The following is a 45,054-nucleotide window of genomic DNA, read 5'->3' on the forward strand; positions in this document are numbered from 1 at the left end:
CAGCAGCAACTGACAACCCCGGCCACAGTGGCCAGCGAACCGACAACCCTAGGCACGGAGCCGTGCGAAGCGAAGGCGCAAGCCCGAATCACAGCAGCAACTGACAACCCCGGCCACAGTGGCCAGCCACCCGACAACCCCTGCCACGGAGCCGAGCGAAGCGAAGGCGCAAGGGGGTGCGGGTGGCGGAGCCCCCGCTCGCGGCGAGCGGAGCGACGCCGCACAACATGCCGAAGGCGACCCGCTCCGCGCTCTCCGCGGACACAGGTCGCCTTCGCCTTCGGGTGAGTGACGGGACTTGAACCCGCGACCACCTGGACCACAACCAGGTGCTCTACCAGCTGAGCTACACCCACCATTGCCGTCTCAGTGCGACGGCTGAGCAATCATAGCGATGATGGTCGATTACCAGAAATCGGGTCGGGGGTGGACCCGTTGACCGCGCCGGCGATAAGGTCCGCGGCGGCCCGGGCGGAGTCGGAGTCGGGCCCGGGCGGCGGCACGAACACGGTCTGCCGGTAGTACCTGAGCTCGGCGATGCTCTCGGTGATGTCGGCGAGCGCTCGGTGGTTGCCGGTCTTCGCCGGGGTCGCGTAGTACACCCGCGGGTACCACCGCCGGACGAGCTCCTTGATCGAGCTGACGTCGACGTTGCGGTAGTGCAGGTGCGCCTCGACCCGGGGCATGTCGCGGACCAGGAAGGTCCGGTCGGTGCCGACGGAGTTGCCGGCCAGCGCGGCCTTGCGCGGCTCCTTCACGTACCCGGAGATGAAGTCGAGCACCTGCTGCTCGGCGTCCGCGAGCGGGATTCCGTTCGGCAGCTCGGCGAGCAGGCCTGACTCGGTGTGCATGTCGCGGACGAAGTCGCCCATCTGCTCGAGCGCGGCCGGAGGTGGCGCGATCACCAGGTCGATCCCGTCACCGAGCACGTTCAGTTCGTAGTCGGTGACGAGAACCGCGACCTCGATCAGGGCGTCCGCCGCCAGATCGAGGCCGGTCATCTCGCAGTCGATCCACACCAGCCGGTCGTTCATGGGCACCCACCTTACGGTGACCTGCGGACAGCGTCGCGCCCACCGGCCCCGAGCGGCGGCGTGGCGTACCTCTCGTACGCCGTCAGCGGGGCGCGCCGCCGACGTGGATGCTGCGCACGGAGAGCACGAACAGATCCGTCCGGCGCCCGAGGTAGTGCTCGTCGCCCGGGTCCAGCAAGCGCGCCCACACCGCCAGGTCCTCAGCCGACAGCCACTCCTGCACCTCCACGTGCCCGTGCCCGTGTCCGTGGCCGTGCCCATGTCCGTGGCCGTGACCGTGCCCCTGCGCGGGTGCGGCATCCGGATTCAGCCGGTCCACCCGGTGCTGGAGCTGGGTGACGAGCCGGTCACGCTGCTCAGCCGGCAGCGGGGCCGACGACTCGGACAGGATGCTTCGCGTGGTGACGTCGGTGAGTCCGGCCCGGGTCAGCGCGTCGGTCCAGCCGTAGGGCATCGGCACGGTACCCGGCAGCGAGTCACGCATCGCCGCGAACCACCGGTCCTGCGCCAGGTCCAGCCGCAGTTCCAGCCCGGGCGCACCGAGTCCCAGGTCCCACGGCAGGCTCCGCGCCGGCAATCCGCCCTCCGCCAGCGCCAACCGTCCACCCGGCGCCAGCAGCGACGCCAGCGCGTCGATGGCCGCCTGCTGGTCGGCCGCGTGGTGCACCGAGGCCGAGGCCCAGATCAGGTCGGCCGGCGCGTCGATTGCCTTGCGCAACGGTTCGGCGCCGTCGTCCATCGACGCCAGCTCGCACCGGACCGCGCCGCCGGTGTGCTCCCGCGCCTGCTCCAGTACGTCGGGATCCGCGTCGATCGCGACCACCGTCGTACCCGGCGGCATGGCCTCGGCCAGCGCCTTCGCCATGCCGCCGCCGCCACAGCCCACGTCGACGGCCACCCGGTCGCTGGCCCGGACGAGGCTCGCGGCCACCTTCGCGTTCCAGTCGGCCTCGCTCGCCGCCGACGCCCGCAGCCGCCCGGCTTCCTCACTCCACTCGATCTCCACCATGCGCCCAGTGTCGGCCCACCCTTGCCAGGATCCCACCTCCCGTTGCCGTTCCGGCAAGAGGTGGCTTCCCGGACGACGCGGGAAACCGCCCGCGCGATCCGGGCGATTTTCACGTTCAACCGGGAGATCGGGCCCGGCACGGTTGCCACCGGGTGTGCGGAGTGCTGTCCTATTCGGGGACTGGGGAGGAGGTGCACGAGCCGGTGGAATCTGTGGCGGGGACGGTGGGGCGCCCCAGGTTGGCGGCGTTGCTCGACGAGGGAGTCCAGCGCCGGTTGCTGACCGTGGTGGCGGATGCCGGGTTCGGGAAGTCGACGCTGCTGGCCTCGTGGGCTGCCGGACGTGCCTGTGCCTGGCACACCGTGCGTGCCGAGGACGCTTCACTGGCGGCCATGGTGTCCGGCCTGGTCGACGCCCTCCGCCGCCAGGTGCCTGCCCTCGAAGCCATCCCGGCCGAGTTGCAGAGCCCTCGCGGCCCGGACGCCGACGCCGAGCAGCAGACCAGAGCCCTCGCGTACGCCGCGCTGCTGGCCGATGCCCTGGAGCAGAACCTCGGCCACGACCTGGTCCTCGTCCTGGACGACCTGCACGAGATCGATCCGGGTGCGCCGGCAACCAAACTGATCGAGGGTCTGGTGCGGACGGCGCCGTCGAACCTCCACCTGGTCGTTGCCTCTCGCACTCAGATGCCGTTCGGCATCGACCGCCTGCGCGGGCGCGGCCAGGTGCTGGAGATCGACGCGACCGCTCTGGCGTTCACGGTTTCCGAGACCCTCGCCGTACTGCGGAAGGTGCTCGGCGAAGGCACCGACGAGCTCGCGGAGTCGTTGCAGGCCGCGGTGCAGGGTTGGCCGGCCGCCGTACGGCTGGCAGTGGAGGCGCTGCGGACAGTCCCTCCGGACGAGCGCGGCAGCCGTCTCCGACGGGCACTGCGGTCCGACGGTCCGCTGTACGACTATCTGGCCGAGGAGGTCTTCGCAGCCGAGCCCCCAGCGGTACGGCGCCTGGTCGCGAGCGTTGCCGCGCTGCCGCGGTTCGGATCCGAGTTGTGCAAGGCAATCGGGTTGACGGACAGCGTGGAGACCCTGCAGCAACTCCGGACACGCGGACTACTCGTTTCGGCCGGTGATATCGACGGCTACGAGCTGAACCCGCTGGTGCGGAACTTCGCCAAGGACAGGCTGGCGGTGGACGAGCGGGAGTTGGCCGCGCTTTCGCTGGAGGCGGGCCGGTGGTTCGAGTCGATCGGTGAGCACCGGGACGCCCTGGTCTGCTACCAGGCCGTCGACCCGGCTGCGGCAGTGCGCATGCTGACCGAGCGCGGCCACGCGATGGTCAGCGGCGGCATGGCGGAGACCGTGGTCGCAGCAGTCGCGGCACTGCCCGCGGACCTCCGGAACCCCGCGCTGGACCAGTTGGAGGGCGAGGCCCGGCAGGTGCTCGGCGACTGGCAGGGCGCGGTGGAGTGCTTCGACCGGATCATCGAGCCGGCCGGCGAGATCCCGGTCGGGGTCGCCTGGCGACTCGGGCTGATCCATCACCTGCGTGGCCAGACCGACGTGGCGATCGCGACGTACCGGCGTGGCCGGATCGATGGGCAGCATCCGACGGACGAGGCCTTGCTGCAGGCGTGGTGGGCCGGTGCGCACTGGCTTCGGGGCGAGTTCGAGGACTGCCGGGCGCTGGTCACCGCCGCACACGCGGCCGCCAAGCTCTCCGGCGACGACGGAGCACTGGCCATCGCACACACGGTGCTCGCCATGCTGGCCGCGATTGACAGCGACCCGCACGGCAACTTCAACCACTACGTTCGGGCGCTCGAGCATGCGGAGCGCGCCGGCGATCTGCTGCAGTCGATCCGGATCAGGGTGAACCGGTCCTCGCACCACATCGCGGAAGGCGACTATCAGCTCGGGCTGAAGGAGCTGGATGTCGCCATCGAGCTCGCGGACCGGGCCGGCTTCGCGGTGTTCCGCGCCCTCGCGCTGAACAACCGCGGCGAGGCGTTGCTCCGGCTGGGCCGGCTGGACGAGGCGATCGGCGAGCTGGAAGCGTCCCGGGCGCTCTACCAGAAGCTCGACTCCCGGCGGGTCGCCCAGCCGCTGTCGGTCCTCGGTGAGGTCTACCGGGAGCGTGGTGACCGGGCGATGGCCAGAGCCTGCTTCGAGGAGGCCATCCCGATCGCCGAGGAGACCAAGGACATGCAGTCCCTGGTGCCCTCGCTGGCCGGTCTGGCCCGGGTGCTGGCGGTCGAGGAGCCTGAGCGCGCCGCCGAGCTGGCCGCACTGGCCCGGCAGGCAGTTGCCTACGGCCCAGTCCTCGGCCTGTCCGGCGCGCTGGTCGCGCTGGGCTGGGTCACGCTGCACGCAGGCAACCAAACCGAGGCCGCAGCCACCGCGCAGGAAGCAGCCGCGTTGTGCCGCAAGAGGCGCGACCGGGCCGGTTTGGCGGACGCTCTGGAACTGTACGCCGCGGCCGGCGGTGCCGAGGTGTTGCACGAGGTTCTGAATATTCGCAGCGAGCTGGGCGACCAGTTGGGTGAGGCACGGGCTGAACTGATGCTTGCCAAGCGCACCAGTGGGTCGGAGGGGCGTGAGCTGGCTCTGCGTGCGCACCAGCAGTTTCTGGCCGCGGGAGCAACCCGCTACGCCGCAGCTGCGCTCGCGGCCAGTGAGCAGACCGGTCCGGCTCCGGTCCGGATCGAGTGCCTTGGTGGTTTCCGGGTCCTTCGGAACGGACGGGCGGTCCAGCTGGGGGAGTGGCCGTCGAAGAAGGCCCGTGATCTGTTGAAGATTCTGGTGGCACGCCGCTGCCGCCCGGTCGCCCGAGTGCAACTGCTGGACCTGCTCTGGCCGGAGCAGGACGAGTCGGTCGCTTCGCCTCGACTGTCGGTGGCCCTGTCGACCGTGCGGTCCGTGCTCGACCCGGAGAAGCGGTACCCCCCGGACCACTTCGTCGGTGCCGACCGCGCGACCATCTGGCTCGACGGCGAGCAGACGGCCGTCGACGTGGAGCTGTTCCTGCACGACGCCCGCGAGGGCCTCAACACCAGCGACCTCCGGTTGCTCCGAGCCGCGGAGGCGGCGTACAGCGGAGACTTCCTGGAGGAGGACGTGTACGCCGACTGGGCCGCGGGGATGCGGGAGGAGGCCCGGGCGCTCTACGTCCGGGTGGCGCGAGTGCTGGCGGAACGCGGCCGGCGGGACCCCGACGCGGCCGCCGGATACCTGCTTCGGATCCTGCAGCGCGACCAGTACGACGAACGCGCGCACCTCGGCCTGGTGTCGGCGTTCCAGGCGAGTGGCGCGCACGGTGAGGCCCGCCGGGCCTACCGCACGTACGTGCAGCGGATGGGGGAGCTGGAGGTCGAGCCGGCACCCTATCCGGCGGTGCCGGCCCGGCTTTAAGACTTTCTGAAGGTCCGGCCGCACCATCTGACCATGGCAGCGCCGGTGCACAACCCAGTGGTGGTTCGCGAGTTCGACCGGGCGGGGCATCCCGGTCGCGACTATCGCACCGAACCAGGCACTCCGATCAGGGCGACCCTGGCCGGAGTGGTGGTCCAGGTCGGGCACCGGCAGGTCGTGGTCGAGTCGAACGCGATCCGGCACCTGTACGACCACCTGTCCGAACCCACGGTCAGCCAGGGGGAGACCGTGGAGACGGGGGATCTGCTGGGGCTCGCGGCGGGTGACCACCTGCACTACGAGGAGCGGGTCGCGCCGTACGGAGTGGGGGACCAGCGGGGGCCGCAGTTCGATCTGCACACGAATGCCCGGATGCGGAAGGTGGCGCAGGGCGGGTCGGTCGTGGAGGGAGCGACCGAGCCGTCCGGCGCTTAGGCCACGTCTCCTACCGTTGACCAGTGATCGCCACCACCTTCGAGACCGCCCGGCTGGTCATGCATCCGTTGCGGGTCGAGTACGCCGCCGAGATGGCGGGGGTCCTCGCGGACCCGGACCTCTACACCTTCACCGGAGGAGAACCCCCGACGGTCGAGGTCCTGGAGAACCGGTACCGCCGGCAACTCGAGGGACCGGGCAACCCGGACGAGCACTGGCTCAACTGGGTGATCCAGTACGACGGCCGGCTGGTCGGCTACGTGCAGTCGACGGTCACCGGCCGGACGGCGGAGATCGCGTGGGTAATCGGCACCGACTGGCAAGGCCGGGGTTTCGCCAAGGAGGCCGCGCGTGGCCTCGTCGCCTGGCTGGACGGTCAGGGCGTCGAGCGGATCATCGCCCACGTGCACCCGGACCACGCCGCATCCGCGGCCGTCACGGCGGCGGCCGGACTCACCCGGACGGACCAACTGGACGACGGCGAGTACCTCTGGACGACTTGACAGCAGACCCGGCCCACGAGGACCGGGTCTGCCGTGGTGAAGCTCAGACCGGGCGGACGTTCTCCGCCTGGAGGCCCTTCGGGCCCTGTGCGACGTCGAACTCGACCTTCTGGTTCTCGTCGAGCGACCGGAAACCGTCCGTCGCGATCGCCGAGTAGTGCACGAATACGTCGGCGCCGCCGCCGTCCTGGGTGATGAAGCCGAAGCCCTTCTCACCGTTGAACCACTTCACTGTTCCGCTGGCCATGCTGTACTCCTTTGTGGGCCCATGATGGGCACGGGTCGGGCCCGACGGGTGCCGGCGCCCGGGTTGCCGCAACGAGCCCTCCCACAACAGACCTGGGTCTGGAATGAGAAAACGCCCGGCGGATCACAATCCGCGGGCGCTTCGCAACGAACGTGGAACTGCTAAAACTGCAACCGCTGAAAAGCCTAGCAGACGACCAACCATCCGTCACCGCGCCGAGCGTCGTACCCGTCCGGCGTCCCCGCCCACACGGCGGCGCACCCGGACCGCCCGCACTCACACGAGAACGGGTACGGCGGCAGTTCCGCCAACCCGAGGTCCGCCTGCCACAACCGTCCCTGCCGGCACGCGGCCGCGTTCTCGTACTGCCGCTGCCGCCGCAAGGCGTCCCCGGCGGCGAGCCGGGGCAGCGATCCCAGCGCGTCCTCGACGGCGACCGAGATCCCGGCCCAGTCCGGCTCCGCCGGCACCTCGATCACCGGCCGCCGGCGGTCGGCGGCCTCCCGGCGGACGAGGTCGGCCAGCACGGCGTCCCGTGCCAGCAACCCTTCCAGGCGAGCGCGACCCTCCGGATCCTCGACCCGGGACAACCGCTTCTCCCGCGCTCGCCGAGTCAGTTCACCATCCGGCACCAACCACACCGCCGCGGGGAGGTCATCGGCCATGGACGGAAACAGCTGCGGCCCTTCGACCAACGCTGGTACGTCGCCCAGTCCACGGGCCCGCACATCCGCGGCGACCAGTTTCAACCGCGTCGCGGAGATCCGCACGAACGCCTCGGCGGCGGCCTCGGGCCCGTCCGCCAGGTCGTCGGCCAGCGATCGCATCGGCGGCATCCGGCCGACGTGGTCGTAGGTCCACAGGTCGACCGGATGCAGCGGCAGGTCCCGGCGGCGGGCCAGATCCCGCGCGATCGTCGATTTCCCGGCGCCCGGCGCGCCGCCGATCCACACCATCCCCGGCGATGTCACCCCGGCAGTCTCCCAGAAATTGGCGAGCGCTTGCCAGAAGTGTGATCTTGACCGCATTCGGGCTCCCGCCTACTGTATGCGGTATACCAAGCCCCTCCGGAAGGTGGGACACTCATGCATCCAGCCCGTTACGCGGTCAACTGCTCGATCCTGTTCACCGAAGTCCCGCTGCTGGACAGACCCGCGGCCGCACGACGGGCCGGGTTCGGCGCGGTCGAGTTCTGGTGGCCCTTCGACACCCATCTGCCCGGCGACGCCGAGGTGGACGCGTTCGAACGCGCTGTCCGGGACGCCGGAGTGCAGCTGGCCGGACTGAACTTCGCGGCCGGCGACCTGCCCGGCGGCGACCGCGGCCTGGTCTCCTGGCCGCGGCGGTCACTCGAGTTCCGCGACAACATCGCGGTCACCCTCGGCATCGGCGAACGACTCGGCTGCCGGGCCTTCAACGCGTTGTACGGCAACCGTGTCGACGGCGTCGCGCCGGAGGAGCAGGACGACCTCGCCGCCGAGAACCTGGCGCTGGCCGCGACCGCGGCCGGCTCGTTCGGGGGCGTCGTACTGGTCGAGCCGGTCAGTGGGGAGGACCGCTATCCACTCCGCACGGCGGCCGACGCGATCGCCGTGATCGACCGGGTCCAGGAGGCGTCCGGGGTGACCGCCATCGGACTGCTCGCCGACCTCTACCACCTCACTGTGAACGGGGACGACGTGACGGCCGCGATCTCGACGTACGCGGACCGGCTCGCGCACGTCCAGCTCGCCGACGCCCCCGGCCGGAACGAGCCCGGCACCGGGAAGATCCCGGTCGACCAGCACCTCGACGAGCTCCGGACCGCCGGGTACGACGGCTGGATCGGGCTGGAGTACAAGCCGAGCAGTACGACGGCCGAGAGCTTCGGCTGGATTCCACCCACCGACTGAAAGGCAGCTGGCATGCCCCGAATGACCGCCGCCCGGGCCGCCGTGGAGATCCTTCGCCGCGAAGGCATCACCCATCTGTTCGGCCTGCCCGGCGCGGCCATCAACCCGTTCTACTCCGCCGTCCGCGCCCAGGGAGAACTGCAGCACGTGCTCGCCCGGCACGTCGAGGGCGCCTCGCACATGGCCGAGGGCTACACCCGCGCGAAACCCGGCAACCTGGGCGTCTGCGTCGGTACGTCGGGACCGGCCGGCACCGACATGATCACCGGCCTGTACTCCGCCAGCGCCGACTCGATCCCGATCCTCTGCATCACCGGGCAGGCGCCGGTCGCGAAGCTGCACAAGGAGGACTTCCAGGCGATCAACATCGCCGACATCGCCGCGCCGGTCACCAAGTGGGCCGTCACCGTGATGGAACCGGCGCAGGTGCCGGGGACGTTCCAGAAGGCCTTCAAGGTGATGCGCGAGGGCCGTCCGGGCCCGGTGCTGATCGATCTGCCGCTCGACGTCCAGCTCGCCGAGATCGACTTCACCCCCGAGCTCTACATGCCGCTCCCGATCGCGACCCCGCGGGCCACGGTGGCCCAGGCGGAATCGGTGCTCGCGCTCCTCGCCGAGGCGGAGCGGCCGCTGATCGTGGCCGGTGGCGGCCTCGTCAACGCCGACGCCGCGGACCTGCTGGTCGAGTTCGCCGAGCTCACGAACGTGCCGGTGATCCCGACGCTGATGGGCTGGGGCAGCATCCCGGACGACCACCGGCTGATGGCCGGCATGGCCGGACTGCAGACCTCGCACCGGTACGGTAACGAGACCTTGCTCGCCTCCGACCTGGTGATCGGCATCGGCAACCGCTGGGCGAACCGGCACACGGGCGGCCTGGACGTCTACCGGGCCGGCCGCAAGTTCGTGCACATCGACATCGAGCCGACCCAGATCGGCCGGGTGTTCGCGCCGGACCTCGGCATCGTGTCGGACGCCCGGGCGGCGCTCGAGGTCCTGCTCCACGCCGCCCGGCAGCAGGTACCGGTGGCCGATCGGTCCGAGTGGACGGCGGCCTGCCGCAACCGCAAGAAGTCGTTGCATCGGCGGACCGACTTCGGCGACGTACCGGTGAAGCCGCAGCGGGTCTACCAGGAGATGAACAATGCCTTCGGACCCGAGACCAGGTACGTGTCCACGATCGGCCTGTCGCAGATCCAGGCCGCCCAGATGCTGCACGTCTACCGGCCCCGGCACTGGATCAACGCCGGCCAGGCCGGACCGCTCGGCTGGACCGGCCCGGCCGCGCTCGGCGTCGCCGTCGCGGACCCGGACGCCACGGTCGTCGCGCTGTCGGGGGACTACGACTTCCAGTTCCTGATCGAGGAGCTCGCGGTCGGTGCGCAGTTCAACATCCCCTACATCCACGTGGTGGTGAACAACTCCTACCTCGGCCTGATCCGGCAGGCGCAGCGCAACCTGGACATGGACTACTGCGTCCAGCTCGCCTTCGACAACATCAACAGCCCCGAGGTCGGCGGGTACGGCGTCGACCACGTGAAGGTCGCGGAAGGCCTTGGCTGCAAGGCGTTGCGGGTGTTCGACCCCGACGACATCCTGCCCGCGCTGGACGACGCCAAGAAACTGCTCGTCGAGCACCAGGTGCCGGTGGTCGTCGAGGTGATCCTGGAACGGATCACGAACGTGGCCATGGGCACCGAGATCGACAACGTGGTCGAGTTCGAGGAGCTCGCCGACGTGCGGAACCCTGTGCCGACGCTGTCCGGCCCGAGGAGGGACTGATGAAGGTAGCTGTTCTCGGCGCCGGGGCGATCGGTGCCTACGTCGGCGCGGCCCTGCACCGCGGCGGGACCGAGGTGCACCTGATCGCCCGCGGCGCCCATCTCGAGGCGATCCGGGCCGGCGGCGTGCGGGTACTCAGCCCGCGCGGCGACTTCGAGGCCCGGACGCCCGCCACCGACGACCCGGCCGAGGTCGGCCCGGTCGACTACGTCTTCCTGGGGCTCAAGGCGAACTCCTACGCGTCCGCCGGCCCGTTGCTGCAGCCGTTGCTGCACGACGGGACCGTCGTTGTCGCCGCGCAGAACGGCATCCCGTGGTGGTACTTCCACGGCCTGAAAGGACCGTACGAGGGCCGCCGGATCGAGTCGGTCGATCCCGGAGGCTCGGTGACCCGGGTGCTCGATCTCGACCGTGCGGTGGGCTGCGTCGTCTACTGCTCGACCGAGCTCGAGGGTCCGGGCGTCGTCCGCCATCTGGAAGGCACCCGGTTCTCGATCGGCGAGCCGGCCGGCGGGATCTCGGACCGGTGCTTGGCGTTCAGCGAGGCGATGGTCGCCGGCGGGTTGAAGTGCCCGGTGGAGGAGGACATCCGCAAGGACATCTGGATCAAGCTGCTCGGCAACGCGGCGTTCAACCCGATCAGCGCGCTCGCCCGGGCGACGATGGTCGAGATCGCCACCCACGAGGGCACCCGGGCGATGGTCCGGCTGATGATGGAGGAGTCGCTGGAGATCGCCGCCGCGGTCGGCTGCCACCCCGACATCTCGGTCGAGAAGCGGATCAACGGCGCCGAGCGCGTCGGCGAGCACAAGACGTCGATGCTCCAGGACCTGGAGAAGGACAAGCCGCTCGAGCTCGACGTCATTCTCGCGGCGGTCGTCGAGCTGGCCGACCTCACCGGCACCCGGGCGCCGACCCTGCGCGCGGTCCATGCGGTCGCCGATCTGCTGGCCACGAAGGTCGGCGTCGCCTAGGCCCCATGACCACGCCGGCGCCGAAGGCCCGGCCGAAGTAGAGCCAGGTGGGTCGGGCCACAGCGACGTCGGACCCACCTGTTCCATCACAGCTCGAGCGGCCCGAGCGACGGACGCGCAACGAAGTGGGCGACCGGTTCGACCGTCACCTCGAGCTCGAGGACGACGAGCTCGTTGCGGCCCGGTCGCAGTACCGGACCCGGCACGTACAACGTCTCCTGCGGGCCCCGGCGCGAGTACCGGCCGAGGCAGAATCCGTTGACCCAGGCAATGCCTTTGCCCCAGGCAACGGTGGAGAGGAAATGGTCGGCCGGCTCGGCGACCTCGAAACCGGCCCGCCAGGCGGTCGGCCCGACGCCGGGGGCATCCGGCGTCCGGCCGTCCAGCAGGTGGGGCAGGTCGTCGAGGTCGATCGCGCAGGCGGACCAACCGGTCAGTTCCGCCGAGCCCAGCCGGACCGGACCGATCAGGCCCTTCGGCTCGCCGATCCGCCGCCCGTAGTTCACCCGGCCCTGGTCCTCGACGAGGATCTCGAGCCGGCCGCGGCCGCGCGGCAGCATCAGCGCCCGGTCGTGCCGTTCCCGGTCGAGGACACCGACCGGATCGCCGTCGAGGAACACGTACGCCCGGTCCCGCACCTCCTCAACGGTCAGCAGCGCCGGACCGTCGACGTCGATCGACGCCTGGAACAGAGCCAGCCGGACGTCCAGGATCTCGAGCGTCGGCATCGCCTCGTGCGCACTCCACGCGCCCCACCCCGACGGATCCGCGAGCAGCCGGACCGGCGAGCCGAGCGCGGCGGAGGTCTCCGGGGCGGCGGTCCCTGACGCCGGGACAACGTCAGGGACCGGCGCGTACCGGGAGATGACCTCCCGGAAGGCGTGGAACTTCCCGGTCGGGTTCCCCGCCTCGTCCAACGGCGCGTCGTAGTCGTACGACGTGACCGTCGGCCGGTAGACGCCCTTGTCGTTGGCCCCGCTGGTCAGCCCGAAGTTCGTGCCGCCGTGGACCATGTAGATGTTCACCGACGCCCCCGCCGCGAGCAGCGCGTCCAGCTCGGCGGCTGTCTCGGCGACACTGGTCGTGTGGTGCCTTCCGCCCCAGTGGTCGAACCACCCGTCCCAGAACTCCATGCACATCAACGGCCCGGACGGCTGGTGCTTCCGCAACGTCGCCAGCCGTTCCGCGGCCCGCGAGCCGAACGACCCGGTCCGCAGTACGCCGTCCAGACCGCCGGCGACCAGCATCGCGTCGACCGGCTGGTCGACCGTCACCAGCGGCACGGTGATCCCGGCGTCCCGGATGATGTCGGCCACCGCCTTCAGATAGGTCTGGTCGTCGCCGAACGCGCCGTACTCGTTCTCGACCTGGACCAGCAGGACCGGCCCGCCCTGGTCCACCTGCAGCGAGCGGACGATCCCGAGCACGTTCCGCAGGTAGTCCCGGACCGCGGCCATGAACTTCGGCTCGTACCGGCGGACCCCCATGCCAGGCTCCCGGAAGAGCCAGGCGGGGAGTCCGCCGTTGTCCCACTCCGCGCAGATGTACGGCCCGGGGCGGACGATCGCGTACAGGCCCGCGTCGGCCACCTCCCGCAGGAAGCGCTCGAGGTCGAGCATCCCGGAGGTGTCGAAGGTGCCCGGGTGCGGGCTGTGCGCGTTCCACGGCACGTACGTCTCGATGGTGTTGAGTCCCATCAGGCGGGCCTTCTCGATCCGGTCGGCCCACTGGTCCGGGTGCACCCGGAAGTAGTGCAGCGCCCCGGACAGGATTCGGAACGGCCGGCCGTCGAGCAGGAAGTCGGACTCACCGATCGCGAACTGGGTCATCTACTAGCCGTTCACCTGGAAGCCCTGCTGGTTGCCGTAGGCCACGAGCGCGTCCTGCCAGGCCTGCAGGCCGGTGTTCAGGTCCGACTTGGACTGGTACGACTTGCCGACGGTGTCGCCGTAGATGCTGTTGGCGTACAGCTCGTACGGCAGGTAGCTCCAGCCCTTGACGACGTGGCCGGCCGCATCGGTGAGCACCTGGTTGACCTTCTGCCCGCCGAAGTACGCGCTCGGCTTGTCGACGAACGCCGGGTCCTTCAGGTCCTTCGTGGTGGCCGGGAAACCGCCGCTGGCGAGGAACGGCTTGACGCCCTCGTCGTGGTTCAGCCAGCGCACGAACGCCGCCGCCAGAGCCGGGTTCGCGCTCTGCTTCAGCACGGACTGGGTGCTGCCGCCGTTCTCCGCGGTGGCCGGCTGACCGTCGTACGTCGGCATCGGGGTGACCCGCCACTTGCCCGCGCCGGCCTTGACCGACGCCTCCATCACACCCGGCATCCAGGCGCCGGTCGGCAACGTGGCGATGGTGCCGTCGCCGAGGGCCTTGAACCACTCGTCCGTCCAGCCCGGGATGTTCGAGACCAGGCCGCCTTCGACCAGCTGGTTCCAGGTCCCGGTCCACTTCTTCGAGCCGTCGTCCTGGAGGTTGATGGTGACGTTCTTGCCGTCGGTCTTGAACGGCGTCCCGCCCGCCTGCCAGATCATGCTGGTGGTGAAGCCGGCGTCCCCGGAGTCGTTGGTGATGTAGGCCTTCGGGTTGGCCGCGTGCAGCTTCCTGGCCGCGGCGACGTACTCGTCCCAGGTCTTCGGCACGGCGATGCCGTACTTGTCGAAGACCTCCTTGTTGTAGAACAGCGCCATCGGGCCGGAGTCCTGCGGCAGGCCGTAAAGACCGCCGCCGGCGTGCACGGCGGCCCAGGTCGACGGCGTGTACGCCGACTCGTACTGGCTGAAGCCGTACTGGTTCAGGTCGACGAGAGAGCCGGGCAGCGCGAACTGCGGCAACGCCTGGTACTCGATCTGGGCTACGTCCGGAGCGCCCGAGCCGGCCTTGATCGCGTTCTGCAGCTTGGTGTAGTGGTCGTTGCCGGTCCCGGCGTTGACGTAGTTCACCGTGACGTTCGGGTACTGCTTCTCGAACGCCGCGACCTGGGCCTCCGCCGACGGCGTCCAGCTCCAGTAGGTGATGGTGCCGCCGGCCTTGAGCGCGGCGTCGACCGCCTCGGGCGAGCCCGCGGCCTGGCCGCCGCTGGAGCTGCCGGTGCTGTTCGAGCCACCGCAGGCGGCCACGACCGCGAGGGCCGTAAGTGCGGCTCCGGCAACCACCAGTCGCCGGATGCGCCGATAAGACTTCATGGTGTTCCCTTTCACTTGACGCTGCCTGCGCTCAGGCCGGACTGCCAGAACCGCTGGAGCAGGAGGAAGGCGACCACGAGGGGCACGATCGTCAGCAACGATCCGGTGATCACCAGGTTGTAGATGGGGCGGGCCCCCACACCGGTCGCCTGGTTGCTCCACTGGGTGAGCCCGACCGTGAGTGGGTAGAGGTTGGGTTTGCTGAGCATGATCAGCGGGAGGAAGTAGTTGTTCCAGGTCGACACCACCGCGAACAGCAGCGTCGTGACGATGCCGGGGGCAAGCAGCCGCAGCGCGACGGTGAAGAAGATCCGCACCTCGCCCGCGCCGTCGATCCGGGCCGCCTCGAGCAGCTCCACCGCGATGGCGTCGGTCGCGTACACCCACATCAGGTAGAGGCCGAACGGACTGACGAGCGACGGGATGATGATCGCCCAGACGGTGTTCGTCAGCCCCAGGTTCGAGAACATCAGAAACGTCGGCACCGCCAGCGCCGTCCCCGGTACGGCGACCGCGCCGAGCAGCACCGCGAACACGGCCCGGCGGCCGGCGAACTTGTACTTCGCCAGGCCGTAGCCCGCCGCGGTCGCGAGCAGCGTCGCACCGCCGGCCCCGACCACGACGTACAGCACGGTGTTGCCGAGCCACCGCAGGAAGATGCCGTCGTTGTAGGTCAGCGTGTCCTTGATGTTGTCGAAGAACGCGAAGCTCTGGCCGAACCAGAGTCCCGGGCTGGAGAGCAGGTCGTTCTGCGTCTTGGTCGCGCTGATGAACAGCCAGACCAGCGGGACCAGGGTGTAGATCAGGTAGAGCACCATCACCCCGGTCAGGAGCGGCGACCGCTTCGGCCGCAGCGGCGAGGTCGCGGACCTCTTCCTGGTGCGTGGCGTGGCCTTCACGACGCGCGGAGTGTCCACGGTGGTCGTCACAATGCCTCCCGGGAGCCGCGGAGCTGGACGACGTACGCGATGATCGCGGTGATGACGCCCATCACGATCGCGATCGTGGCGGAGTAGTTGAACTGCTGGCCGGCGAAGGACAAGTTGTAGGCGTACATGTTGGGTGTGTAGTACGTGGTGATCACGTTCGGCGCCAGCGTGCGCAGGATGTTCGGCTCGTTGAACAGCTGGAAGCTGCCGATGATCGAGAAGATGGTCGCGATCACGATCGCGCCGCGCAGCGCCGGCAGCTTCACCGCCCGGATCGTCCGGAACGTCCCGGCCCCGTCGATCGCGGCCGCCTCGTACAGCTCACCGGGCACCGTGCGCAGCGCCGAGTAGAAGATCAGCATGTTGTAGCCGGCGAATTCCCAGGTGACGATGTTGGCGATCGACGGCAGCATCCAGCTGCCGCTCAGCGGCTGGATCGCGGTCGTGCCGAGCAGATCGTTCAGGTCGGCGGCCAGGCCGAAGTTGTCGCCGTAGATGTAGCCCCACATCAGCACCGCGACCACACCGGGTACGGCGTACGGCAGGAAGATCACGATCCGGAAGAAGCCGGCCGCGTGCAGCCGGGCGCTGTCGATCGCGAGCGCGGCCAGCAGCGCCAGGACCAGCATCAACGGCACCTGGACGACCAGGAACACCGCGACCCGGCCGAACGCCTCCCAGAACTTCGGGTCCCGCAGCGCCTCGGTGTAGTTGTCCAGGCCGACGAACACGGTGCCGCCGAAGAACGCCTGGTCACGGAACAGGCTCAGGTAGATCGCGTACCCGATCGGGGCCAGGAAGGTGAGCGCGAAGACGGCCAGGAACGGGCCGACGAAGACCCAGCCCTTTCCGTCCTGGCGGAACCTCCCACGCCTTCGGCGCAGTGCTACGGACGCGCTCATCCCTCCGCCGGCCTCCTTCGAAACTTGTCGCCGACACGCGATGTTGACGTCAACATCGGTCGCCGAGACGGTAGCGTGTTTACGTCAACATGTCTACACTGCCGGCACAGGCGAGGAGGATTCGGATGTCAGCGGAGGAGTCGCCGGTCCGGCGGCGGCGCGGCCCGTCGATGGCCGACGTGGCCCGGCTGGCCGGCGTGTCCGGACAGACCGTCTCCCGGGTCGCGAACGACCGGCACAACGTCGACGCGGTCACCCGGGACCGGGTCCGGGCCGCCATGCGTGAGCTCGGCTACCGGCCGAACAGCGCCGCCCGGGCGCTGCGTAACGGGCAGTTCCGGAGCATCGGCGCGATCGTCTTCGAGCTCTCCAGCTTCGGTACGACGCGGACGCTGGACGCCGTCGCGGCCGCGGCCACGATCAGCGGCTACGCGATCAACCTGCTGCCGGTGCTCGACGTCAACCAGCGCGCGGTGACGAACGCCTTCAGCCAACTGGGGGAGCAGGCGGTCGACGGCGTGATCATCCTGATCGAGGCGCACACGCTGGACGAGGCCGGGGTCCGGCTCCCGGAGGGGCTGCCGGTGGTCGTCGTCGACTCCAGCGCCCACTACGACTACCCGATCGTCGACACCAACCAGGCCCAGGGCGCCCGGCAGGCCACCGAGCATCTTCTCGGCCTCGGCCACAAGACGGTCTGGCACCTCGGCGGCCCGCCGACGTCGTTCGCCGCGGACCGGCGCCGGCGTTCGTGGGAGCGGACGCTGACCGAGCGCGGCTGCGAGGTCCCGCCGGTGCTGGACGGCGACTGGTCGGCCGGGTCCGGGTACGAGGCCGGCCGGCAGCTGGCCGCGAACCCGGACGTCACCGCCGTGTTCGTCGCGAACGACCAGATGGCGCTCGGGCTGCTGCGCGCGCTGCACGAGCAGGGCCGGGTGGTGCCGGACGACATCAGCGTGGTCGGCTTCGACGACATGGAGGAGGCCGCGCACTTCTGGCCCCCGCTGACCACCGTCCGGCAGAACTTCGCCGATGTCGGCCGGCTCAGCGTCGACGCGCTGATCCGCGAGATCCAAGCCGGCGAACACCACCACGACCCGGTCGCCGTACCCACCAAACTCGTCGTCAGGAGCAGTACGGCGCCGCCGCGCAGGTCAGCGCGCTGAGAGCTGCTCGACCACCTTCAGCACAGCGGAGTGGTCGAGCGAGCCGTGACCCTGGGCACGGGCCGCGGCCACGAGTTGGGCGACCACTCCGGTGAGCGGGAGCGCGACGCCGGCCGCGCGGGCCGAGGCGAGCGCGATGCCCATGTCCTTGTGGTGCAGGTCGATCCGGAAGCCGGGCTCGAACCGACGGGCCAGCATCGTGGTCGACTTGAGGTCGAGGATGCGGTTGCCGGCCAGCCCGCCGGCGAGCACCTCCAGGCCGCGCTCGCCGTCGACGCCGGAGGCCTCGAGCAGGACGATCGCCTCGCTGACCAGGCCGATGATGCCGGCGACCATCAACTGGTTCGCCGCCTTCACGGTCTGGCCGGCGCCGTGCCCGCCGACGTGCACGATGGTCCGGCCGAGATCCTCGAAGATCGGCCTGGCCGCCTCGAAGTCCGCCGCGTCACCGCCGGCCATGATCGACAGCGACGCCTTGATCGCGCCCTGCTCGCCACCGCTCACCGGCGCGTCCAGCACGCGTACGCCGCGCTCGGCACCGGCGGTCGCGATCTCACGCGACGTCTCCGGCGCAATCGAACTCATGTCGATCAGCAGCACGCCGGGTCGGACCGCGGCGAGCACGCCGTTCGGACCGAGCACCACCTCTGCTACCTGCGGCGAGTCCGGCAGCATCGTGATGACCACCTCGGCGCCGTCGACCGCACCGGCGAGGTCCGCGGCCGGCTTGCCGCCGGCCTGCGCCAACCGGTCCACAGCCGCCGGTACGACGTCGTACCCGGTCACCGAGTGTCCGGCCCGGACCAGGTTGGCCGCCATGTGCGACCCCATGATCCCCAGACCGATGAAGCCGATCCGGCTCATCCGCGTCCCCGCTTCTCTCCGGGCGCAGCTGAGGCACGAAGCCGGCTGTGCTCGATGATGAACCCGCTCCGCCCGTTCATACCGCGACCTCCTCGACAGCCATCACGGCGCGCATCAACTGGGCGGTCTCCGACGGGGTCCTGCCGACCTTCACGCCGACCGCTTCGAGGGCCTCCTGCTTCGCGGCGGCGGTGCCGGCGGAGCCGGAGACGATCGCGCCCGCGTGGCCCATGGTCTTGCCCTCGGGGGCGGTGAAGCCGGCCACGTAGCCGACGACCGGCTTGGTGACGTTCTCCTTGACGAACGCCGCCGCCCGCTCCTCGGCGTCGCCGCCGATCTCGCCGATCATCACGATCGCGTCGGTGTCCGGGTCGTCCTGGAACGCCTGCAGCGCGTCGATGTGGGTGGTCCCGATGATCGGGTCACCGCCGATCCCGATCGCGGTGGAGAACCCGAAGTCCCGCAGTTCGTACATCATCTGGTACGTCAGCGTCCCGGACTTGCTGACCAGCCCGATCCGGCCGGGACCGGCGATGTCGGCGGGAATGATGCCCGCGTTCGCGCGACCGGGACTGATGATGCCGGGGCAGTTCGGTCCGATGATCCGGGTGCCGGCGGCGGCCGCGTGCGCGAAGAAGGCCGCGGTGTCGTGTACCGGCACGCCCTCGGTGATCACCACCACCAGCGGGACACCCGCGTCGACGGCCTCGAGCACCGCGCCCTTGGTGAACCGCGGCGGTACGAACACCACCGACACGTCGGCGCCGGCCGACTTCACCGCCTCGGCGCAGGAGCCGTAGACCGGGATCGACCGCTTCGCGAAGTCGACCGACCGGCCGCCCTTGCCGGGGGTGACGCCGCCGACGATGGTGGTGCCTGCGGCAAGCATCCGGCTGGTGTGCTTCTGTCCTTCGGACCCGGTCATCCCTTGCACGATGACCCGGCTGTGCTCGGTCAGGAAGATCGCCATCTCTAGCCTCTCAGTTCTGTGCGGCGAGTTCGGCGGCCCGGGCGGCCGCGCCGTCCATCGTGTCCACCACGGTCACCAGCGGATGGTTGGCCCGGGCAAGGATCCGGCGGCCCTCGTCGACGTTGTTGCCGTCCAGCCGGACCACCAGCGGCTTGTCCGCCTTGTCGCCCAGTACGGCGAGCGCCTGGACGATCCCGTTCGATACCGCGTCGCAGGCGGTGATGCCGCCGAAGACGTTCACGAACACACTGCGGACCTGGGCGTCGCCGAGGATGATGCCGAGACCGTTGGCCATCACCTCGGCGGACGCGCCGCCCCCGATGTCGAGGAAGTTCGCCGGCTTCACGCCACCGAACTCCTCACCGGCGTACGCGACCACGTCGAGGGTGGACATGACCAGGCCGGCGCCGTTGCCGATGATCCCGACCGAGCCGTCCAGCTTCACGTAGTTCAGGCCCTTGTCCTGCGCCGCCGCCTCCAGCGGATCGGCGGCCGCCTTGTCCTCGAACCCGGCGTGGTCGGCGTGCCGGTACGACGCGTTGTCGTCCAGGCTGACCTTGCCGTCGAGTGCCTCCAGCGTTCCGTCGCCGAGTTTCACCAGCGGGTTCACCTCGACCAGCGAGGCGTCCTCGGCGACGAACACGTCCCACAGCTTCCGGACGACGTCCTCCGCGCCGGCCGGGAAGCCCGCGGCGGCGACGATCTCGGCGGCCTTCGCGTCGTCCACGCCGACGGCCGGATCGATCGCGACCCTGGCGATCGCGTCCGGGTTCGTGTGAGCGACCTCCTCGATCTCCACGCCGCCCTCGGTGCTGGCGATGCAGAGGTAGTCGCGGTTGGCCCGGTCGACCAGAAAGGAGAAGTAGTACTCCTCGGCGATGTCGGCGGCCGGTGCCAGCAGCACCCGGCGGACGGTGTGGCCCTTGATGTCCATGCCGAGGATCTCGCCCGCCTTGTCCACGGCCTCGGCGGGGGAGCCGGCCAGCTTGACGCCGCCGGCCTTGCCCCGGCCACCGGTCTTCACCTGGGCCTTCACCACCACGCGGCCGCCCAGCTCCTCGGCGGCCGTGGCCGCGTCGGCCGGGTCCTCGATCACCCGGCCGAGCGTCACCGGGACGCCGTACCGGGCGAACAGCTCCTTGGCTTGGTACTCCATCAGGTCCACGGCTGCGCCTCCTCATCAGGGTTATCGGCGACTGTATGCTGTATGCACACCGGTCACAAGACCTCGATCGCAACACGTGGGGTCTGGACAGGGGTCTTCGGGAGGAGTACCAAAGTTCCATACGGTATGCAGTAGTCAGGAGGCGACGATGAACCACGCCACTCCAACGCCCCGGGACGTGCGCGATGTCTACGGTCGGCGCTACCGGATCGGCGAAGATGCCCGGGACCTCACCGGCCACTCCCGGCGCTGGCAACTGTGGGCCGCCTGGGCCTGCATGGTCGCCATCAGCCCGTTGCAGTACTCCTTCGGCACCGCCGCGCTCGGACTGCAGGACGGGCGCGGCTGGGGTGCCGTGGCGACGATGTGGCTGCTCGCGGTCTTCGTCGCCTGCCAGGCGCTGATCGCCATCCCGGCCGCCTGGGCCCAACGCGTACGCCGGGCGACGCCGACCCAGCTCGTGGTCGCCGGTGGCCTGCTCGGCGCGATCGGGTTGGCGACGCTCGCCCACGCGGACAGCTACGCGCTCGTCGTGCTGGGCTACGCGATCCTCGGCGGTGCGGGTGCCGGACTGGTCTACGCCGCCTGCATCACCACCGCGGCTCGCTGGTTCCCGGACCGGCGGACCGCGACCATCGGGTTCGTCACCGGTGGCTTCGCGATCGGCGCGGTGCCGAGCATCGCCTTGCTGACGATCTTCCAGTCGCCGGGTGGGCATCGGGCGGTCTTCGACATCACGGCGTTGGTCGCCGTACTCGTGGTGCTGATCGCCGGCGGCGTGCTCAAGGATCCGCCGCGGCACTGGTGGCCCGCGGAGATCGACGCGCAGGCCTGGGCGATCGACCGCAAACTCAACCGCAGCATCCCGCACAACCTGCCCGCGGTCCGGCATTACCGTCCCGCCGAGGCGATGCGCACCGGTGCGCTGCCGCTGATGTGGCTGCTGCTGGCCATCAGTACGGCGCTGTCCCTGTTCGGCATCGCGTTCGTGGTGAGTTATGCCGTCACCGCGGAGCTGGGACTCGCAGTGGCCGGGTTCGCGGCCGGGATGCTTGCCGCGGTCAACGGTCTCGCGCGGTCGCTCGCCGGGCACCTGTCCGACCGGTTCGGCCGGCGCCGGGTGCTGGCCGCCGTACTGATGATCGAGGGGTTCACGCACGTCGGGCTGGTGGCGGCCGGTGAGGCCGGCGCCGGGTGGGCGTTCGTGCTGTGCGCGATGTTCGCCGGACTCGGTGGTGGTGCGTTCTACGCGATCATGGCGAACCTCGTGCTGGAGTTCTTCGGCGAAAACAGCCTGCTGCAGAACCAGGCGATCCTGTACTCCGCCAAGGCCGCCGGTGGCCTGCTGGGGGTCGGAGTCGCCGCGTCGGTGGTGGCCGCCGTCGGCTACCGGCCGCTGTTCCTCGGCGCCGGGCTGCTCGGCGTCCTGACCGCTCTGGGCGTGCGGCTCCTGAAACAGCCCGGACGGCCCGCGCTTCCGGTCCGGCCCCAACTCGGTACGCCGGTTGCCGGGTCGGGCGAATGAGTGGCTACGGACGGGTCGTCCGGCCCGAACCCTGCGTGATGGAACTGGTGTCGAAAGTCGCCCGGGAACCGTGGACGGATCGTCCGACCAGCGTGCATCCGACGTTGAGTGCGGTCGCCAGGGCCGTTCACGATCACAGCAGCTCGGCGGGACGCCGAGCTCTGCTCCCGCTCGCCTCGAGCTTCGTCGGGACTGCGCAGCCCGGCTTCGAGCCCTCCGCCCGAGTGGTCGCGCTCTGTGGGTCGACCGCTCTGGCCGGCGGGGAGATGACCAAGGACGAGCGCATCCGGCTGGCTAACGCCCACCAGACCGCGCTTCATCTGATGACCGGCCGGGAGGAGCCCGCCGGGGCGGCGCGCTGGTGGCTGCCGCTCCTGGGCCGGTTCGGCTGGAGTGAGCCGTTCTACCGGACCTTCGTCGCCACCGAACAAGCGGCGGAAGCAGTCGCGGTCACCGCCCGGTGTCCGGACGGTGACCGCGACGTACGCCTACGGCAGTTACTTAAACAGTGTCTCGCTGTGTTGAATGCGGTGCCTCCGGCGCAGCGGGCCATGGGGCGGTGACTCCCGGCCTTCCGTCCTCGCTCCGGGCCGGGAGGCACCATGACCGGTCACGGTGCGCGGCGGCCGGGTGCGCCCAGGCCCTCGTGCTCGACGTCGGCCCAGAATCCTTGCTCGTAGTCCCCGTCCGGGATCACTACCAGTTCATGCCTGCCCGGCGCGCGGAGCTGCTGCTCGAGGCGGCTCAGGTCCGCAGCACACCGCTCCAAATCGTCCATCAGCCGCAGTACGTCGAGATGCGGACCGAGCCGATTCCTCAACGCCAGCAGGGATTTCTCCAGGGCCTGCACGGCCTGGCGGGTCCGGTCGAGATCGTCGTGAATCGTCATCGCAGCCTCCTGGGGGCGAGCTCTGGACAACCACCGTGGCGTGCGATAAGACTACGACTACACCATACGGTATGCAATCTACATCGAAGCCGAACAGCCGGCCCTTCCGAGGAGATGACTGCAGATGGCGCAGACAGTGTCGGAGACCCAACCAGTCGCGGATGTCAAGGAGCCGGAACCGGCGACGATCTCAGGCGGCCACCTGGTCGCGAAGGCCTTGAAGGCCGAGGGGATCGACGTGATCTTCACCCTCTGTGGCGGTCACATCATCGACATCTACGACGGCTGCGTCGACGAGGGCATCGCGGTGGTCGACGTCCGGCACGAGCAGGTCGCCGCGCACGCGGCCGACGGCTACGCCCGGATGACCGGCAAGCCCGGCTGTGCGGTCGTCACCGCCGGCCCCGGCACCACGGACGCGGTCACCGGCGTCGCGAACGCCTTCCGTGCCGAGAGCCCGATGCTGCTGATCGGCGGCCAGGGCGCACTCAACCAGCACAAGATGGGATCCCTGCAGGACCTGCCGCACGTCGACATGATGACGCCGATCACCAAGTTCGCCGCCACCGTGCCGCACACCGCGCGGGTGGCCGACATGGTCTCGATGGCGTTCCGCGAGTGCTACAACGGCGCCCCCGGCCCGTCGTTCCTGGAGATCCCGCGCGACATCCTGGACAACTCGGTCCCGGTGGAGTCCGCGACCGTCCCGGAACCGGGCCGGTACCGCGCCTCCACCAGGAGCGTCGGCGACCCGGCGAACATCGAGGCGCTGGCCGACCTGCTGGCCCGGGCCGAGAAGCCGGTGGTGCTGCTCGGCACCCAGGTGTGGACCTCGCGCGGCAGCGACGCGGCGATCGAGTTCGTCCGGCAGCTCGACGTACCGGCGTTCATGAACGGGTCGGCCCGCGGCACCCTGCCGCCCGGCGACCCGCACCACTTCCACCTGTCCCGGCGGTACGGCTTCAACAACGCCGACCTGATCCTGATCGTCGGCACCCCGTTCGACTTCCGGATGGGCTACGGCCGCCGGCTGCCGAAGAACGCGACCGTGGTCCAGATCGACATGGACTACCGCACCGTCGGCAAGAACCGCGACATCGACCTCGGCCTGGTCGGCGACCCGGGGGCGATCCTGGCCGCTGTCACCCAGGCGTCCTCGGGCCGGGTGCGCAAGGCCGACCGCAAGGCCTGGTTCGCCGAACTGCGGGCCGAGGAGGACGCGGCGTACCAGAAGCGGCTGCCGCGGCAACTGTCGGACGCGAACCCGATCCACCCGCTGCGGCTGGCGCACGAGATCAACGAGTTCCTCACCGAGGACTCGATCTACATCGGCGACGGCGGCGACATCGTCACCTTCTCCGGCGGCGTCGTCCAGCCGAAGTCGCCCGGCCACTGGATGGACCCGGGGCCGCTCGGCACCATCGGCGTCGGCATCCCGTTCGTGATGGCGGCCAAGTACGCCCGGCCGGACAAGGAGGTCGTCGCGCTGTTCGGTGACGGCGCCTTCTCGCTGACCGGCTGGGACTTCGAGACGCTGGTCCGCTTCAACCTCCCGTTCGTCGGTGTGGTCGGCAACAACTCCTCGATGAACCAGATCCGCTACGGCCAGGAGGCGAAGTACGGCCAGGCGCGCGGCCGGGTCGGCAACACGCTCGGCGACGTCAGGTACGACGAGTTCGCCAAGATGCTCGGCGGGTACGGCGAGGAGGTCCGCGACCCCAAGGACATCGGGCCGGCCATGCAGCGGGCCCGCGAGTCCGGGCTGCCGTCGCTGATCAACGTCTGGGTCGACCCGGACGCGTACGCCCCCGGAACCATGAACCAGACCATGTACAAGTAAAGGGGACCCAGCATGACGAAGGCCCTCGAAGGTGTCCGCGTACTCGACATGACGCACGTCCAGTCCGGACCCTCCTGCACGCAGATCCTCGCCTGGCTCGGCGCCGATGTCATCAAGCTCGAGGCGCCCACCGGTGACATCACCCGCCAGCAGCTGCGCGACCTGCCGGACGTCGACAGCCTGTACTTCACGATGCTGAACTGCAACAAGCGCAGCATCACGCTGAACATGAAGTCCGAGCGGGGCAAGGAGATCTTCACCGACCTGGTGAAGGACGTCGACATCCTGGTGGAGAACTTCGCCCCCGGCGCGATCGACCGGATGGGCTTCACCTGGGAGCGGCTGCAGCTGATCAACCCGGAGCTGATCTTCGCCTCGATCAAGGGCTTCGGCCCGGGCCGCTACGAGGACTTCAAGGCCTACGAGGTGGTCGCCCAGGCGATGGGCGGCGCGATGAGCACGACCGGCTTCGAGGACGGCCCGCCGACCGCCACCGGCGCCCAGATCGGTGACTCCGGCACCGGCATCCACCTGGTCGCGGGCATCCTGGCCGCGCTCTACCAGCGGACGAACACCGGCAAGGGCCAGCGGGTCACGGTCGCCATGCAGGAGGCCGTGCTCAACCTGACCCGGGTCAAGCTGCGCGACCAGCAGCGGCTCGCCCACGGCCCGCTGCGCGAGTACCCGAACGAGCACTTCGGCGACGAGGTGCCCCGGTCCGGCAACGCCTCCGGCGGCGGCCAGCCCGGCTGGGCGCTGCGGTGCGCGCCCGGCGGCCCGAACGACTACATCTACGTGATCGTCCAGCCGCCCGGCTGGGCCCCGATCGCGAACCTGATCGGCAAGCCCGAGCTGGCCGACGACCCGGACTGGTCCACCCCGGCGGCCCGCCTCGACAAGCTCGACAAGATGTTCGCGCTGATCGAGCAGTGGACCGAGCAGCACACCAAGTTCGAGGTGATGGACAAGCTGAACGCGCTGAACGTGCCCTGCGGGCCGATCATGTCCACCCGCGAGCTGATCGAGGACGAGACGCTGGCCGACCTCGGCGCCGTGGTCGAGGTGAAGCACCCGCAGCGCGGCAGCTTCAAGACCGTCGGGTGCCCGATCAAGCTGTCCGACTCGCCGGTCCAGGTCGAGACCTCACCGGCGCTCGGCGAGCACAACGCCGTCGTCTACGCCTCGCTCGGCATCGACGCGGGCGAACTCGAGCAACTCAAGGCCGCCGGCGTCCTCTGACGCACACTTCCTGGGAATGGAGCTCATGGCATGACATATGACAAGGCAGCGGTCCAGACCATCCTCGACCAGGCTCTGGCGGACGGCCGCACCTCGCTGAGCGCACCCGAGGCCAAGCAGGTCGCGGACGCGTACGGCATCCCGACGCCGGGTGAGGGGCTGGCCACGACTGCCGAGGGAGCCGCCGGTCTCGCGGCCGAGATCGGCTTCCCGGTCGTGCTGAAGATCGTCTCGCCGGACATCCTGCACAAGACCGACGCCGGCGGCGTGGTCGTCGGCGTCGACTCCGCGGACGCCGCGCGCGAGGCGTTCGCGAGAATCGTCGACAACGCGAAGGCCTACAAGGCGGACGCCGAGATCACGGGCGTCCAGGTGCAGCAGATGCTGGTCACCGGCGGTGACGTGCAGGAGGTCATCGTCGGCGCGGTCACCGACCAGACCTTCGGCAAGGTGGTCGCGTTCGGGCTGGGTGGCGTCCTGGTCGAGGTGCTCAAGGACGTCACCTTCCGGCTCGCGCCGCTGTCCGGCGACGAGGCCCGCTCGATGATCGACGGCATCGGCGCGCACGAGATGCTGGACGGCGTCCGCGGCGCGAAGCCGGTGGACAAGGACGCGGTCGCCGACCTGGTCAAGCGGTTGTCCGACCTGGTCACCGACTTTCCGCAGTTCGCCGAGGTCGACCTGAACCCGGTGCTCGCCGGGCCGGACGGCGCCACCGCGGTGGACTTCCGGATCATCGTCGACGCCGAGGCCGGCAAGCCGGTCGAGCGGTACAGCTCCGACGAGATCCTGACCGCGATGACCCGGATCATGAAGCCACGCGCGGTCGCGGTGATCGGGGCCTCGAACGAGACCGGCAAGATCGGCAACTCGGTGATGAAGAACCTGGTCAACGGCGGTTACCAGGGCGACATTTACCCGATCAACCCGAAGGCCGACGAGATCCTCGGGCTCAAGGCGTTCCCGTCGATCACCGACGTTCCCGGTGACGTGGACGTCGCGGTGTTCGCCGTACCGGCCAAATTTGTCGGCGGCGCGCTCGAGCAGTGCGGCGAGAAGGGCGTGGCCGGGGCGATCCTGATCCCGTCCGGGTTCGCCGAGACCGGCGAGCAGGAGCTGCAGGACGAGGTCGTGGCGATCGCCAAGAAGCACAACGTCCGCATCCTGGGACCGAACATCTACGGCTACTACTACTTGCCGGAGAGCCTCTGCGCGACCTTCTGCACGCCGTACGACGTCCGCGGCAGCGTCGCGCTGTCGTCACAGAGCGGAGGCATCGGGATGGCGATCCTCGGCTTCAGCCGCTCCAGCCGGATGGGCGTCTCCGCGATCGTTGGAGTAGGCAACAAGGCCGACATCGACGAGGATGACCTCCTGACGTTCTTCGAGAGCGACGACAACACCAACCTGATCGCCATGCACCTGGAGGACCTGAAGGACGGCCGGGCGTTCGCCGAGACGGCGGCCCGGGTGTCGAAGAAGAAGCCGGTCGTCGTGCTGAAGGCCGGCCGGACCGACATGGGCGCGCGGGCGGCCAGTTCGCACACCGGCGCCCTGGCCGGCAACGACAAGGTGTACGACGACATCCTCCGGCAGAGCGGCGTGGTCCGCGCGCCCGGGCTGAACGAGATGCTCCAGTTCGCCCGCGGCATCCCGTTGCTGCCGACGCCGAAGGGCGAGAACGTCGTCATCATCACCGGCGCGGGTGGTTCCGGCGTACTGCTGTCGGACGCCTGTGTCGACAACGGCCTGCAACTGATGTCGATGCCGGCCGACCTGGACGAGGCGTTCAAGAAGTTCATCCCGCCGTTCGGTGCGTCCGGCAACCCGGTCGACATCACCGGTGGCGAGCCGCCGTCGACGTACCGGAACACGATCTCCCTCGGCCTCGAGGACGAGCGGATCCACGCTCTCGTCCTGGGCTACTGGCACACGATCGTGACGCCGCCGATGGTGTTCGCGAAGCTGGTCGCCGAGGTGGTCGAGGAGTACCGCGCCAAGGGCATCGACAAGCCGGTGGTGGCCTCGCTGTCCGGTGACGTCGAGGTCGAGGAAGCCAGTCAGTACCTGTTCGACCACGGTGTGGTCGCCTACCCGTACACCACCGAGACACCGGTCCAGGTGCTCGGTGCCAAATACCGCTGGGCCCGTAACGCCGGTCCGCTCGGTTGATTGGAGGAAGCAGTCCGCGGGGGAGCGTTAGTCAGCTAGTTGGCGTCGATCTAAGGAGTCCGCCTTGGACGTCACAAGCAAGACCTCAGAAGTACCTGAAGAGCCGGCCGCGTCCGCCGCGACCGAGAAGGTCTGGCGCGCCGGACGGCTCGAACCGATGCCGATCCGGAAGCTTCCGGACGCACCGCCCTCGCTGCACATCCTCGGTCCGACCGTCTTCCTGGTCGCGCTGGGCGTCGGTATGGGCGAGTCCTACATGTGGCCCCGGCTCGTCCTGGTGTTCGGGCCGGACATCCGCTGGCTGTTCATGGTCGGTGTCACCCTGCAAGCGTTCGTCCTGCTGGAGATGGCCCGGTACGCGATGGCCACCGGAGAAAGCATCTTCTTCGGTGCGGCCCGGATCTTCAAACCGATGATGTGGTTCTTCTACGTCGCGGCGATCCTGATCTATATGTGGCCGGGCCACCTGTCGGCCGGCGCCGCCGCGTTCCAGGAAATCAGCGGCATACCTTGGCAGGTCTCCGCCTGTGTCGCGCTGATCTTCGTCGGTGTGCTGTTCAGCATGCTCTCGGTGATCTACAACTTCCTCGAGAAGCTGCTCGGCCTGCTGATCGGCCTGCTGGTCGTCGGTACGTCGGTGATCGCGGCGATGGTCGGCAGCTGGGACGACCTGGGGAACACACTGTCCGGCATGTTCGCGTTCGGGTACTTCCCGGACAAGGCGATGACGGCGGCCTGGTTCCCGATCGTGGTCGGCTCGATCGCGTTCGCCGGACCCTCCGGCATGCAGCAGATGTGGTACACCCTGCAGCTGCGCGACAGCGGTGCCGCGATGGGTGCTCACATCCCGAAGATCCGCGGTCTGCGGGCGGCCGGTGAGGCCGAGTCGATGCCGTCGCGGGGCTTCATGTTCGACACCGAGGACCCGGCCGAGCTGCAGAAGTGGAAGGGCTGGCGCAAGTGGGTCACCTTCGACGCGCTGCTGCTCTTCTGGGGCATCACCATGCTGGTCACGGTCTCGTTCACCGTGCTGGCCATGTCGGCGGCCCGGGAGAACCCGAACGTGGCAAGTCTGATCGAGGGCGGTGACCGGGAGGCCGCGCTGAAGGCCATGTCGGACGCCTTCGCCTCGGCCGGCAGCCCGATCCTGGGCACGCTGTTCTTCGGCTTCATCGCGCTGATCGGGCTGAACGCGACCCTCGGCCTGTTCGACTCGTTCTCCCGCGGTCAGGCGGACATGACGTACTACTTCGTGCCGGGAGCCAAGCGGTTCTCGATGTCGAGACTGTACGCCGGATTCCTCTGGGGTGTGATCACCTTCGGCATCCTGATCCTGCTGTTCGGGCCGGCCGACGGTCCGGCGGGCATCCTGGACATCCTCGCCTTCCTGTCCACGTTCGCGATGGGTGCCTACTGCGTCGTACTGCTCCTGGTGAACAACAAGCTGCTGCCGAAACCGATCCGGCCCGGGCCGGTGCGCAACCTGATCATCGGGTTCGGTGCGGTGTTCTACCTCGGCCTGCTGTTCTACTGCCTGTTCCGCTTCGGTGTGGTCGTGGATTGACATGGCAGACGTGAAGCAGTTCGCGGAGTTCTCGGTACCGGCCGCCACGGTCGGCGCGGCGGCCGGCCTGATCGCCGGTGGTCTGGCCGCGTTCGTCGGCCAGCCGGCCGGCTGGGCCGTGGTGACCGGTCTCGGCCTCGGCGTCCCGCTCGTCCTGCTCGGGGCCGGGTATGCCGTCCTGGTCGCGCTGGGCAAGGTTCCCGCCGGGGTGTTCGCGCCGGCGGCGGTCTACTGGGTGATCGGATTCCCGCTCGCCCTGCTGGTGCACTCTGTGGCCACCGAGTGGGTGGTGACCGGCGCGCCGGGCCTGCCACCCGAACCGTGGAAGTTCCTCGCCTTCCGTGCGCTGGTGAGCATGGGATTCGCGATCGGCTTCCTCTGGATGCACGAGCAGATCGGGCGCCACTGGTGGCCGCGCATCCTCGACCACAACGTGTACGCCCAACGGACGGTTCAGCAGTACGTCCACCTCGCTCAGGCGCTCGAGGCCCGCAAGGCCGCCACCGGCCGGGGCCGCAAGAAGAAGCTGGCTTGACGTTCGAGGGGATATCCGCTCCCGTTGTGCCTTCTCCCTTGGTCTGCGAGGGGAGAAGGCACAACTCGAGCGGATATCCCCGCGAGTTGTGTGGTCAGGGGAGGGCCGGCAGGTCAGGTCGTCGTGCGGCGGCGACGGCGAGGGGCGGCCTCTGGCTCCGGGGTTTCGTCCGGGCCGTTGGCCGCCTGGAGGTCGTGGTACGCCTTGCGGGTGTGCTCGGTGTGCTCGCGCATGGTCTGCGCCGCCTTGTCCTCGTCACCCTCGCTGATCGCCTTGACCAGCCGGTTGTGCTCGCGCCAGGACGCCGCACCACGCGCCGGGGCGACCGGGGTGTAGTACCAGCGGACCCGGCGATCCACCTGGGCGGCGAAGTCGACCAGGAACCGGTTGCCGGACATCTGCGTGATCAGGCTGTGCAGCTCGCCGTTCGTCCGGACGGCCTCGTCGATGTCGCCGGCCTCGTGGTACGCCGTACCGACCTTGCAGAGCTCCTTGAGCCGGGCCACGTCGTCCTTGGTCGCGTGCCGGGCCGCGAGCCGCGCGGACTCCGACTCCAGCGCCGCCCGGGCCGCGAGCAGTTGGTCGACCTCGTCCTCGGCGGGCACGTGCACCATCGCGCCGAAACCAGGTCGCAGGTCCACCCAGCCCTCGTTGTTGAGCCGCTGGAGAGCCTCGCGGACCGGCTGCCGGGAGACGCCCAGCATGCCCGCCAGCTCGACCTCGACCAGGTGCCTGCCGCGCTCGAGGGTGCCGTCGATGATCATCTCGGTCAGGGCCTCGTACACGGATTCACGCAGCGGGGTGGGCCGCTTGACGTGCCGCACTCCGACGGGCTCCGCCCCCGCTCCTGGGCCTGCGCTGATGGTGGTCATGAGGTCCTTCCCGGAACCGACTGGGGATACAGCATGGCACTTGGTAGACAGTCTACCAAGTGCCATGACCGAACATAGTGTTTCGCCGCTTTCCTGGTCAGCCTGTTCAGGCGGCCGACTCGTCGGCCCGCCGGCGCTCGTCCTCGGCGGTGAGCCGGGTGAGCTCCGCGTCCAGGTTCACGGGGGTGTCGAGTTCCTGCTGCAGCTCCGGGGCATCCGGGAACTGCGGGCGGGCCGCCAGAGCACCGAACCTACGGGTGAAAATCATCGTCAGCCTTCCTGCTCCCCGAGGGGGAGCTTGCTTGAATTCTGCCTTCTGTATACATTCAACCAGCCGTACCGACCGGTTATGCCCTTGTCTCACGTGATCCCGGTTACCCCGTGCGTGATCCGTGTTACATGCGAGGCGTTGGCCGGTGGGAGGTGAACGCACTTCCACCGTCACCCAGGCGTGACGGGCGGTCAAAGACCTGTTCGCTATCGCCTGATAGACGCGCGCTCTCAGATGAGCTGCACGGGATAGCCCGATCCCATCAGGTGGACGTCGAGCAGGTCGTCGAGGGCCTTGTGGACGCCGGCCAACCGGGCCACCTCGAGCAAGGCGCGGGCGAGCACCGGCTCGGGGCTGCGGGCCGCGATCACCAGACCGACCCGTGGCCCGTGCGCCGGGCTCTTCAGCGGTACGACGCGCATCCCGTCGGGCACTCCGAACATGTGCAGCCAGGCGTGCGAGATCACCGTCGACCAGTGATTCCCGTGCAGATGGCTGTAGAGACCGGAAACGGTGTCGCTCTCGATCGCCGGCGAGGCGGTCACGCCGTCGTCGGTGAAGTAGCCGTTCATGATCCGGCGGTTCCGCATGTCCGGGGACAGCAGGCACAGCGGCAGCTCGGCGACCTGCGCCCACGTCGCCACCGGCAGTTCGGCCAACTCGGTGTGCTCCGGGGTGAGCAGCAGGTAGCGCTCCTCGTACAGCGGGGTCTTGCGGACCTGGCCGAGGGTGTCGTCGTCGAGGTACGTCATCGCGACGTCGAGGTCGAACTCGGCGAGCTTCTGGGTGATGTCGCGCGACGACAGCGACTCGATGGTCACCTTGGCGTTCGTGTGCCGCGCGCAGAACGGCGTGGTGAGCAGGGAGACGACCGGCATCGCGGTCGGGATCGCGCCGAGCCGGAGCGTGCCGGTCAGCCCGCCGCGCATCACCGACAGCTCGTGCCGAAGCGCGTCCTGCTCGGCCAGGATGCGCTGAGCCCAGAGCAGCACCCGCTCACCCTCGGGGGTCAGGCCCTCGAACCGGCGGCCGCGGCGGACGATCGGTACGTCGAGCTCCTGCTCGAGCTTGCGGATCGCGGCGGAAAGCGACGGCTGCGACACGTAGCACGCGTCGGCGGCCCGGGCGAAGTGCTTCTCCCGGGCCAGGGCGACGAGGTACTCCAGCTGGCGGAGCAGCATCAGGATCCGGCCTTGCTGTGGACCGCATACCAGCTGTCTGTATACATGATCCAACTGTAGTGAGAAGCGCAGAGAGCTGGAAGCTTTCGCGGGTCGCGCTCGCCTGTGTGACATGGATCACACGGGAACGTGGTCTTTTCGGGCTGCGATCGTTCGACGGATCAGCAGGGAATCCCGTCGAGAAGGAGCTGTGATGAACAAGGTTGTTTCGAAGGACGGCACCGAGATCGCGTACGACACCTATGGCAGCGGCCCGGGCCTGGTCCTCATCGCCGGCGCGTTCACCGACCGGTCGTTCTACACGCCGTACGCCGAGGCGCTCGCTGCGACGTTCACAGTGGTCAACTACGACCGGCGCGGCCGCGGTGACTCCGGCGACACCACGCCGTACGCGGTCGAGCGGGAGTGGGAGGACCTGGACGCGCTCCGGACCGCGACCGGTGCCCGGTTCGCCTGTGCGTTCTCGTCCGGGGTGATGGTGCTGCTGCAGGCCGGTGTGCCGTTCGAGAAGCTGGCGATCATGGAGCCGCCGTTCCGCGTCGAGGGCTCGCCGCCGGCGCCGGAGCGGTACCTCGAGCGGCTCCAGGAGTACGTTGACACCGGCAACCCCGGCGGTGCGGCCGAGCTGTTCATGGTGGAGGCGGTCGGTCAGCCCAAGGAGGTGGTCGACCAGATCCGGGAAACGCCGATGTGGGCGGGGCTGGAGGCGATGGCGCACACCCTGGTGTACGACGGCCTGCAGATGCGCGACAGCGCTGTGCCCGTGCCGCTGCTGTCTTCGGTGGAAACGCCGGCGCTCGCGCTGTACAGCAATGCCAGCCCGGAGTGGATGCAGCGCGCGGCGCGTGAGGCCGCGGCCGCGTTGCCGCACGGGACGGTGGAAGGGCATGACGGGACGTTCCACACGCTGCCGCCGGAGACGCTGGCCGCGGTCCTGACCGGCTACTTCATCACCGGCTGACGCCGGCCGGACAGGACCAACTCGAGGCGTACGCCTGTGGTCGCTCGTTGGTCGAGGAACGCGGCATCACCGTGCACCTGAGCAGGCGGTCGCCGTCCACCGCCGCGTCCGTGCGGTCGGCCGAGCGCCGGTACCAGAACTCGGGGCCCGGTACTCGACGTCATCGGGTGCCTATCCGTCGTCGCGATCACCGTCGCCTGGCGGTGTGCCCAGCCGAGGTGCCGGGCGAGTTGGCCGACATCACCCGGCAGCACGGCGCGGCGACACCCAGGCCGTCGCTCAAGGTGGCCGCCCGGCAACTCTGCCTGCTCGACGATCAGCTCGCAGTGGCGAGCGAACGTCATCGGTCACTCTTTCGTCAGGGGATCTCGCCACCTCCTGGTCGGCAGCGTCAGCGGCGTCGTGACATCAGCTCGGCAGTCGCATGGGCATCAGGATGTACGCCGACTCACCGGTCGGACTGTCGTCGGGGGAGTGGAGGCCGGTCAGGTTGGCCGGTTTCGTCGACTGGGTGAACGCGAAGTGCGCGACCGGGGCGCCGATCGACGCGAGACCGTCCAGGAGGTAGCCGGCGTTGAACCCGGTCACCACCGGCTCTCCGGTCAGCGTGACCTCGACCGACTCGGACGCCTGCGCCTCCTCACCGCTGCCCGCGTCCAGGCTCGCCGTACCGCCCGCGAACGTGATCCGGACCGGCGTGGACCGCTCGGCAACCAGGGCGACCCGCTTGACCGCCTCGACCAGGGCGGCCGTGTCGACCCGCACGGTGCTGGTGACGGCGGACTCCGCCGGGATCAGGCTCCGGACCTTCGGGAACTCGCCGTCGATCAACCGGCTCGTCGCCCGCCGGCCGGCACTCTCGAACCCGATCAGCCCGTCCCCTGTGCGGGTCGAACCGAGTGCGAGCGTGAGCTCCTCACCGGCCATCGCCTTGGACACGTCGGCGAGCAGCTTGGCGGGGACCAGCGCGCTCGCATCCACCCTCGGGTCGGCGGGCTCCCACTCGAACGAGCGGACGGCCAGGCGGTACCGATCCGTGGCCAGCAGCGAGATCGTCGACCCGCGGATCTCGACCCGGATGCCGGTGAAGACCGGCAGCGTGTCGTCGCGTCCGGCGGCACTCACCACCTGGGCGACCGCCCGGGCCAGCACCGCGCCGTTCACCACACCTTTCGCCGCAGGCATCTCGGGCAGTGCCGGATACTCTCCCAGCGGCAAGGAGTGCAGCACGAAGCGCGAGCTTCCGCTGGTCACCTGGACCCGACTCGCGTCGCCGCTCAGGTCGACCGAGTCGCCGGGCATGCTGCGGCAGATGCCGGCCAGCAACCGGCCGGGCACCAGATGCCGCCCCTCGTCGGCAACTTCGGCCGGCACCCTCACCTGGGCCGAACACTCGTAGTCGAACCTGGACAGCGTCACCTGCCCGTCGTCGGCCTCGACCAGCATCCCGGACAGGATCGGCACGCTCGGCCGGCTCGGCAGCCCCTTCGCCACCCAGCCGACCGCCTCGGCCAGCACCTCACGAGCAACCCGGACCTTCACGCGAACTCCTCCCCATCGAGAAGTCCGAGCCAATCACCCGCCACCGACAATTCCGGTGGAGGCCGACTAGTAGCGGAACACCTGGGTCGGTGAGCCGTTGCAGTTCGCCAGTGTCACTTGTTCGGCGTTCGTCTTCCCGGGAGCCGACAGGCACAGCTTCGGTTTCGTGGCCGACTTGATCCTGCCGTCGGTGCCGATGGTCCACTTCTGCGCCGGATCGTTGCTGCTGCAGCTGTCGGTCCGCAACGGGGCGCCGACCTTCAGGGTGCCGCCCGGTACGTCGGCGCACACTCCCAGCGCGCGCAACGTGCCGTCGGCCGGCCGGGTCCAGCGCTGCGCCGGAGTGCCGTTGCAGTCCCACAGCTGGATCTTGGTCCCGGGAACGGTCGAGCTGTGATCGATGTCCAGGCACCGGTCGCCCGGTCCGCTGATGGTCAGCCGGATCGGCGCCGGTGCCGGCGGGGCCGTCGCGGTCAGCCGTACCATCCGCGCGACCGACGGGATACCGTTGCTGTCGACAACGAAGAGCATGTAGTAGCCGGGTGGCGCGAGGTTGACGCCGGCCGGTGAGCTGATCGACAGCGTCGTACCCGCGGCGGTGAACGAGAGCGGCACGTAGCGCTGACCCTGGTCGTCGCCGTGCGTCGGTGCCCCCAGGCCGACGAGACCCACCTTGGTGATGGAGCCGGCCTGCGGCGAGCTGACCGAGAAGATGCTCCCGTACGACGCGCTCGCGGGCGCTGCCGTGATCTCCGGGCGAGCCGCGAGCTGCCCGTCGGCGCCGTACAGGTAGGGCGGCGTGAAGTACTCGACGTTCTTCTCGAGATAGCCGACGCGCTGGCACTCGCCGCAGATACCGCCGCCGCCGGTCATCACCCGGCCGTCGGGCAGCAGGAGTGCGGCCGAGTGATACTGCCGGATCCGGTTCGCCGCGGCCAGCGTGCGCCACGTGCCGGTCTCGGTGTCGTACAGCTCGGCGGCGTACACCGGAGCGGCCAGGTTGACGTTGCCGTCGCTCATCACCGCGTTCATCCCGCCGGTGGCGAGGGCGTCGCCGTCGGCGAGGACGGTCAGGTTGTGCTGGCGCCGTCCGGTGGCCATCGAGCCGGTCGGCGACGCCGTCGCCGGACCGTTGGAGTCCACGATCACCGCGGTGCGCGTCGGTACGCCGACCTTCCCGTCCTCAGCGACGACGCCACCGCCGGCCACCAGCGTCTTCCCGATCCGGATGGTGGCGAAGCTGGCGTAGTCACGGTCGATGGCGTCCCTGGTCGCCGTACCCACCTGTGCGCCGGCCGCGCTCGTCCGCAGCGTCCGCATCACGGCGCTGGTCCCGACCATGTCGACGTTCCCGTCCGGTCGGACGGTGAGCAGCGGGTACAGCCGGCTGGACGGTGTGGTGAACCCGGTCAGCAGCCGGATCCACTGGTTGGTCTGGTGCACCTCGGCGTTCTCCGGGCCGCCGCCCTGGATCAGAGCCTCCTGGTTGGGCAGCGCCGTCACCGACGGGTACCAGCGCTCGGCGGCCATGTCCGGGCCACGTCGCCAGGTCTCCGTGCGCCAGTCGAACAGGTGGGTTTTCCGGAGGCCGTTCAGCGACGCATCACGGTTGCCACCCGCGACGAGCACGGTGCCGTTGGAGAGCTGGGCGTAGCCGGCGCAGAAGATGTTGTAACCCTGCACGTCGACGCGCCTGCTGGTGTTCGTGACCGGGTCCCAGACCGCGGCGCGGGTGAACGACTGGTCGCTGTACGACTCGGCCGGGCCTTCGCCGACGGAGTCCCACATGAGCACCTTGCCGTTCGGCAGCGTCGCGTTGAACACCGGGACCACGGGAGTGTCGATCACACCGCTCCACGTCCCGGACACGGCCGGGTCGGCGGCCGCGGCGATCGCGTCGGCGACCGCCTGCTCCTTCGGCGAGCGGCGGCCGGGCCGCTGACCGGTCTGCCGGGTGACCTCGTCCGACCGGGCCTTTGCGGCCCGCTCGATCTCGTTCATCGGCACTCCGACCAGATCTTCGGCGGCGTGATCGTGATCGTGGCCGTGATTGTGATCGTGATGGGCGTGCGCGGTCGTCCTCGGCGGCGGATCCTGCGCGGTGGCCGGCGCGGCGACGGCGAGGACAGTCAGCAGCGGTACGACGACGGCCAGGGCCGCCCGGGCAGGCGAAATACGGGTGCGCATGACAGGTCCCCCCTGCAAGCAGACGCGATCACGGCGGACGATCGCTGGGGTCAGCGTCGGTCCTCCGGCGGGCGTCGTCAATGGTCAGCGTCATCGCGAGCCGCGACTGTCGCGGTCCGGCGCCACGCGGCCACCCGGCGTACACGGAACCAGACAATCACGTTGATGAGGCATCGAGGTCTTCTCATTCCCGGCCCTCGGTCGTACGTTGCGAGAAGTTCCGTCTGTGGGGGACGGAAAGGGGAGCGCCGCCGCATGTGTCCGGCGCCGAATCACAAGGGGGGCCCGATGGGCCGCAATCGTGGGGTATTCGCTGTCGTCGCCGTCGTATCGACTGTTGCCGCCGGAGGTGTTCTCGGCTTCGGCTTCGGCTCGCAAGCCGGCGCGACCTCGAGTTCGACGAGCACGACGAGCACAACATCCACCTACACACCGCCGACAACCACGACTACGACGACGACGCCACCGACGACGACGCCACCGACGACGCCACCGACGACGCCACCGACAACGCCACCGACAACCACGCCGCCCGGAGGCGAGTTCTGCACACCGGGCTTCTGGAAGAACAACCCGGGCGCGGTGGCGGAGACCGGTGTCGACATGTCGCAGTCCTACAACGCACTGTTCGACCCGGACGTCGACGGCACCAGGAAGGGCGGCGTTGCGAACCCGACGCTGCAGCAGGTCCTGGACAGCCCGCAGTTCTACGGCGGAGAGGCGGGTAACAACGTCGGTGCGCTGCTCAGCGACGCGCACCCGGACGTCAACTTCACCGGCGAGCGCACCGAGGACACCTGCCCGCTGGACGCGGACGAGAGCCGGTAGGTCGAGCGGCACGGGCCTGGCCGCCGAGTCGCGGCCAGGCCAATGCTGGTTCGGCTCAGCAGACGGTGACGTTCAGCGCGGTGACCGTGCCCGTGTGCGTGCCGGTGGTCCATCCGGTGCGCGTCACGCGCTCACCGACGAACGCGTTGGCCGCCGTGAATCCACCCGGGTGGCTGAGCGACGTGTTGCTGTACTGCACGAGCGCGTAGTCGTTGACGGGGAAGCTGTAGCTGGCGGTCGGCCGATGAACGTGCTGTGACTCGCGTTGGTGTACCAGGTCTTCGCCACCTTGCCGCAGTGACCGGCGGTCAGGAAGTAGTAGGTGCCGGACTGGGCGGGGTTCCTCGAAGCGTCTGCTGGCAGCACGTAGCCGTACGGCCACCGGCTGACACTCCGGAGTATTTGCCCAGTTCGCCGTACGGGCAACCGCTGGCTAGTCGAACGCGATATTCGTCAGCCGGTCGGCCTGGCCGCGGGTCAGGATCGTGGCGGAGATCGCGTCGGGGATCAGGTGACCTGGGTCGTCGGCGGCCATCGCGATGAGCCGCGGCCAGCGACGGCAGTGAGTGGCCATACTGCCGGTGCGTACGACGCGGCCGCGGGCGCGCTGCCCGGACCGGGCAACGTCACCCGGTACGTCGAGGAGGATCAGGTGAACGGCCAGGCCCGACCGGCGGGCCCGCCAGCCGATCAGTCGCCGTACCCAGGGACGGGTGGCGCAGTCATGCAACAGGACCGGGCCCGTCCGCATCGCGCTCAGGGCCTTCACGTAGTACGTCAGGTGCAGCAGTGGACGCCACCACGCATACGGCACGGCACCGAGGACTGGTATCCAGCAGGCCCTCAGACGCTCGGAGTCGAACACCTGCACGCCCTGGTGGTCTCCGCCCACCGGGAACAGCCGGCGAAGCAGCGTCGTCTTCCCAGCCCCCGGGATCCCGGCCAGTACCACCACCGAGTCCTTCGGGTACACCAACTCGTCTCTGTCCTGCACCAGGCGGGTCCCCGGCACGTCGGCGATCCCCAAACCTGCCACAGTCACGACCGTCCTCTCGTCCTCAGTGGTTTCAACACCCACTTGGACGGACGACGTTCCCGACCGGCCCACAAAGCCCGCTAAGAACTCGCTGGGAAAATCCTGAGAACGGGACCTCCGACAAGCGTCTGGCCTTCTAGCTGGTTGATGCGCGCAGAGGTGGATCTGTCGGTTGGCTCGAAGGTGGTTGCGGAGCGGTCAGCAGTCCCATGCGTTCCGGGCTGATGACCTCGGTCTGTTCGTGCGGCGGTTGCGGAGGCGCGGATCAGCCGATGATGCGGCTCATGAATCCCTTGTGAACTTCGCTTGCACGTTGCTGCTCGCCGGCAAAGGCGCTGACGACGACCAGAGCACCAGTGAGAGCGGGAACTGCCCACTGCAGCATCGCCAGTCGGCGTTGGGCCGATGCGACGTCGTCCGGCGTGGTGGATGCAGGTTCGGTGCCGGATTCCGCCGGTACGTCCGTCTGCGCCGAGACCTTCTTCCCCAGTGCACGGCTGTAGGCGGTCGCTCCGAGTGCCATCACTGTCAGCGCCGTCTTCACCATCACCATCGAGCCGACGCCCCGTTGGCCCGCCACCCGCGGGGCATTTCCGGCAAGCTGGCCGACCGACCCGATCAAGTGGGAGCCGATGGCAGCAGCGTTGACCGGTGTCCACCGGTCCCACCCCACATTGGCCACGGCGCCCTTCCTGGCAGGATCGTCGGCCTGTGCTGCTGCGGCGTTCAGGGCGACCGCGTTCGCCAGGGTTCCGCCGAACCAGGCGGCGAGTCCCACGTCGTGCATCGAGCGAGCCAGCGTGTTGCGAGCCATCGGAGTCTCCTTCGGTCGGAATAGTTCGCCAGCGGTACCCCGCGACGGCGCCCGTAACCGCGAAACCCACCACGGAGTGCAGCGCGCGGTGGCCGGCATCCGATCCTTGTTTCGGCAGGAGATCTGTCGCCAGTCTGGCTGAACGGCATCCCGACGACCTCGACTGCCGCGTCGGCCTACCAGTCGGGCTGCGCGGTTGGCCGAGACGGCGGCCCGCGACGTAGTTGGGCTGTTGACGCAGGCTGGAGGGGTGCAAACCTTTCTGCCGTACGCCGACTTCGAGCGCTCCGCGCGTGCCCTGGACGTCAAGCGGCTGGGTAAGCAGCGGGTCGAGACCATTCAGGTGGTGCGTGCGCTCACCCGGCCGGGATACGGGTGGGCCAACCACCCGGCCGTGCTGATGTGGAAGGGATATGAGGAGGCTCTCGGCCGGTACGGGTTCGTTTGCTGCGAGGTGTGGACCGAAATCGGCTTCGGCGACACCTGCGCGCTGACCATTGCCACCGATCTGCGGGTGGCCGGAGTCAGCACCATCCGGACCCAGAGCGAGCTCGCCGGTGCCGGGGCGCTGCCACCTTGGCTGGGTGACGAGGCGTTGCACCGCAGCCACCGGTCCGCCCTCGTCCGCAAGGACCCCGAGTACTACCGCCCGCTGTTTCCCGACGTCCCGGACGACCTGCCGTACGTCTGGCCGATCCGGTCACCGGCGGTCGTCGCGGCGGAGCAGCGCAGGGCCGAGAGCGCTGAGCGTCGGCGGCAGCGAGCCCTCGAACGGCGGGTCCTGGAGGCCGAGCGGCTGCGGCGCAAACGCAGCCGCGCCGCGAAGAAGGCGTGGGCGACCCGCCGACGAAACGCCCTGCCGCAGCCGGACAATCCCGACGAAGGCTGACCCCCGGGCGACCGCCCGCAGACCGTCTCACAAGCTCACCCCGTGACGACGCCCTGGCCGCGCAACCGCGTGACCCCGACAGATCGAGCAACCGGCCAACAATCCGCCGATTGTCCACCTCCGAATCCCCTCGAATCCTGCGTCCAGCCGTCGCCGATGCAATTCGCCGCCGACCCGGATCAGGCCGATCGGCCGAGGCACTCCACGAGCTGAGTGGATTCGACAGATCGACCTCGGGCTGACGGCGACTCGACCTACCGCGCCCGAGCGACTTCGTCTGCCGGGGTGCGGGCAACGACCTCCGGAAGGTGACGCAGGGCGTGTTCCAGGGCTCGGGCGACGGCTCGGTCGGAACAGGTCTCCTCGCCGCGCCAGACCTGGCGGAAGAACACCTCGGCCACCAGCTCCGGCGACCGTTCACACTGGCGAGCCCAGGCGTGGAAGAGCGCGTCAGCCTGCTGCGCGCTCACTCCGAACGACTCCATCAGCACGCCCTTGGCTTGCTCGAACGACGCCGAGCGGACGCCGTTCGGCGGATTGACCGCCGTGGGACGTCGCACCAGGGACGATGAGTTCGCCTGCGAGCCGTTGGCCTTGCCCGAACTCGGCTGGATCATGGCTAACTTCCTCGACATCGCGCCGGTAGCAATCTCGGCTCGTTGCCCAACCGATACCGCCAGCGCCTCCGAGATACCCAGAACCTTCGGCCGCAATCGTTCTGAAGCCGCTGCGAACGACGATTGCCGGGGCACGTTCACGGGTACCGCAGAGTTGCGACACCGTGCTTGAGCCAGAGGCACGTGGACAGTGACCAATCCGAGGACGCGTCATGAGCCTCACCTCACTCAGCACTACTCGCCGGCGGCTGACCGGATACTGGGCGAGCGCAACCATCCATCTGATCGCCGTCGCTTTCGACTTACGGGTTCTCCGGATGGCTTCCAAGGCGGCCTTGATGCCCGCACTGGCGTCGTGGGTCCGGGCTCAGCAGGGACCGCCACTCCTCGTCGCCGCACTCCTCGCATCGGCCGTCGGAGACCTCCTCATGGAGGTCGACCTGATCCTCCCTGCAATGGCGATGTTCGCCGCGGCGCACGCGTGCTACATCGCGGAGTTCACCCAAGGGACCAGCCGCCGCTCACTCGTGATCCCCGCGGCGTACGGCGTACTGGGGCTGGCGACCATGGTCGCACTGTGGCCCGGTCTGGGCAGCTACCGCGCTCCCGTCACGGCGTACGCGATCATGCTGCTGGCGACCGCGGTGACCTCGCTGTGGTACGGCGGCCGGGCGGGTCTCGGCGGCGCGCTCTTTCTCGCCTCGGATACTCTCATCGCGGCCCGCCTGGCCGGCCACGACTTCCCACTCCGCGCCTTCCTGCTCAAGACCGCATACGGCACCGGGCAGTACCAGATCGCGCTCGGTCTCACCGGGCCGACGGCGATCCTCAGGCGTTCTGGCGGTTGTCCGCTCGAAGCCTGATCTTCGCAACTTGCTTCGAGGTGCTGCCGTTCTACGGTTCCACCCCGAGGAAGATCCGCACCCAAGCCACGGCTACGCCCGGATCGACGGACTGCGTGGCAACGCGACCTCGAGATGCAGGCAGTGCTTGAGCAGACGTCCCAGCTGTTCATGACCGGGTCTGTGAATTGCTCGCACCGCCCGAAGGTCGGGCGCGCGGGGAGTGACTGTCAGTGGTGAGTTCAGCCTGCGGGCCACTGATGGTCGGTCCGGCACCGCGTCGGTCAGGACCAAGGCCTCGGAGTGTTGCTGGTCCGGCAATGGGTACAGGAGCGCCTTGGTCGGTCTCCAGCTGGCCCGATGAAGGGGCGCCATGGAGCTGCCGTACCTGCTCGAGGTGATGAACGAGGTCTCAGCGTCGATGCGCTTCCCGATGAAGCTCGACCAAACCTTGACCGTGATCACCGCCGGAGCCGCCGAGGCGGTCCCCGGCGTGGACTTCGTGAGTATCTCGATCACGGGCAAGGACGGCCGGGTCCGGACCATGGCCCCCACCGATGAGAGGGCGGCGCGAGCTGACGAACTGCAGTACGAGCTCGGCGAAGGCCCGTGCCTCGATGTTGTGTTCAACACCCCGGTCGTCGAGGTCGACGACATCGCCAGCGATCTGCGCTGGCCGAGCTACGGGCCACGCGCAGCGAAGGTGTTCGGGATCGGGTCCCAGCTGGGATTCCAGTTCCATGCCGAGCCACACGCTCGCGGCGGGGTCAACCTCTACTCCACCCGCACCCATGACCTGACCACCGAGTCGCGCCAGCTCGGTGCGATGTTCGCCAACCTCGTAGCGGCCGCACTGGGATGGAGCCGCGAGCACGCGAACCTCAGCGAAGCCTTGATGACCCGCACCCTGATCGGGCAGGCCATCGGCGTTCTGATGGAGCGCTACCGCCTCGACCCCGACCGCGCGTTCGCATTCCTCGTGCGGACTTCTCAGAGCGGCAACGTCAAGCTGCGCGAGGTTGCTGCCGGCATCGTCGAAGACGCCACGCGCAGAGCCGAGTGACTTGAGACCACCTGGCCGTCTGCCGCTGGACAACACCGTCGCGCCGTTCGCCGAGGGCTACGGCTGGCAGCCCGTTCGTTTCGGTCGAAGCCGCGGGCCGCTGGTGCGGAACAGGTTGATGGGCTTCTCCGCGCGGGCCGGAGGCGGTGTGGTTCGACGCAGAGACTGAGAACCGCTACTCGGGGTACCGGAGTCAACATGAGCGAACAAGAGCAGGGGCTCGCCCCGGATCCCCGAACGAATCACAAGCCCGAAACCCACGTCCGACGCTGGGGTGCGGTCTATGTCCTTCTCGTCTTGTTCCTCGGCTCATGGCTGGGACAGTTCTTCAGCCAACTGAGCGAGTTCCGCGGCGAGCAGGAGGAACACAACCAAGCCTTCGCCTGGGCCGACTTCTTCCCCACCTTCCTGGCCAGCACGTTCGAGAACTGGCAGAGCGAATGGCTGCAACTGGTCTTCCAGGCGATCCTTCTCCTCGGCGCGAAACACCTGATCTTCCGGGTCGACGCCGAGGACTTGGAACGACTCGAAGCCAAGGTCGACAGGATCAACCAGCAACTCGAGGACAACCAACGCGTCTGACTCAGAGACCGGCGGTTCGCGGCAACGTGCAACTGGCCGGATTCGCGGTGCCGTTCGCCTACGCCTGCGAGGCATGAACGATGCCCACTGCAACGACAACGGTCCTCTGCCCGGCACTCGGTGATTGCCCCACGTGGCTTCCGCCCAGGAACTCGGCGGCGAGCGCGGCGACGCCGGCGGCCCGCTGCCAGGTCGCGGGCATCGCCACCGCCGCAACCCTGACCTACGGCGACGCCGGGGTGGCGATCTTGCCCGCCGCCGAACCTGTCGTCGCAGTGAATCGGCGTGTTGCGTCGGAGCTGTCACCGCCGCCGCGACCGCGCGTGAGGGCGCCAGACGTCGACCCTCAGGCGTGGCGAACGACCTGCGGCTGCGCCGCGTGCTCGAACAGACCCTCGCCGGTGTGCTGCACAGCGGCTGCTGGCAAGAGACCGGCCAGCAGTCCAACGATCAGCGCTGTGACGACCAAGGGCCGTCGCCGTGGCGGAGGTGCCAGCAGCGCGCGGACGCGGGCGACGATGTCGCCACCGGTTGCAGCTGGTCCGGCTGTCGCCGCGACCGTGGATCCGGCGTACCGGCTCTGCAACTGCGCTACACGCACCAGGGTCGCCGCGACCAGACGCCGGTCGCCGACGCTACGGGCCGCGTCCTCGTCGGCCCACCGTTCGACCGCTGTCGCTACTGCCCGCGCGGCCGGGCGCAGCAGCGGATTGACGGCTGCGGCCAGATCGGCGGTCAGGGTCCACCATGTGTGGTGGTGGGTCAGATGTGAAGTCTCGTGAGCCAGCAGCACCCGCAGTCCTTGCGGGTTGAGCCTGCGTAAGAGGCCGGTGGTGACGATGATGCGACCTGCGGGCCGGGGTGTGATGAACGCCTCCGGGCGGTCGTCGTCCAGCACCACCAGACCACCGACCGCCGTCAGATCCCGACAGCTACGGCGCACGATCAGCAAGGCCCGCGCCCGCCGGGCCGAGGCCAGCAGGAGCGAGAGAACAGCCAGTGCCACCAAGGCGCCGCTGACGATGGCTGGTCCGGGAGGAACAGGACTGTCGCTGCGCAGGACGGTCGGCGACCACGCACCCTCGGAGGCGACCAGCGGGAACTGGCCGATCCACGTGAACGCCAGCACCCCAAGGATGAACAC

The 45,054-nt window shown here is 69.3% G+C and carries 44 protein-coding genes and 1 tRNA gene; 20 read left to right on the forward strand and 25 right to left on the reverse strand.

Going from position 1 to position 45,054, the window contains the following annotated elements:
• Positions 1 to 283 precede the first annotated feature (283 nt).
• From E1218_RS12270 to E1218_RS12280, 3 genes are all read right to left on the reverse strand, one after another.
• A tRNA-His gene (locus E1218_RS12270) sits at positions 284 to 356 on the reverse strand.
• Positions 357 to 386: 30 nt separating this feature from the next.
• The gene (gene orn / locus E1218_RS12275) at positions 387 to 1,034 is read right to left on the reverse strand and encodes an oligoribonuclease (RefSeq protein WP_132319429.1); all 648 of its coding nucleotides are present in this window, start codon (positions 1,032 to 1,034) and stop codon (positions 387 to 389) included.
• 82 nt (positions 1,035 to 1,116) lie between these two features.
• A complete protein-coding gene (locus E1218_RS12280) occupies positions 1,117 to 2,043 on the reverse strand; it encodes a class I SAM-dependent methyltransferase (RefSeq protein WP_132319431.1) in 927 nt (308 codons plus the stop codon).
• 203 nt (positions 2,044 to 2,246) lie between these two features.
• Between E1218_RS12280 and E1218_RS12285 the strand changes: the two genes are divergently transcribed.
• Genes E1218_RS12285 through E1218_RS12295 form a run of 3 tightly spaced genes read left to right on the forward strand, consistent with a single transcriptional unit; the run spans position 2,247 to position 6,388 of the window.
• Positions 2,247 to 5,450, forward strand: a complete 3,204-nt coding sequence (locus tag E1218_RS12285) for a tetratricopeptide repeat protein (protein WP_132319433.1) — start codon at positions 2,247 to 2,249, stop codon at positions 5,448 to 5,450.
• 33 nt (positions 5,451 to 5,483) lie between these two features.
• Positions 5,484 to 5,885 (forward strand): M23 family metallopeptidase, encoded by a 402-nt coding sequence (locus E1218_RS12290; protein ID WP_132319435.1) that lies wholly within the window; start codon positions 5,484 to 5,486, stop codon positions 5,883 to 5,885.
• Positions 5,886 to 5,908: 23 nt separating this feature from the next.
• Positions 5,909 to 6,388, forward strand: a complete 480-nt coding sequence (locus E1218_RS12295) for a GNAT family N-acetyltransferase (RefSeq protein WP_202865950.1) — start codon at positions 5,909 to 5,911, stop codon at positions 6,386 to 6,388.
• A gap of 43 nt (positions 6,389 to 6,431) precedes the next feature.
• On the opposite strand, the gene E1218_RS12300 is transcribed toward E1218_RS12295, so the two are convergent.
• Together E1218_RS12300 and E1218_RS12305 are read right to left on the reverse strand one after the other, a co-directional pair.
• Positions 6,432 to 6,635 carry a cold-shock protein gene (locus E1218_RS12300; protein WP_132152442.1) on the reverse strand — a complete coding sequence of 68 codons (204 nt, stop codon included), beginning with the start codon at positions 6,633 to 6,635 and terminating at the stop codon, positions 6,432 to 6,434.
• A gap of 185 nt (positions 6,636 to 6,820) precedes the next feature.
• Positions 6,821 to 7,606 carry a hypothetical protein gene (locus tag E1218_RS12305; protein WP_233712187.1) on the reverse strand — a complete coding sequence of 262 codons (786 nt, stop codon included), beginning with the start codon at positions 7,604 to 7,606 and terminating at the stop codon, positions 6,821 to 6,823.
• A 114-nt stretch (positions 7,607 to 7,720) separates the two neighbouring features.
• Here E1218_RS12305 and E1218_RS12310 point away from each other — a divergent pair, with 114 nt between their 5' ends.
• Genes E1218_RS12310 through E1218_RS12320 form a run of 3 tightly spaced genes read left to right on the forward strand, consistent with a single transcriptional unit; the run spans position 7,721 to position 11,283 of the window.
• Positions 7,721 to 8,527 (forward strand): hydroxypyruvate isomerase family protein, encoded by an 807-nt coding sequence (locus E1218_RS12310; RefSeq protein WP_132319437.1) that lies wholly within the window; start codon positions 7,721 to 7,723, stop codon positions 8,525 to 8,527.
• A gap of 12 nt (positions 8,528 to 8,539) precedes the next feature.
• Positions 8,540 to 10,309 (forward strand): glyoxylate carboligase, encoded by a 1,770-nt coding sequence (gcl, locus tag E1218_RS12315; RefSeq protein ID WP_132319439.1) that lies wholly within the window; start codon positions 8,540 to 8,542, stop codon positions 10,307 to 10,309.
• Complete coding sequence (locus E1218_RS12320) at positions 10,309 to 11,283, forward strand: 2-dehydropantoate 2-reductase (RefSeq protein ID WP_132319441.1); 975 nt, start codon at positions 10,309 to 10,311, stop codon at positions 11,281 to 11,283. The genes gcl and E1218_RS12320 overlap by 1 nt, the downstream gene beginning before the upstream one ends.
• 86 nt (positions 11,284 to 11,369) lie before the next feature.
• On the opposite strand, the gene E1218_RS12325 is transcribed toward E1218_RS12320, so the two are convergent.
• From E1218_RS12325 to E1218_RS12340, 4 genes are read right to left on the reverse strand one after another with little or no spacing between them, the layout of a single operon-like run.
• The gene (locus tag E1218_RS12325; RefSeq protein ID WP_132319443.1) at positions 11,370 to 13,112 is read right to left on the reverse strand and encodes a glycoside hydrolase family 35 protein; all 1,743 of its coding nucleotides are present in this window, start codon (positions 13,110 to 13,112) and stop codon (positions 11,370 to 11,372) included.
• Between the two features lie 3 nt (positions 13,113 to 13,115).
• A complete protein-coding gene (locus E1218_RS12330; protein WP_132319445.1) occupies positions 13,116 to 14,465 on the reverse strand; it encodes an ABC transporter substrate-binding protein in 1,350 nt (449 codons plus the stop codon).
• Between the two features lie 11 nt (positions 14,466 to 14,476).
• A complete protein-coding gene (locus tag E1218_RS12335) occupies positions 14,477 to 15,394 on the reverse strand; it encodes a carbohydrate ABC transporter permease (protein ID WP_233712188.1) in 918 nt (305 codons plus the stop codon).
• The gene (locus tag E1218_RS12340) at positions 15,391 to 16,296 is read right to left on the reverse strand and encodes a carbohydrate ABC transporter permease (protein WP_165949242.1); all 906 of its coding nucleotides are present in this window, start codon (positions 16,294 to 16,296) and stop codon (positions 15,391 to 15,393) included. The genes E1218_RS12335 and E1218_RS12340 overlap by 4 nt, the downstream gene beginning before the upstream one ends.
• A gap of 125 nt (positions 16,297 to 16,421) precedes the next feature.
• Between E1218_RS12340 and E1218_RS12345 the strand changes: the two genes are divergently transcribed.
• Positions 16,422 to 17,462: a LacI family DNA-binding transcriptional regulator gene (locus E1218_RS12345; protein WP_132319447.1), complete on the forward strand. Its 1,041-nt coding sequence runs from the start codon at positions 16,422 to 16,424 to the stop codon at positions 17,460 to 17,462.
• Here E1218_RS12345 and E1218_RS12350 read toward each other — a convergent pair.
• From E1218_RS12350 to sucC, 3 genes are all read right to left on the reverse strand, one after another.
• Entirely contained in the window at positions 17,451 to 18,326 is an 876-nt protein-coding gene (locus tag E1218_RS12350) for a 2-hydroxy-3-oxopropionate reductase (RefSeq protein WP_132319449.1), read from the reverse strand. The genes E1218_RS12345 and E1218_RS12350 overlap by 12 nt on opposite strands.
• Before the next feature lie 76 nt (positions 18,327 to 18,402).
• Entirely contained in the window at positions 18,403 to 19,296 is an 894-nt protein-coding gene (gene sucD, locus E1218_RS12355; protein WP_132319451.1) for a succinate--CoA ligase subunit alpha, read from the reverse strand.
• Between the two features lie 10 nt (positions 19,297 to 19,306).
• Positions 19,307 to 20,461, reverse strand: coding sequence for an ADP-forming succinate--CoA ligase subunit beta (gene sucC / locus E1218_RS12360; RefSeq protein WP_132319453.1), 1,155 nt, complete (start codon positions 20,459 to 20,461; stop codon positions 19,307 to 19,309).
• Between the two features lie 148 nt (positions 20,462 to 20,609).
• On the opposite strand from sucC, the gene E1218_RS12365 reads away from it, so the two are divergent.
• Positions 20,610 to 21,986, forward strand: a complete 1,377-nt coding sequence (locus E1218_RS12365; RefSeq protein ID WP_132319455.1) for an OFA family MFS transporter — start codon at positions 20,610 to 20,612, stop codon at positions 21,984 to 21,986.
• A gap of 266 nt (positions 21,987 to 22,252) precedes the next feature.
• A complete protein-coding gene (locus E1218_RS12370) occupies positions 22,253 to 22,549 on the forward strand; it encodes a hypothetical protein (RefSeq protein ID WP_132319457.1) in 297 nt (98 codons plus the stop codon).
• Positions 22,550 to 22,596: 47 nt separating this feature from the next.
• Here the strand turns inward: E1218_RS12370 and E1218_RS12375 are convergent, their stop codons facing one another.
• The gene (locus E1218_RS12375; protein WP_132319459.1) at positions 22,597 to 22,875 is read right to left on the reverse strand and encodes a hypothetical protein; all 279 of its coding nucleotides are present in this window, start codon (positions 22,873 to 22,875) and stop codon (positions 22,597 to 22,599) included.
• 124 nt (positions 22,876 to 22,999) lie between these two features.
• Here E1218_RS12375 and E1218_RS12380 point away from each other — a divergent pair, with 124 nt between their 5' ends.
• The 5 genes from E1218_RS12380 (at position 23,000) to E1218_RS12400 (ending at position 30,225) form a co-directional block, all read left to right on the forward strand.
• Entirely contained in the window at positions 23,000 to 24,715 is a 1,716-nt protein-coding gene (locus tag E1218_RS12380; RefSeq protein ID WP_202865952.1) for a thiamine pyrophosphate-binding protein, read from the forward strand.
• Positions 24,716 to 24,727: 12 nt separating this feature from the next.
• Positions 24,728 to 25,954, forward strand: a complete 1,227-nt coding sequence (gene frc / locus E1218_RS12385; RefSeq protein ID WP_132319461.1) for a formyl-CoA transferase — start codon at positions 24,728 to 24,730, stop codon at positions 25,952 to 25,954.
• A 30-nt stretch (positions 25,955 to 25,984) separates the two neighbouring features.
• Positions 25,985 to 28,126, forward strand: coding sequence for an acetate--CoA ligase family protein (locus tag E1218_RS12390; RefSeq protein ID WP_132319463.1), 2,142 nt, complete (start codon positions 25,985 to 25,987; stop codon positions 28,124 to 28,126).
• Between the two features lie 64 nt (positions 28,127 to 28,190).
• Positions 28,191 to 29,690 (forward strand): Nramp family divalent metal transporter, encoded by a 1,500-nt coding sequence (locus E1218_RS12395; protein WP_132319465.1) that lies wholly within the window; start codon positions 28,191 to 28,193, stop codon positions 29,688 to 29,690.
• 1 nt (position 29,691) lies between these two features.
• Positions 29,692 to 30,225, forward strand: a complete 534-nt coding sequence (locus E1218_RS12400; protein ID WP_132319467.1) for a hypothetical protein — start codon at positions 29,692 to 29,694, stop codon at positions 30,223 to 30,225.
• Positions 30,226 to 30,338: 113 nt separating this feature from the next.
• Here E1218_RS12400 and E1218_RS12405 read toward each other — a convergent pair whose 3' ends face one another.
• The 3 genes from E1218_RS12405 to E1218_RS12410 form a co-directional block, all read right to left on the reverse strand.
• Positions 30,339 to 31,097: a GntR family transcriptional regulator gene (locus E1218_RS12405; RefSeq protein WP_132319469.1), complete on the reverse strand. Its 759-nt coding sequence runs from the start codon at positions 31,095 to 31,097 to the stop codon at positions 30,339 to 30,341.
• Positions 31,098 to 31,203: 106 nt separating this feature from the next.
• Positions 31,204 to 31,365, reverse strand: coding sequence for a hypothetical protein (locus E1218_RS36015; protein WP_165949241.1), 162 nt, complete (start codon positions 31,363 to 31,365; stop codon positions 31,204 to 31,206).
• A 233-nt stretch (positions 31,366 to 31,598) separates the two neighbouring features.
• Entirely contained in the window at positions 31,599 to 32,549 is a 951-nt protein-coding gene (locus tag E1218_RS12410) for a LysR family transcriptional regulator (protein WP_132319471.1), read from the reverse strand.
• A gap of 193 nt (positions 32,550 to 32,742) precedes the next feature.
• On the opposite strand from E1218_RS12410, the gene E1218_RS12415 reads away from it, so the two are divergent.
• Positions 32,743 to 33,510 carry an alpha/beta fold hydrolase gene (locus E1218_RS12415; RefSeq protein ID WP_165949243.1) on the forward strand — a complete coding sequence of 256 codons (768 nt, stop codon included), beginning with the start codon at positions 32,743 to 32,745 and terminating at the stop codon, positions 33,508 to 33,510.
• Here E1218_RS12415 and E1218_RS12420 read toward each other — a convergent pair.
• The 4 genes from E1218_RS12420 to E1218_RS12435 all read right to left on the reverse strand — a co-directional run bounded on the left by E1218_RS12420 (position 33,492) and on the right by E1218_RS12435 (position 37,844).
• Positions 33,492 to 33,854, reverse strand: coding sequence for a hypothetical protein (locus E1218_RS12420; RefSeq protein ID WP_132319475.1), 363 nt, complete (start codon positions 33,852 to 33,854; stop codon positions 33,492 to 33,494). The two genes, E1218_RS12415 and E1218_RS12420, sit on opposite strands and share 19 nt — an antisense overlap.
• Positions 33,855 to 33,918: 64 nt before the next feature.
• Positions 33,919 to 35,052, reverse strand: coding sequence for a DNA polymerase III subunit beta (gene dnaN, locus E1218_RS12425; RefSeq protein WP_132319477.1), 1,134 nt, complete (start codon positions 35,050 to 35,052; stop codon positions 33,919 to 33,921).
• Between the two features lie 66 nt (positions 35,053 to 35,118).
• Positions 35,119 to 37,239, reverse strand: a complete 2,121-nt coding sequence (locus E1218_RS12430; protein ID WP_202865954.1) for a galactose oxidase-like domain-containing protein — start codon at positions 37,237 to 37,239, stop codon at positions 35,119 to 35,121.
• Positions 37,240 to 37,664: 425 nt separating this feature from the next.
• Positions 37,665 to 37,844, reverse strand: a complete 180-nt coding sequence (locus E1218_RS12435) for a hypothetical protein (protein ID WP_132319479.1) — start codon at positions 37,842 to 37,844, stop codon at positions 37,665 to 37,667.
• On the opposite strand from E1218_RS12435, the gene E1218_RS12440 reads away from it, so the two are divergent.
• On the forward strand, positions 37,843 to 38,067 hold the full coding sequence (locus E1218_RS12440) for a hypothetical protein (RefSeq protein ID WP_132319481.1): 225 nt from the start codon (positions 37,843 to 37,845) through the stop codon (positions 38,065 to 38,067). The genes E1218_RS12435 and E1218_RS12440 overlap by 2 nt on opposite strands.
• A 55-nt stretch (positions 38,068 to 38,122) precedes the next feature.
• Here the strand turns inward: E1218_RS12440 and E1218_RS36620 are convergent, their stop codons facing one another.
• From E1218_RS36620 to E1218_RS12455, 3 genes are all read right to left on the reverse strand, one after another.
• Entirely contained in the window at positions 38,123 to 38,266 is a 144-nt protein-coding gene (locus E1218_RS36620; protein WP_202865956.1) for a hypothetical protein, read from the reverse strand.
• Positions 38,267 to 38,500: 234 nt separating this feature from the next.
• Positions 38,501 to 39,109 carry an ATP-binding protein gene (locus E1218_RS12450; RefSeq protein WP_233712189.1) on the reverse strand — a complete coding sequence of 203 codons (609 nt, stop codon included), beginning with the start codon at positions 39,107 to 39,109 and terminating at the stop codon, positions 38,501 to 38,503.
• A gap of 259 nt (positions 39,110 to 39,368) precedes the next feature.
• Entirely contained in the window at positions 39,369 to 39,917 is a 549-nt protein-coding gene (locus E1218_RS12455) for a hypothetical protein (RefSeq protein WP_132319483.1), read from the reverse strand.
• 250 nt (positions 39,918 to 40,167) lie between these two features.
• Here E1218_RS12455 and E1218_RS12460 point away from each other — a divergent pair, with 250 nt between their 5' ends.
• Positions 40,168 to 40,806 (forward strand): MSMEG_6728 family protein, encoded by a 639-nt coding sequence (locus E1218_RS12460; protein ID WP_202865957.1) that lies wholly within the window; start codon positions 40,168 to 40,170, stop codon positions 40,804 to 40,806.
• 254 nt (positions 40,807 to 41,060) lie between these two features.
• Here E1218_RS12460 and E1218_RS12465 read toward each other — a convergent pair whose 3' ends face one another.
• Positions 41,061 to 41,564 (reverse strand): ANTAR domain-containing protein, encoded by a 504-nt coding sequence (locus E1218_RS12465; protein ID WP_132319485.1) that lies wholly within the window; start codon positions 41,562 to 41,564, stop codon positions 41,061 to 41,063.
• A gap of 71 nt (positions 41,565 to 41,635) precedes the next feature.
• Between E1218_RS12465 and E1218_RS12470 the strand changes: the two genes are divergently transcribed.
• The 3 genes from E1218_RS12470 to E1218_RS12480 all read left to right on the forward strand — a co-directional run bounded on the left by E1218_RS12470 (position 41,636) and on the right by E1218_RS12480 (position 43,910).
• Positions 41,636 to 42,286, forward strand: a complete 651-nt coding sequence (locus E1218_RS12470; RefSeq protein ID WP_132319487.1) for a lysoplasmalogenase family protein — start codon at positions 41,636 to 41,638, stop codon at positions 42,284 to 42,286.
• A gap of 352 nt (positions 42,287 to 42,638) precedes the next feature.
• Positions 42,639 to 43,328, forward strand: a complete 690-nt coding sequence (locus E1218_RS12475) for a GAF and ANTAR domain-containing protein (RefSeq protein ID WP_132319489.1) — start codon at positions 42,639 to 42,641, stop codon at positions 43,326 to 43,328.
• 198 nt (positions 43,329 to 43,526) lie between these two features.
• A complete protein-coding gene (locus E1218_RS12480; protein ID WP_132319491.1) occupies positions 43,527 to 43,910 on the forward strand; it encodes a DUF6766 family protein in 384 nt (127 codons plus the stop codon).
• Between the two features lie 346 nt (positions 43,911 to 44,256).
• Here the strand turns inward: E1218_RS12480 and E1218_RS12485 are convergent.
• The coding region (locus tag E1218_RS12485; protein WP_165949244.1) for a M56 family metallopeptidase at positions 44,257 to 45,054 on the reverse strand (798 nt) is incomplete at its 5' end.

The sequence above is a fragment of the Kribbella turkmenica genome, from assembly GCF_004348725.1.
Taxonomy (GTDB): Bacteria; Actinomycetota; Actinomycetes; order Propionibacteriales; family Kribbellaceae; genus Kribbella; species Kribbella turkmenica.

What these genes read in the sequence shown, in the direction of transcription:
- E1218_RS12345 (WP_132319447.1), top strand. Translation starts at nt 16,422, where the DNA reads ATGTCAGCGGAGGAGTCGCCGGTCCGGCGGCGGCGCGGCCCGTCGATG.
- E1218_RS12320 (WP_132319441.1), top strand. Translation starts at nt 10,309, where the DNA reads ATGAAGGTAGCTGTTCTCGGCGCCGGGGCGATCGGTGCCTACGTCGGC.
- E1218_RS12440 (WP_132319481.1), top strand. Translation starts at nt 37,843, where the DNA reads ATGTCGCAGTCCTACAACGCACTGTTCGACCCGGACGTCGACGGCACC.
- E1218_RS12475 (WP_132319489.1), top strand. Translation starts at nt 42,639, where the DNA reads ATGGAGCTGCCGTACCTGCTCGAGGTGATGAACGAGGTCTCAGCGTCG.
- E1218_RS12390 (WP_132319463.1), top strand. Translation starts at nt 25,985, where the DNA reads ATGACATATGACAAGGCAGCGGTCCAGACCATCCTCGACCAGGCTCTG.
- E1218_RS12350 (WP_132319449.1), bottom strand. Translation starts at nt 18,326, where the DNA reads ATGAGCCGGATCGGCTTCATCGGTCTGGGGATCATGGGGTCGCACATG.
- E1218_RS12325 (WP_132319443.1), bottom strand. Translation starts at nt 13,112, where the DNA reads ATGACCCAGTTCGCGATCGGTGAGTCCGACTTCCTGCTCGACGGCCGG.
- orn (WP_132319429.1), bottom strand. Translation starts at nt 1,034, where the DNA reads ATGAACGACCGGCTGGTGTGGATCGACTGCGAGATGACCGGCCTCGAT.
- E1218_RS12300 (WP_132152442.1), bottom strand. Translation starts at nt 6,635, where the DNA reads ATGGCCAGCGGAACAGTGAAGTGGTTCAACGGTGAGAAGGGCTTCGGC.
- sucD (WP_132319451.1), bottom strand. Translation starts at nt 19,296, where the DNA reads ATGGCGATCTTCCTGACCGAGCACAGCCGGGTCATCGTGCAAGGGATG.
- E1218_RS12375 (WP_132319459.1), bottom strand. Translation starts at nt 22,875, where the DNA reads ATGACGATTCACGACGATCTCGACCGGACCCGCCAGGCCGTGCAGGCC.
- frc (WP_132319461.1), top strand. Translation starts at nt 24,728, where the DNA reads ATGACGAAGGCCCTCGAAGGTGTCCGCGTACTCGACATGACGCACGTC.
- gcl (WP_132319439.1), top strand. Translation starts at nt 8,540, where the DNA reads ATGCCCCGAATGACCGCCGCCCGGGCCGCCGTGGAGATCCTTCGCCGC.
- E1218_RS12340 (WP_165949242.1), bottom strand. Translation starts at nt 16,296, where the DNA reads ATGAGCGCGTCCGTAGCACTGCGCCGAAGGCGTGGGAGGTTCCGCCAG.
- E1218_RS12470 (WP_132319487.1), top strand. Translation starts at nt 41,636, where the DNA reads ATGAGCCTCACCTCACTCAGCACTACTCGCCGGCGGCTGACCGGATAC.
- E1218_RS12310 (WP_132319437.1), top strand. Translation starts at nt 7,721, where the DNA reads ATGCATCCAGCCCGTTACGCGGTCAACTGCTCGATCCTGTTCACCGAA.
- E1218_RS12455 (WP_132319483.1), bottom strand. Translation starts at nt 39,917, where the DNA reads ATGGCTCGCAACACGCTGGCTCGCTCGATGCACGACGTGGGACTCGCC.
- E1218_RS12410 (WP_132319471.1), bottom strand. Translation starts at nt 32,549, where the DNA reads ATGCTGCTCCGCCAGCTGGAGTACCTCGTCGCCCTGGCCCGGGAGAAG.
- E1218_RS12400 (WP_132319467.1), top strand. Translation starts at nt 29,692, where the DNA reads ATGGCAGACGTGAAGCAGTTCGCGGAGTTCTCGGTACCGGCCGCCACG.
- E1218_RS12415 (WP_165949243.1), top strand. Translation starts at nt 32,743, where the DNA reads ATGAACAAGGTTGTTTCGAAGGACGGCACCGAGATCGCGTACGACACC.
- E1218_RS12435 (WP_132319479.1), bottom strand. Translation starts at nt 37,844, where the DNA reads ATGTCGACACCGGTCTCCGCCACCGCGCCCGGGTTGTTCTTCCAGAAG.
- E1218_RS12365 (WP_132319455.1), top strand. Translation starts at nt 20,610, where the DNA reads ATGAACCACGCCACTCCAACGCCCCGGGACGTGCGCGATGTCTACGGT.
- E1218_RS12380 (WP_202865952.1), top strand. Translation starts at nt 23,000, where the DNA reads ATGGCGCAGACAGTGTCGGAGACCCAACCAGTCGCGGATGTCAAGGAG.
- E1218_RS12420 (WP_132319475.1), bottom strand. Translation starts at nt 33,854, where the DNA reads ATGACGTTCGCTCGCCACTGCGAGCTGATCGTCGAGCAGGCAGAGTTG.
- E1218_RS12405 (WP_132319469.1), bottom strand. Translation starts at nt 31,097, where the DNA reads ATGACCACCATCAGCGCAGGCCCAGGAGCGGGGGCGGAGCCCGTCGGA.
- E1218_RS36015 (WP_165949241.1), bottom strand. Translation starts at nt 31,365, where the DNA reads ATGATTTTCACCCGTAGGTTCGGTGCTCTGGCGGCCCGCCCGCAGTTC.
- E1218_RS12430 (WP_202865954.1), bottom strand. Translation starts at nt 37,239, where the DNA reads ATGCGCACCCGTATTTCGCCTGCCCGGGCGGCCCTGGCCGTCGTCGTA.
- E1218_RS12370 (WP_132319457.1), top strand. Translation starts at nt 22,253, where the DNA reads ATGACCAAGGACGAGCGCATCCGGCTGGCTAACGCCCACCAGACCGCG.
- E1218_RS12330 (WP_132319445.1), bottom strand. Translation starts at nt 14,465, where the DNA reads ATGAAGTCTTATCGGCGCATCCGGCGACTGGTGGTTGCCGGAGCCGCA.
- E1218_RS12290 (WP_132319435.1), top strand. Translation starts at nt 5,484, where the DNA reads ATGGCAGCGCCGGTGCACAACCCAGTGGTGGTTCGCGAGTTCGACCGG.
- E1218_RS12480 (WP_132319491.1), top strand. Translation starts at nt 43,527, where the DNA reads ATGAGCGAACAAGAGCAGGGGCTCGCCCCGGATCCCCGAACGAATCAC.
- E1218_RS12280 (WP_132319431.1), bottom strand. Translation starts at nt 2,043, where the DNA reads ATGGTGGAGATCGAGTGGAGTGAGGAAGCCGGGCGGCTGCGGGCGTCG.